Source organism: Streptomyces sp. NPDC059037, from assembly GCF_042740015.1.
Classification (GTDB): Bacteria; Actinomycetota; Actinomycetes; order Streptomycetales; family Streptomycetaceae; genus Streptomyces.
Genome location: NZ_JBHYIG010000047.1, coordinates 1 through 40,448 on the forward strand (window position 1 = coordinate 1; position 40,448 = coordinate 40,448).

The window sequence follows — 40,448 nt, forward strand, 5'->3', positions numbered from 1 at the left end:
GCCACGGACCGCGCCCACACCGCCGCCCGACAGCCATCCCCGCGGCCCGGCCGGGGCTGGCTCGCCCGCCGCCCCGCAGCCGCCGCAGCGCTCCTCGCCAACGCCCGCTTCCCGCCCGGCGGCGACCGCTCACGCCCCGCCACGGACCGCGCCCACACCGCCGCGCGGCAGCCATCCCCGCGGCCCGGCCTGGGCTGGCTCGCCCGACGCCCCGCGCTCCCCCTCTACACGACCGCCTTCTCCTACGGTCTTGTCGGCGCCGTCTACTGGGCCTTCGCCGCCGAGGCCGTCTCCGACCACGCGGGGACGAGCTCCGCGGCGACCGCACCGCTGTTCTGGACGCTGATCGGCCTGGCGGGCACGCTCGGCGTCCTGACCGGGCCCGCCATCGACCGGTTCGGGCTTCGTCGTGTCCACCGCGGCCTGTTCGCGGGCCTCGCCGCGGCCGCGGCCCTGCTGACCGCCACCCACGTCTCCGGCATCTCCCTGCCCGCGGCCCTCCTCTCCGCGCTTCTCTACGGCCCCTGCTTCATGGCGGGTTCCGGCCTCCTCGCCGTGTGGAGCTACCGCGTCTTCCCCGACCGCCCGACGCCCGGCTTCACGGCCACCGTCCTCGCGCTCGGCCTCGGCACCATCACCGGCCCGGCGCTGCTCGGCCGGCTCGCCGACCACCAGGGCCTCCCCGCGGCCTTCGCCGCCACCGCCGTCGCGGCCGCGCTGACCTCGCTGACGCCGCCCCGGCGCGCACCCCGCCTGGCCGAAAATACCCCCCTGGGTATTTCTGTTACGGTGAAGGAGAGATACCCCGGGGGGTAAAAGGTGTGACGAGGGAGTGTGAGTGTGCCGTGTTCTTTGCCGATGTCCTGGAGACCGAAGGCCTGGGCAACCGGAGCTACCTGGCGGGCGGTGCCCGGTCGGTGGTCGTGGTGGATCCGCCGCGCGACATCGACCGGGTGATCGCCGCGGCCGCCCGGCGGGGCGTGCGGATCGTCGCCGTCGCCGAGACGCATGTGCACAACGACTACGTGACCGGCGGTCTTGAGCTGGCCCGCCTGACCGGCGCCCGCTATCTCGTCCCCGCCGGGGCGTCCGTGGCGTATCCGCGGGTCCCGGTGGCCGACGGGGACGTGGAGGAGGTCGACGAGGGGCTGACGCTGCGGGCGGTGGCCACGCCGGGCCACACCCCGCACCACACCTCGTACGTCCTGGAGGAGAACGGGCGCGCGGTGGCCGCCTTCACCGGCGGATCGCTGCTGATCGGCGGCGTGGGGCGGCCGGATCTGGTGGAGCCGCGGCTGACCGAGCGGCTGGCCCGCGCGCAGCACGCCTCCGCGCACCGGCTGGCCGACGAGCTGGCCGACGAGGTGGCGGTGCTGCCCACGCACGGCTTCGGCAGCTTCTGCTCGTCGGCCGGCGGGGGTGGCGAACGCAGCACCATCGGTACGGAGAAGGCGTCCAACCCGGCCTTGGTCCAGGACGTGGAGACGTTCGTCGCCGAGCTGCTCGCCGGCCTGGACGACGTACCGGCGTACTACGCGCACATGGGTCCGGCCAATGCCGCGGGCCCGGCGCCGGTGGACCTGACCGCGCCGCGGCGTGCCGACGCCACCGAGATAGCTCGGCGCCTGGCGGCGGGCGAGTGGGTCGTGGACCTGCGCCATCGGGTGGCCTTCGCCGAGGGGCATGTGGCCGGGTCGTTCAACTTCGAGGCCGACGGTCGCCTCGCGACCTACCTGGCGTGGATGATCCCGTGGGGCAAGCCGGTGACGCTGCTCGCGGAGAGCGCCGATGATGTCGCCCGCGCCCAGCGGGAGTTGGCCCGCGTCGGCATCGACCGGCCTGCCGCGGCCGCCACCGGCTCCCCGGCCGACTGGGCCGACGGGCAGGCGCCGCTCGCGTCGTTCCGGCGGGCGACGTTCGCCGAGCTGGCCGCCGCGCGCGAGCGGGGCGCGGACCCGGTGGTGCTCGATGTGCGCCGCACGAGCGAGCGGTCCGGCGGCTGGATCGAGGGCAGCGTGCACATCCCGGTCCACGAGATCCACCGGCGCCTCGACGAGGTGCCCGCGGGCGCGGTGTGGGTGCACTGCGCCGGTGGCATGCGTGCCGCGATCGCCGCCTCCGTCCTGGACGCGGCGGGGCGTGCGGTGGTGGCCGTCGACGACGGTTACGCGGCCGCGGCCGACGCCGGCCTCACGCTCGTCACGCCCGCCCGGAACTGACCGCACAGCCTTGCGCGCCGGGCGGCAACCCGGCGCAGGAGGAGCTACCGAGGAAGACCATCATGCTCATCTCTCCACGCGGCCCCGGCCACGGGTCCCCGCATGCCGGGCGCCGAACCATAGGCGCCGCGCACGCCGGGCGCCGGGTCACGGCCGCCGGGCACACCGACCGCTCGGGCATGAGCGCCGCGCAAGCGGAACGCCGGGGCACGGGCGCCGGACACGCCAAGTGCCGGGCCACAAACACCACGCACACCGAACGCCGGGTCCCGCGCGCCACACACACTGATCGCCGAGTCACACGCGCGCGCACCGAGCCCCGGACCATAGGCGTCGGGCGCACCGAGCACTGGGGCATGGGCGGCACGCATGCGGAACGCCGGGCGATGGGCACCGCGCACACGGAACGCCGAGCCACAGGCGCCGCGCACACCGACCGCCGGACCACAGGCCCCACGCACACCAAGCGCCAAGCCACAGGCGCCGCCCGATGACCGCGCCGATACTCGCCCTGATCGCCGGCGCACTGGTCGGTCTCGCCCTGGGTGCGCTCGGGGCCGGCGGCAGCATCCTGACCGTTCCGGCCCTGATCTATCTCATTGGCTTCAGTCCGGCCGAGGCCACCACCGCGAGTCTGGTCATCGTGATCGTCACCTCGCTCGCCGCGCTGGTGGCCCATGCGCGGGCGGGAGCGGTGCGCTGGCGGGCCGGGCTCGTGTTCGCCGCGGCCGGGCTGCTGCCCGCCGCCGCGGCGGGAGTCCTGTCCGCGCGCATCCCGGCCACCGCGCTCACCCTGGCCTTCGCCGGCCTCGCGGTGCTCGCCGCGCTGCGCATGCTGCGCCGCAGGTCATCGCAGGAGGGCGGGACGGTGTCGGTGCCCCGCGCGGCGGGAGCGGGCGCCGGGCTCGGGGCGGTGACCGGGTTCCTCGGGGTCGGCGGCGGATTCCTCGCCGTGCCCGCCCTGGTGGCCGCGCTCGCCGTGCCGATGAGTGCGGCCGTGGGCACCAGCCTGCTGGTCATCATCGCCAACGCCCTCGTGGCCCTCGCCGCCAGGGCGACCACCACCGTCGCCCTCGACTGGGCGCTGATCATGCCGTTCATCGCGACGGCGGTCCTGGGCGCCTGGGACGGCAGGCGGTTGAGTGCGAAGGTCTCCCCCGGCACACTGCAGCGCGTCTTCGGCAGCCTGCTTCTGGTCGTCGCCGCGGCGATGGGCATCGGCGTCCTGCTGTGACGCGCCACAACAAGGCACTGCCCCGATGCCGGTCGGGGACGGCGGGTCTCAGGCCAGCGACAGGAAGAGCTTCTCAAGGCGGGCCCGCATCTGCGCGGAGTCCCGCACCTCGGGATCCTCGCTGGTCATGCACTGCTGCAGCCCCGTCGCGATGATCGAGAACCCGGCCCGGTCCAGGGCCCGGGACACGGCGGCCAGCTGCGTGACGACGTCCTCGCAGTCCCGGCCCTCCTCGATCATCCTGATCACTCCCGCGAGCTGGCCCTGGGCCCGCCGCAGGCGGTTCAGCGCCGACTTCAGCTCGTCGGCGCTCATGTCGAGTTCCACACGTCCTCCTCCGCATACCCCCGCGGGTATTCTACCTGGAGGGGGGAAACAATCTTCGAAAGGCATTGTTCCGTGAGCAACCCCAACACCCTCACGCCAGGCCAGGCCACGGCGCGTTTCGGTGAGTTCACCGTCATCGACGTCCGCACCCCCGGCGAGTACGCGGGCGGCCATCTGCCCGGCGCCCACAACGTCCCGCTCGACCGCCTGGACGAGGCCGCCGACGCACTGCGGGCGGCGTCGGCACGTACTCCCCTGCTCGTCGTCTGCGCCTCCGGCGCCCGCTCCGCCGAGGGCTGCGCGCGTCTTGCCGACCTCGGTGTCGAAGCGGCCACCCTGGCGGGCGGGACCGGTGCCTGGGCCGCGGACGGCCACCCGGTGGAGCGTGCTGCCGGGGCCCGCGCCACCTGGCCGATGGACCGGCAGGTCCGCCTTGCCGCAGGATCGCTGGTCCTGCTCGGCTTCCTGGCGGGCCTCGCCTGGCCGCCCGCGCACTGGCTGTCCGGAGCCGTGGCCGCAGGGCTCGTCTTCTCCGGCGTCACCAACACGTGCGGCATGGCCGTCCTGCTCGCCAAGCTCCCCCACAACCGGCCCTCCGAACAGGCCGTCTCCTTTCAGGAGACGCTGGTACGCCTCACCAACTGAAGCCGCGCCGGAAGCCACCCGAAGCCAGCTGAAAGCGCCTAGCGGCCCGCCTCCCCACGGTAGAAGTCGAACTGGGTCACTCCGTCATAGCCGTAGCTCTCCGGATGCAGTTCGTGCAGGGCGACCCCGCCCCGGGGCAGCGGGCCGAGCAGCTCCGACAGGAGTGCACCGGCCTCGGCGATGAAGGCGGCCTTCTGGGCGCCGCTGTTCGTGCCCGCGGTGATGCTGCCCTCCACGTGCGCGTCGCGCACGCCGGCCAAGGGCCTGCCGTCGATGAAGTAGGCAGCTCCCGGGACCAGGTTGATGTGGACGACGGTCCGCGCGCTCGACTTGCCCAGTGCGGTGACGGCGAGGCGGGTCAGCCCTTCGGCGACGGCGCTCTGAACGTCGGTGGGCAGGTCGGGGTCGGTGACGGTGACCCGGAAGTACGGCATGACGCTCCTTGCGAATGCTCGGCGTTCCGCCGGTCTCGGCGGCGCGGAGCAAGCCTCGCGGGCCTGGCACGATGGATCCAACGCATAGGTGTCATAGGCATATGAGGCGCACGCATGACCGTGAACATCCCCCAGCTGAGGGCCTTCCTCGCCGTCGTCGACGCGGGCGGCTTCAGCGCGGCCGCCGACGAACTGGGCATGAGCCAGTCCGCCGTGTCGCACGCCGTCGCCTCCCTGGAACGCGAGTTGGCCGCCCCGCTGCTGGTCCGCGCCACGCCCGTACGGGCCACCGCGCTCGGCGAGCGGATCCTGCCGCACGCACGCGGCGCCCTGTCGGCGGCCCGGTCGGTGGAACGGATCGCCGCCGATGCCTCGCGGACCCTGACCGGCACCGTGCGGCTCGCCGCCACACCGACCGTCTGCCAGGGTCTTGTTCCCGGCCTGCTGCGGCACTGGCGGCACGACCTGCCGCAGCTCACCGTGCGGGCCTTCGAGGGGGACAGCGCCGAAGTGGCGGCCTGGCTGGAGAGCGGAGCGGCCGACGCCGGCATCGTGATCGACCCGCCGCCCGGCACCGGCATCCCCCTCGCCACGGACGGCTACCGCGCCCTGCTGCCGCGCGACCATCCGCTGGCCGACGAGCCGGCCGTGGACATCCGCGATCTGGAGGACGACCCGTTCCTCATCTCCCCCAACGGCTGCGAAGTCCGTATCCGTACGATCCATGAGCTTGCGGGGCTCGACTTCGCCCCCGCCCACCGCGTGCGGGACCTGGCCACGCTGATCAGCATGGTGCAGACCGGGCTCGGCGTGACGGTCCTGTCCGAGGTATCGCGCTCGCTGATCCCCGCCGATCTGGTCCTGCTGCCGCTGCGGCCGCATGTCTCGCGCCGTCTCGCACTGACCGGGCCGCACACCCGCCCCTGGCACCCGGCGGTCCGCGCCCTGGCTGAGTCAGCCGTCGCTCACCTGGACCGGACCCTCCCCCAGGACGCGCCCGTTCTTGCGCGCGGTCACCAGCGCGAAGGTGAGGAACTCACCGCCGTCGGCCGTGAGCATGTCGATCACGGGCCGGTTGGCTGACGCTCCGTCGGGCAGGTGCTCGGCGCAGGCACGGGTCCACAGGAGCCAGTCCTGCCAGCCGTCCTGCTGGAGTCGCGCCGAGGTGACGGTGACGAGTTCGGTGATCGCCCACTGGAAGCGCCACCAGTCGGCCGTGTGCCAGGCCAGCGCCTCCCAGCCGACGAGTTCCTTGATGTGCGGCGGGATCGCGCCGAGTTCGCGGACCTCCCGGGTCATCGCGGGGGTCGCCATGCCCAACTGACCGCCAGGACGCAGGAAGCGCAGCAGGTAGGGCAGGTAGTTGTCGGCCGTGCCGAAGTACTCGAAGGCGTCGACGCTCACGATCGCGTCGAAGCTCTCCTCGGCGAACGGCAGGGCGTGCGCCTCCGCGTGCACGGCCTCCACCCGGTCGCCGACACCGGCATCGGCGAAGACGGCCGCTGCCTCGTCGGCGCCGATCCACCAGTCGGCGGCGACGACCTGTACGCCGTACTCGCGGGCCAGGAACACCGATGTCGCCCCCTTGCCCGAGCCGAGGTCGAGCACCCGCATTCCGGGGCGCAGATCGAGGTCCCGTGCCAGGTTCTCCAGGAGCCACAGCGGATTCGGGCCCATGTCGAGGCCGAGCAGCCAGGCCTGGTCGTAGCGGGAAGAGCGCGGGTATCGCTCCGGGCGTACGAGGTCGTCGAGGGCGGTCACGGGCGTCCTGCCGGGCGGGCGAGCAGGGCCGTCGCCATCTGCTGGACGGAGCGGGTGAAACAGCGCGGGTCGTCGGGTGGGGTCACGTGGCGGATCAGTGCTCCGTCGAAGAGGGCCAGCAGGCCGTGGGCGAGGAAATCGGCATCCAGATCGGGGCGTTCGGCGGCGAGCAGGGAGCCGAGGTGCTCGTGCCAGAAGCGGAAGCTGGGGTCGCTGTACTTGTCGTCGGCGCATGCCTGTTCATGGGCGGAGAACAGGATGGCGTTGGTCTCGGCGATCGCTCCGAGGCCGTCGAGGAAGGCGTGCAGGCGTCGCCCGGCAGGTGCGCCGGGACCCAGCGGCGGGGGTCCGTGGGAGACGGCATCGCGCAGCTCGCGCGAGCGTTCTTCGAGGAGCGCCTGGAGCAGTCCCGCGCGACTGCCGAAGCGGCGGAAGACGGTGCCCTTCCCGACTCCGGCCAGGGCGGCGACCCGGTCCAGCGACACGGGCGCCCCGTCGCCCTCGGCCAGCAGGCGCTCGGTGGCGCGCAGGACCGCGGCCCGGTTGCGGGCCGCGTCGGCGCGCTCCGTGCGGTCGCTGCCCGCCGGTCCGGCGGCGCGCCGCTCCTCGGCCATGACGTCAACTCCTCATTGAAAGCGGGCTGTTGGTCCGGATAGATTACCCCCGCCCCAAGCGGACCGGCAGTCCGCATGGGTGGAGTCCGTCCTGCCCTGCCCCGAGGAGTACTGAATGGACATGCGCGCGCTCGTCGTCGACCCCGCCGCCCCCGGTTCCCTGCGCCTGGGCGAAGCCCCCGAACCCCGGCCCGCCGCAGGACAGTTGGTGCTCGACGTACGGCACATCTCCCTCAACCGCGGCGAGGTCGCCTTCGCCGGGCAGCGGCCGCCCGGGACCGTGCACGGCTACGACGCCGCCGGGATCGTCGTACGTGCCGCCGCCGACGGCACCGGTCCCGGCGTCGGCAGCCGCATCGCCGCCTTCGGCCCCGGCGCGTGGGCGCAGCGCATGGCCGTGGACACCACCGCGGTGGCCGAAGTGCCCGCCGGGGTCGACCTCGCCGATGCCACTGCGCTGCCGATGGCGGGCGTCACGGCCCTGCGGACGCTGCGCTCCCGGCCCATCCTGGGCCACCGGGTGCTGATCACCGGGGCGGCAGGAGGCGTGGGCCGCTACGCCGTGCAGCTGGCCGCACTGGGCGGCGCGCACGTCATCGCCTCCGTCGGCTCGCCGGAGCGCGGCAAGGGGCTCGCCGAACTCGGCGCCCACGAGGTGGTGGTCGGCCTGGAGGGGATCGATGCCCCCGTCGATCTCGTCCTCGACACCGTGGGAGGGCCCCAACTCGCCGCTGCCTGGGAGCTCCTGGCCCCCGGCGGAGGCGTGCAGAACATCGGCTGGGCCTGCGACGAACCCGCCGTTTTCGCCCCCTACTCGCTGTTCCACATCGGCGCTCCGAAGACCATGAGTACGTTCGGCGACGTCCACGAGGTGGGGCCCGACCTCGCCACGCTGCTCGCGTTCACCGCGGCGGGCCGGCTCTCTTCGGAGGTCGACTGGCGCGGCCCCTGGGAGCGTGTCCCGGAGGCCGCGCGGGCGCTGCTCGACCGGCGGATCTCCGGCAAGGCCGTCCTCGACGTCACGCCGGGAACGGCTCCTTGACCGTCCCGCGCATGCTCCGTTGCGCGCTCACACGCCGATCGCCCCGTCGATCCGCTCCCGCAGCAGGTCGGCGTGGCCGTTGTGCCGCGCGTACTCCTCCACCATGTGGATCAGCACCCAGCGCAGCGACACCTTGCCCTTCCACCCGTCCTCCCCCTCGACGTCCAGATCGGGCGCCCCGGCGACGAAGCGGTCGGCGAACTCCACCTCCGCGCGCCAGGCCTCCCAGGCCTCGGCGATCACCGCGGGGTCGGGCACCGCGCCCTCGAAGTCGTGGTCGGGGCGGGCGGCCGAGACGAACAGCGGCGGTGCGTCATCGCCCGCGAGGACGCACCGGAACCAGCGGCGCTCCACCTCGGCCAGATGCCGGACGATGCCGAGCAGCGACAGCGTGGACGGCGCGACCGACCGCCGGGACAACTCGGCCCGCAGGCCCGCGCACTTCATCTCCAGTGTCGTGCGCTGCGCGGTCAGAAAGTCGGCTAGCATCTCCCGCTCGCCTCCGGTGGTGCGGGCGTTCAACCGCCCGTCCAGCTCGGCCTCGACGAACATTTCCGCTCTTCTGCGTACGTTGCTCATGCCCGCCATCCAATCCCAGCCATCACCTGCGGAGCCAGATCTTTAGTGACCGCGAAGTGACCCCAACCGGCGGCCGAACAGGCGCCGTTCACGCCGACGCCGCCAGGAACTGGGTCGCCGCCAGCTCCCCGTACAGCGGATCCGCCGCCACCAGCTCCGCGTGGGTACCGGACGCACGCACCATCCCGGCGTCCATCACCACGATGCGGTCGGCCAGCGTCACGGTGGAGAGCCGGTGCGCCACCACGAGGACCGTCACCTCCCGCGCCACTTCGGCCACGACATCGCGCAGCGCCAGTTCGTTGACCGCGTCGAGCTGCGAGGTCGCCTCGTCCAGGAGCAGCAGGCGCGGCTTGCGCAGCATCGCCCTGGCGATCGCCACCCGCTGGCGTTCACCGCCGGAGAGCTGTGAGCCACGGTGGCCGACCAGGGTGTCCAGGCCGTCGGGCAGCCGCTCCACCAGGGTGTCGAGCCGGGCGCGTACGAGAGCGTCCTGGATCTCGGCCGCGGTCGCGTCGGGCGCCCCGAAGAGCAGGTTCTCGCGCAGGGTGCCCGCCAGGACGGGCGCGTCCTGCTCCACGTATCCGATGGCGGCGCGCAGTTCGGCCAGCGGCCACTCGCGCACGTCGCGGCCGTCGACCAGGACACGGCCGCCGGTCGCCTCGTAGAACCGCTCGATGAGGCCGAACACGGTGGTCTTGCCCGCGCCCGATGGGCCGACGAACGCGGTCATGCCGGGTCCCGGAATCTCGAAGCTCACGCCGTGATGGACGTGCGGAAGACCCTCCCGGTAGCGGAAGGTCACGTCCTCGAAGGCGACCGAGGCGGGACCGTCCTGGCCGGATCCGTCCACAGGCCCGGCGACGTCCTCGGTCTCCAGGCGCTCGGCCCGCACGATGCGCGCGATGGCCGCCGAGCCGACCTGGTACTGCGTGGCGCCCTCGACGAGCCGGGAGACGGGGTCGATCAGATAGAAGAGGAACAGCAGAAAGGCGACGAGCGTCGAGATCGAGATCGCGCCGGACGCGACCCGCGCGCCGCCGATGCCCAGCACCGCGAGGAACGACACCTGCACCGCGAGCCCGACCGAACTCCACGCCACCGCCTGCCACTTCGCCGACCGCACCCCGTGCCGCCAGGCATCCTCCGCGGCCGCCTGCACCACCTCGGTCTCCCGCTGCTCGGCGCCCGATGCCTTGAGCGTGCGGAACGCGCCGAACGCCCGCTCCAGCGCGGTCGATATCGTGCCGACCGCCTCCTGGGCGCGCTCCGTCGACCGCGCGATCTTGGGCATCACCAGGCTCATCGCGCCGCCGATCAGCACGATCACGCCGAGTGTGACGCCGAGCAGGACGGCGTCCATCAGCCCCATCATCACGATGGTGGCGATGAAGCTGAGTCCGCCCGCGACCGCCGACACCACGGACTGCGTGGTGACCGCGCGCAGCAGCGTCGTGTCCGATGTGATCCGGGACATCAGGTCGCCCGGCTGGGTCCGCTCCACCTCGGGCAGGCGCAGCCGCAGCAGCCGTCCGATCAGGGTGCGGCGGGCCGCGAGCACCACGGATTCGGCGGTGCGTTCAAGGACGTACGCGCCTATGGACTCGATCGCCGTGCCGAGGACCACGAGGGCGGTGAGGACCACGAGGATCCCCGCGATCGACTCGTCGCCGCCGAGCCGGTCCACCAGCGCCTTCGCGGCGAGCGGCTGGGCGAGGCCGGTCGCCGCGCCGATCAGTGTGCACAGGGCGCCGAGCGCGACGACCGCGCGGTGCGGGCGGAAGTAGCCGTACAGCGCGCGCCAGGTCTCCGCGGCGGACAGCCGCTCCGGTGCCGGCTTCTCCGGCTCGTTACCCGGCTCGTTCCCCGGCCCGTTCTCGGTCACTGCCTTCGTCATGTCCTTGGTCACATCGGAAGAGGACGCACAGGATGGGTGATCCGCCTGACCGGGGCGGACAGTCGGCCCGTAACTCAGATCGGGGCACGGAGTTAGAGGATCTGTCGAACTCGGTGCAGTGACGATTCTGCAGGGCGAGTCCGGCATGGGGCGGGCAACAGGGCTCGCGGCCTGGAAGGGCCCGAGCGTGACGAGGAGGAGAGGGCGCGTGCGTCTTCACGGGGGCGGACTTGTGGGCCGCGCGGAGGAGCTGGCCAGGCTCCGCCGGCTGCTGGCCCAGAGCAGGCTGGTGACGGTGGTGGGCGGACCCGGGGTCGGCAAGAGCAGGCTCGCCGCGCACGCCGCCGCGGCGACGGGCGGCCAGCTGACCGACGGCGTGGTCGTCGTGCGGTGGTGGGACGGGGCCGGCGCGCGGGGGCGGAGCGTGGCGCGCGCGGTGGTCGAGGCGATGGACGGGGAGTCGGCCGACGGCGACGGGCTCGAAGCCGGAGGCGGGCGGGGCGATGGCTCCGGGGAGCATGAGCTGTTCACCCGGCTTCGCTCGCGCCGCGTCCTTGTCGTCCTCGACGATTTCGATCCCGTACGCGACGAGTGCGTACACCTGGTGCAGTCCCTGCTGCTGTGCGCGCCGGGGGTGCGGATCCTCGCCGCCGGGCGCCAACCCCTGGGCCTGGGGCAGGAGTTGGTCCTGCATCTCGGCCCGCTCCAGGTCACCGTGCCGGGGACGGAGGAGGAACCGGGGCCCGCGGTGAGGCTGTTCCTGCAGCGATCGCGTGATGTCCGGGGAACGGCGGGGGAAGCGGCCGAGCTGCCCGCCGTGAGCGACATCTGTACGCAGCTGGAGGGCGTGCCGCTGGCCGTCGAACTGGCGGCGGCGCAGACCGCGCACCATTCGCCCGCCCAGTTGGCCCGCATGCTGCGGCCCACGCAAGGCTGGCTCGGCAGGCCGGAGGCGCCGCTGCGGCGGCACCGGTCCCTGCGGGCCGCCGTCGGCGCGAGTTACGCGTTGTGCGGGCAGGCCGAGCGTTCCGTGTGGGCGCGGCTGAGCGTGTTCGCGGGCGAGTTCGACGAGGACGCCGCCGTGTTCGTGTGCGCGGGCGGCGGCCTGCCCCCGGCGCGGGTGGCATCCTGCCTGGCACGCCTCGTCCTGGCGTCGGTGCTCGAGCCGGTGCGCGATCCCGGCGGGGTGCTGCAGCCCCGCTACCGGCTGCCGACGGCGGCCCGCGGGTTCGGTGCCGAACGCCTCGAGTCCGTGGGCGAGTCGGCAGCGGCAGGCACCCGGCACCTGAGCTGGTACAGCGGCATCGCGCAGACCGCCCACCACCTGTGGAGCACCGGGCGGCACGAGCAGGCGACCCTGCTGATCCGCGACGAGGAGCCGAACCTGCGCGTCGCGCTCGCCCGGGGCCCGTACGGCGCCGACCAGAGCGCGGTCGCCCTCGGCATGGCCGCGGACCTGTGGTTCTGGTGGGCGGTGTGCGGTCACGCCGCCGAAGGGCGAGAGCATCTGCGGCATCTGCTGCCCCTCGGCCGTGCCGACACCCGCGTCTGCGGCCAGGCGCTGTGGCTCGCCGGGTGGCTTTCGGCGTGCACCGGCGGCCGGGAAGCGGAGGAACTCCTCGGACAGGCCTGGCGGGTGGCCGTCCTCGCGGGAGACGACGCCACCGTCGGCCGCGTCGCCCACGCCCACGGCGTGCTCGCACTGCGCAACGGCGAGACCGAGCGGGCCATCGAGCATCTGCGGGAGGCCGCCCACACCATCCCCGCCTTTACCCGGCACGGCCCTCCGGCCGCGGTCAGCTGGGCCGAGCTCGCCGTGGCGCAGGCGCGGGTCCGCCCGGCCGACGCGTTGCGCAGCGTCCGCCGCGCGTCGGCCGGTACGCAGACCCGGCACGACGTGTGGACACGCTCCCTGACGCAGTACGCCCACGCCCTCGTCGAGCATCTCCGGGGCCGCCGCAGCAGCGCCTGGCGCCGCGCGCACAAGGCGCTTGCCGGTGTCACCGCCGTCGCAGGACCGCTCGGCGCGGTCCCGGTCCAGGAACTGATCTCCGAGATCGAGCACGGTCCGACGCGACCAGGCGGCAGCGACCCTCCGATCACCGGCCCTTGACGGGTCATCGCTTTCCCACGCTCCATCACTTCCCGGACGGGACAGCCCCTTCGCTCCGCGTCGGCCGCTCCCCCTGGCGGTCACCCTCCTGGGTCAAATCCCGGGAAAGTGATGGATTGCCCTGATTCATTCGCTTTTGTGCGGTCTACAGATAGTAGGACCGGTCGGCGAGTGGACGGAGCGAGAGCATGCGAGCGTTCGACCGAAGGCGCGCGCTGAGTCTGGGACTTGCCGTGACGGCGGACGTGGGCCTTGCGGGGTGCGGCGCGAAGGAGTCCGGGGCCACGGCTTCGGTCTCCCCGTCACCGTCCGGACCCGGCAAGAGCCGTACCGGCGGCGGTCGGCACGGTGCGCAGCGGGGGCGGCCGTCGAGCAAGCCGATCGGGGATGGTTCGACGGCCTTTACGGGGCAGCAGCCCCGCCAGCCCGCCAAGCCCGTTCCGCTGGAGCCGGGCCAGACGCCCCCGCAGTTCGTGGTCTTCTCGTGGGACGGTGCGGGCGAGGTCGGCAACGGTCTCTTCCCGCGCTTTCTGAAGCTGGCCGAGGAACATGACGCGCGGATGACGTTCTTCCTTTCCGGGCTGTATCTGCTGCCCGAATCGAAGAAGCGTCTCTACCGGCCGCCGAACAACTCCGTGGGCGCATCCGACATCGGTTATCTCACCGACGGTCACATCAAGGAGACCCTCAAGTACGTGCGCCAGGCCTGGCTCGAGGGCCATGAGATCGGCACGCACTTCAACGGGCACTTCTGCGCCGGCACCGGCACCGTCGCCAACTGGACGCCCGCGCAATGGCAGAGCGAGATCGACCAGGCCAAGTCCTTCGTCAAGGAATGGCGTACGAATACGGGCTGGACCGATCTGCCGTCGCTGCCTTTCGACTACGACAAGGAACTCATCGGCGGCCGCACACCCTGCCTCCTCGGCCGCGGCAATCTCCTTCCCGTCGCCCGCGACCTGGGCTGGCGCTACGACGCGTCGTCGCCCGGCGGACTGCAGCGCTGGCCGGGCAGACGCCTCGGCATGTGGGATCTGCCGCTCCAGCAGATCCCGTTCCCCGGCCGCCGCTTCGAAGTCCTGTCCATGGACTACAACATCCTCGCCAACCAGTCGCAGAACTCGACCCGGGCGCCCTCGTACAACTATCCCGGCTGGCGCACCCAGGCGACCGATTCGTATCTCGCCGGATTCCAGCGGGCGTACGAGACGAACCGCGCACCGCTCTTCATCGGCAACCACTTCGAGGAGTGGAACGGCGGCATCTACATGGATGCCGTCGAGCAGGCCCTCACACGCATCGCCGGCAAGAAGGACGTACGCCTCGTCTCCTTCCGGCAGTTCGTCGACTGGCTCGACGTCCAGGACGCGGCCGTACTCGACAGACTGCGCGGCCTCGAAGTGGGGCAGCGCCCCGAAGGCGGCTGGAAGAGCTACCTCGCACCACGGGATCACCAGGGATCAGTGGATCGCACCAGAGAGATGGGAACAGGAAGTTGACCGTGAATCGGTTGAAGTACGCGTCGTTGGCGGGACTCGCGGCGGTGGCCGTCCTGACAGGCCCGGCGGTGGCGACCGCCGTGGGTGACCCACCGCCGACCAACACGACTCCGCAGACACCGGCAGCCGAAGCCGCGGTCCCGCGTCCGGCGCTGACGGCGAAGGCGAGCGTGGCCGCTGTGCGGGCCTGGCAGCAGTTCCACATCAACGGCGTCAGCCACCACATGGCGACGGGGACCCGCATCACCCTGCAGGAGAAGCAGGGCAAGCGGTGGGTGTCGCTGCCCGCGACCGTGAACATCAAGCACGACGCGACGTACGGCATGCCCGTCAAGCTCGGCCTCAAGGGGCACAACGCCCTGCGGATCGTGGGCGGGGGCGCCGTCTCGCCCGTGGTCCATGTGACGGTGCGCTGACCCTGTCACTCCTCCTTGCCGAATAGACACGTTGATTTGCCTAAAGGTATTAGGCAGCTGCATAATCTATTTCGGCAAGAGAGGGGCAGGTCATGGTGCGCGTAGGGCTGACCGCGGAACGTCTCACCCAGGCGGGTGCGGAGCTGGCCGACGAGGTCGGGTTCGACCAGGTGACTGTCTCGGCGCTCGCCAGACGGTTCGACGTCAAGGTCGCGAGTCTGTACTCGCATGTGAAGAACTCCCAGGACCTCAGGACGAGGATCGCCCTGCTCGCCCTGGAGGAGCTCGCCGACCGGGGCGCCGCCGCGCTGGCCGGACGGGCCGGCAAGGACGCGCTCTCGGCTCTGGCGAACGTCTACCGCGACTACGCCCGGGAACACCCCGGCCGCTATGCCGCGGTCCAGATGAGGCTCAGCCCTGAAGCGGCGGCCGCCGGCGCGGGCGGCAGGCACTCGCAGATGACGCGGGCGATCCTGCGCGGCTACGACCTGACCGAGCCGGACCAGACGCACGCGGTCCGCCTCCTGGGCAGCGTCTTCCACGGCTACGTCAGCCTGGAGCTTGCCGGAGGGTTCAGCCACAGCGCCCCCGACACGGAGGAGACCTGGCCCCGGATCCTCGACGCCCTCGACGCGCTGTTGCGGAACTGGCCGGCGCCGGAAATCCCCGTAACCCAGACCCATTGATCAACAGGTTGAGGCCATGAACACCCCCCAGGACCGGATCACCACGCCCGTCACCGCGGAACTCCTGCGCGGCGCCCTCGATGTGGAGCACACCGAGCACGGTGTGCTGCCGCACCGGCTGCCCGCCTGGGCCCGCACCCAGTACGCCGACGGACAGCTCGCCATGGCCGAGGCCCAACCGTCGGGCGTACGCCTGGTGTTCCGCACCCGCGCCACCGCCGTCGAGCTCGACGTCCTGCCCACCAAGCGGGCCTACGTGGGCGCGCCGCCCCGACCTGACGGCGTGTACGACGTGCTCGTCGACGGCCGGCTGATCCGTCAGGCCAGCGTGTCGGGCGGCAACACGCTGGTCATCGACATGACCGCGGGGACCGCCGAGCTGCGGCCCGGCGCGCCCGGCACCCTCCGCTTCGCGGATCTGCCCGATGGCATGAAGGACGTCGAGATCTGGCTGCCGCACAACGAGACCACCGAACTCGTCGCCCTGCGCACGGATGCCCCCGTCGAGCCCGCGCAGGACCCGGACCGCCGGGTGTGGCTGCACCACGGCAGTTCGATCAGCCACGGCTCCGACGCCGCGAGCCCCACCACCACATGGCCCGCGCTTGCCGCCTCGCTCGGCGGTGTCGAGCTGATCAACCTGGGGTTCGGCGGCAGCGCGCTGCTCGACCCGTTCACCGCCCGCACCTTGCGGGACACCCCCGCCGACCTGATCAGCGTCAAGATCGGCATCAATGTGGTCAACGCAGATCTGATGCGGCTGCGCGCCTTCACGCCCGCGGTCCACGGCTTCCTCGACACCATCCGTGAGGGCCACCCCACCGCACCGCTCCTTGTGGTCTCGCCCATCCTGTGCCCCATCCACGAGGACACGCCCGGCCCCTGCGCGCCGGACTTCAGCGCGCTGCGCACCGGTCAGCTGCGGTTCATGGCCACGGGCGATCCGGCGGAGACGGCGAGCGGAAAGCTGACGCTGACCGTCATCCGGGACGAGCTGGCCCGGATCGTCGCACAGCGGGCGGCCGACGACCCGAACATCCACCACCTCGACGGCCGCGACCTCTACGGAGATGCGGACTTCGCCGAACTGCCGCTCCCCGACGCACTGCACCCGGACGCGGCCACCCACCGCCGCATCGGCGAACGCTTCGCCGATCTGGCCTTCGCCGGCAAGGGCGCCTTCGCGACAGACGGCACCTGAGCGATGAGTTCCGGCGGTCCCGACGGTCTTACTTCCTGAGAACGCGACGACTCCAGGAGAATTCAATGCCCGAGACAACCACACACACCCTGGCCGCGACCGGGGCCACGCTGACCTACGACATCCATGGCGGTGTGATCGGCGGCGACGCGACCGGTGACCGTGTGCTGTTTCTGATCGGCTCGCCCATGGACGCCACCGGGTTCACCACGCTGGCCTCGCACTTCACCGACCGGACCGTCGTCACGTACGACCCTCGGGGAACGGGCCGCAGCCCGCGCACCGACGGCGCGACCGAGACCAGACCCGATGAGCACGCCGATGATCTGCGGCGGGTGATCGAGGCGCTCGGTGTGAGGGCCGTGGACATGTTCGCGAGCAGCGGCGGTGCCGTGAACGCGCTGGCTCTGGTGGCGCGGCACGGGCACCTCGTGCACACCCTGGTCGCGCACGAGCCGCCGTCGGCGCAGGTGCTCCCGGACCGGGAGGCGGCGCTCGCCGTCTGCGCGGACATCCACGCCACGTACCTGCGCGACGGGATGGGTCCCGCGATGGCGAAGTTCCTCGCGGTGACGAGCCGGAAGGGGCCGTTCCCGGACACCTGGGCGGACGAACCGGCGCCCTCGCCCGCCGACTTCGGGCTGCCGGTGGAGGACGACGGTTCGCGCGACGACCCGCTGCTCGGCCAGAACATGATCGGCTGCACCGGCTTCGAACCCGACTTCACCGCTCTGCGCGCAGCGTCCACGAAGATCGTCATCGCGGCCGGGCAGGAGTCCGCCGGCGAGTTGGCCGCCCGCGCCGCAGCCCGGATCGCCGCCGGTCTCGACAGCGAGCTCGCGATGTTCCCCAGCCACCACGGCGGCTTCCTGGGCGGCGAGTTCGGCCAGCAGGGCGCCCCGGAGCCCTTCGCAAAGACCCTGCGGCAGGTGCTCGACGCGCACCGCTGAGGCGCGGCGCGGCAGTCAGCGCCCCAGGGAACGCGCGAGGCGGAAGCCCACGTCATCGACCCGGTAACTGGGGTGGCTGCGCCGCCGCGCGGAGGCCCGGCAGCTCCAGTGCTCGTCGAACCAGCCTCCGCCGCGCAGCACCCGGTAGCTGCCGTAGACCTCCGGGTCGTAGATGTCCCAGCACCAGTCCCAGACGTTGCCGAGCATGTCGTGCAGGCCCCACGCGTTGGGCCGTCGGCCGCCCACGTCATGGATCCGCTCGTCCGAGTTGCCGCGGTACCAGGCGATCTCGTCGAGCGGCCCGTAGTGCGGTCCGGCGGTACCGGCGCGGCAGGCGTGCTCCCACTCGGCCTCGGTCGGCAGTCGGTAGCCGTCGGCCGACGCGTCCCACACGATGCCTTCGCCGTCGCTCTCGCCGTCGATGCGGTAGGCGGGCGTGAACCCGTCGTGCTCGGACAGCGCGTTGCAGAACCGGACCGCGTCCCACCAGGAGACCCCTTCGACCGGCAGCCGGTCCCCGTCTACGGTGCTGGGCCGGAGGCCGGTGATCCGCGCGTACAGCGCCTGGGTGACCGGGTACGCCGCGATGCGACAGGACGCGACGTCGACCGGCCAACTGCGCCGCGTCCGGCGGTCGGAGAGGGTCACCCGTCCCGCCGGAATGTCGATCATCTCGGTCCCTGTGATCACGTCCATCGCCCGATCATGCCTGATCGTGCTCGGCTTCCGGATGGGGTTCGCCGGTGACGTAGCCGTGCAGGCAGCCCGATGCCGCGAGCATGGCGGTCCCCCGCCCGGTCAGGGCCGCGAGGCGTTGCGCGATGGCCGCGCGCAGGGCGTCGGGGCTGCCCGTCTCGCGCAGCCCGTCGAGGACGGACTGGATCTGGGGCAGGGGGTAGTGGCCCTGCCGGAGGATGCTGACGATGCGGGCGTCGCGTACGTCGGTGGGGCCGAACCAGCGGTAGTGGGTGACCGGTTCGCGCTGCGGGTGCAGCAGGCCCGCGGCCTCCCACACCCGCAGCGCCGAAGTACGCACGCCCAGGCGGGCGGCGACCTCGCCGATCCGCAGGCGCGGTGCGTCGGAGGCCTGCGGGGTGTCGTCCGGGGTCTCCTTCGCGACGGCTTCCAGCGCCTCGCCCGCCGCCTGGAGGGAGCGCCGCTGCTCGTGCAGTTCGACATGGCCCGCGTCGATGAGGGTGAGGGCCAGGGGGAGGTCGTCGGCGTGCACGGCCCGCATGATCGCCTGGGCGGTGTACAGGCCGTACCCCGGCACGAGCGCGCGGTAGGCGAGCAGGGCGCGGCGGTGGCGCGTGTCGAACCTGCGGTATCCGGCGGGCGTGCGCGGGGTGGGCGGCAGGATGCCCGCGTCGGCGTAGTTGCGGATCTGCTGGGTGGAGACTCCGGCCGCCCGCGCCAGGTCGACGGGGCGCAGTGCCGTTTCGGCTCGGCTCATCGATCGACCTCTCCTTCGCGCGGCCCGGAGGCATCACCGAGTTGAAGGTTAGCGGCACGGATTCTCACTCGTACAGGCAATCCAACCGCAAAAGTCTCAAGTAGGACTTCAATGGAACACTTGAAGGCATGGATGCCAGCACCGTCAACGCCGACTCGATCCGCATCAAGGGCGCACGCCTGCACAACCTCAAGAACGTGTCGCTCGCCGTCCCCAAGAACAAGCTCGTCGTCCTCACCGGGCTCTCCGGCTCCGGCAAGTCCACGATCGCGTTCGACACCCTGCACCGGGAGGGCCAGCGGCAGTACCTGGAGTCGCTCGGCCTGGTCACCACGTTCGTCAGCAAGCCGGCGGTCGACTCGATCACCGGTCTCTCCCCGTCGATCAGCGTGGACCAGCATCTGACCAACCGCAGCCCCCGGTCGACGGTCGGCACGGTCACCGAGGTCTTCACCTATCTGCGTCTGCTGTGGGCGCGCATCGGCCACCGCCCCTGTCCGGCGTGCGGGCAGGACGTCCCGCCCGCCTACCACGTGGACGGTGACGAACTCTGGGGCGACGAGACGTCCGCAGGCGAGTCCGCCGACGGCGAAGTCCCTTCCCTGCCGTGCCCGCACTGCGGGAGGGCCGTCCCCGGCATGGTGATGGGCACCTTCTCCTTCAACAAGCCCGCCGGCGCGTGCGCCACCTGCACCGGCATCGGCACCGTGTTCCAGGCCGATGTGCGCCGCCTGGTCGACGACGGGCTGAGCGTCGCGGCGGGGGCCGTGCTCGGCTGGCTGCCCGTGCTGACCGCGCGCAACGTCCCGGTCCTGCGGGCCGCGGGGGAGCACTACGGCTGCACCTTCGACGCGGACACTCCCGTACGCGAACTGGGCGACGTACAACGCGACTTGCTGCTCCACGGCGTCGAAAGCGACGCGTTCCGCCGCCACTTCCCGGGCGTCGAGCCGCCGGCCACCGTGGCGCGCGGACGTTTCGAGGGCGTGGTGACGGCCGTGCTGCGCCGGTACGCCGAGCGCATCGATGATGCCGCCTACCGCGAGAAGACGGAGAAGTTCCTCGTCAACGACGTCTGCCCGGACTGCCAAGGCACCCGGCTTCGGCCGGAGAGCCGGCAGGTCACCGTCGCCGGTCTCACCATCGTCGACGCGGCACGGCTGCCGCTCGACGAGCTCGCCGAGTGGATCGGCGCACTGCGCGGCCATGTCACCGACGACGAGGCGTGGCAGGTCACCGAGCCCATCGTGGACGATCTGCGGGAACGCGTGCGGCGTCTGATCGACGTCGGCGTCGGCTATCTGACCCTGGAGCGGGCCACCCCCAGTCTCTCCGCGGGCGAGGCCCAGCGCCTGCGGCTTTCCTCGCTGCTCGGTTCCGGGCTCACGGGCGTGCTGTACGTCCTGGACGAGCCGACGATCGGGCTGCATCCCGCGGACACCGCACGACTGGTCGGCGTCCTGCGCCGGCTGCGCGACCTGGGCAACACGGTCCTGGTCGTCGAGCACGACCTGGACGTCCTGCGGGCGGCCGACCATGTCATCGACGTCGGGCCCGGTGCGGGCCGCGACGGCGGGCGCATCGTCGCCGCGGGGTCGCCGCAGGAGGTGGCGGCGACCCCTGGTTCGGTCACCGGCGACCATCTGTCGGGGCGCCTAGCGATGCCGCTGCCCGCGGCCCACCGGCCGAGCACCGGCAAGGAGTTGGTGATCCGCGGGGCGCGGGCGCACAACCTCAGGGACGTCACCGCGCGGCTTCCGCTGGGGCGGCTCATCGCGGTGAGCGGCCCTTCGGGATCGGGCAAGTCGTCTCTGGTCCTCGACATTCTGGGCCGTGCGGCGCGGCAGCGTTTCCACGGTGCGAGCGAGGCGCCGGGCGCGCACGACGGGATCGACGGCTGGGAGCACATCGACAAGGTCGTCACCATCGACCAGCAGGCGGTCAGCCGGGTGCCGCGGTCGAACGCGGCGACGTACTCGGACGCGTTCACGCCGATCCGCGAGGCGTTCGCCGCGAGCGCCGACGCACGGCAACGAGGGCTGACCGCCGGGGACTTCTCCTTCAACGTGGCGGGGGGCCGCTGCGAGCGCTGCGCGGGCGCGGGGGTCCTCACGGTGCAGATGCACTTCCTGCCCGACGTGGAGGTGCGCTGCCCTGCCTGCCGGGGCCGCCGCTTCCGGGCCGAGGTGCTCGGTGCGCGGTACGGCGGTCATGACATCGCGCAGGTCCTTGAGATGACCGTCGACGAGGCGCTCGCCGTCTTCGAGGCCGTGCCGGGCGCGGCCACCCGGCTCCAGCGGATGTCCGACGTCGGCCTCGGCTATCTTCAGCTCGGGCAGCCCGCGACCACCCTGTCCGGCGGCGAGGCCCAACGCGTCAAGCTGGCCAAGGAGTTGGGCCGCCGCGCCACGGGCCGCACGCTGTATCTCCTGGACGAGCCGAGCACCGGCCTGCACGCCGCCGACACGGCACGGCTGCTCGGCGTGCTGCAACGCCTGGTCGACGCGGGGAACAGCGTCATCACCATCGAGCACAACCTCGACGTCATCCGCGCCGCCGACTGGGTCGTCGACCTGGGTCCCGAGGGCGGCGCGGCGGGCGGCGAGATCGTGGCCGAGGGCACCCCGAAGGAGCTCACGCGGGTGAGCGCGTCGCGGACGGGGGCGTTCCTGGACGGGGTGTGACGTACCTGGAAGTCCGGCAACTGCCCGCTGCCGTGACCGAGTTCACCGTCGCGGCCTCTTGTCTCCCGAGTGACAAGAGGCCGCACCATGTGTGTCCATCACCCGATGGCCTTCCGCGCACCTTCGGGCGGTATCTTCACCGAACCTTTGTCCCCCGCGCGCAGGGAGCACTCCATGGTCAACGGATCGATGCCGCCCGCGGGCATGGCCTCGGCCGGCACTCCGGCACCCCTGAGCGCCCCCGCAGAGAAGTCGCACGCCGCGTTCAGCGCCTTTCCCTCGGGCCTGCACGACCATGTTCGGCCGTATCTGGACGACATCACCGCGGAGGTGGTGCAAGCCATACGTACGGAGATACCGGAGTACGCCCGGCCGACGGACAACACGTACATGCACGTCGTGAACCGCGGTGTGGAGCAGGCCCTGCAGGGATTCCTCGCCCGCATGGCCCACCCGGACACCGACTGGGAGTCGGTGAAGGCCACCTATCAGAGCATCGGCAGGGGCGAGGCGGACGAGGGGCGCAGCCTCGACTCGTTCCAGTCGGCGCTGCGGCTCGGCGCGCGGGTGACGTGGCGCAGGGTCAACGCCCTGGTCGACGCCGACCTGTTGCCCCGGCATGTGCTCGCCGCCTTCGGCGAGGCGCTCTTCCTGCACCTGGACGAGATGGCCGCGGCGACGACCGCGGGCTACACCGAGGCCCGGCTGCACGCGGCCGGTGAACTGCAGCAGCGCCGGGACCGGCTCATCGGTCTGCTCACCGCCGATCCGCCGGCGTCCGCAGAGGCCATCGCCGATCTCGCGCAGAGCGCACAGTGGCCCATCCCGCGCGAGGTGGCCGTCGTCGTCATCGACCACGCCCTCACCCCCGAGACCATCCGGCCCATCGTGCCGCCGGAGTTCCTCGCCCGCTTCTCCGAGCAGCCCGGCTGTCTCGTCGTACCCGACCCGGAAGGACCCGGCCGTGCCCGCACGATCGCGGCCGCGCTGCAGGGGCTGCGCGCGGTGATCGGCCCCACGGTGGCGCTGCACGAGGGGGCGCGCTCGCTGCGCTGGGCGCTCGACGCCCTGGAGCTCTCCCGGCGCGGCATCCTGCCCCACGCGGGCCTCCTGCACTGCGCGGACCATCTGGCGACGCTGCTGCTCTTCCACGACGAGGCGCTGATCGACGCGCTCGCCCAGCGGCATCTGCTGCCGCTGCGGGAAGTGCGCTCGCCGCAGCGCGAACGCCTTGCGGAGACGCTGCTGTGCTGGCTCCGGTCCGGGCACAACGCGAGCGAGGTCGCCACCCGCCTCGCCGTCCACCCGCAGACGGTCCGCTACCGCCTGCGGCAGCTGGACGAGGTCTTCGGCGACCGGCTGCACGATCCGGCCGCGCAGTTCGAGATGCAGCTGGCCCTGCACGCGTTGAGCCTGCGGCCGGCCGGCGCCTGACGTTCGGCTGCCGACGCGTGACGTTCCACTGATGGCGCGTGACGTTCCTGATGGCGTGTCACGTGTACGTGGTACGTCGCGGTGAACGCCATGCCCATCACCCGGACGCGCGGCAGCGGCGGCCGCCCGGCTACGACGTCTCGCCGTAACGTCCCCTTCGCCCCGATTGCCCTGCCGTCAGGTGAAGGAGAGTTCCTACGTGCGTGCCCGTCTCATGGCCGCTTCCCCCGTCCGTGCCACCCTGCCCCGACTCGTCGCCCTCTTCCTCCTCCCCCTGCTGACCACGCTGAGCACCGCCCTGCTCGCCCCGGCGCACGCCCACGCGGACGTCCGGGTGCCGCAGGCGGCGTCCGTCAGCACACTGCTCGCCCCGCATCCCACCGCGGACGAACCCTGCACCAGCAAGGACCCCGCGGTCTGCCTCATCCGGCAGATGAGCCCGGAGGAGCGCGAGCAGGCCCGCGAGACCCGGCTCCGCTACCACCAGCTCCTGGACACCATGGAGGCGGTGGCGGACCACATGCACGAGGAGGGCCGCTCCGACGAGGAGATCGCCCGCGTCCTGGTCGACATGCGCAACCAGGCCAAGGACATCACCCGTGCCGGGATGACCCCCGAGGCGGTGCAGGCCCTGGAGCAGCGGAACATGGAGAAGTACGGCAACCCGCTGGGCCCGACCGCCGACCAGCAGTACGCCAAGTACGGCAGCTGGGCCAAGGTCGTCGAGGCGTCCACCCGCACCAGCGCCGCCGTCGACCAGGAACTCGGCATCCCGCCGCGCGGCTGACCTCCATGATCCTGCGGGACTACGACCACCACGGCCGGACGTGGGAGCTGAACCCCCGAACGGGGCTCCTCTCCCCCGCGTCCGGCCGTTGCCACGGCTTCGTCCACGTGGGCGCGGAGGTGGCGACGGCGCTGTACGCCGACGCGGAGACCCTGTGGCTGCAACACGGCGAACACCGCTGGAACTGCGCCACGGTGACGGTCCATCAGTCGACCCAGGCGCACGGCACCCGCCTCTTCACGGTCGAGGACGCCCGGGGCACGGCCCTCGAACTCCCCTACCCCGCACCGGACTCAGGCCCTTTCGACCCGACGTACGACTGGATCGACGCGGAGGCGGACGACTTCTACCTCTGGGCGGCGGGCCGCCTCGCGGACGGTGACGCGACGTCGTACATCACGCTGTTCACGCACTTCCGGGCCGGATTCCTGCCGTCCTGAGCCGCCTGCTTCAGCTCGCCTGCCCGGCGGTGCGGCGCCGCTCGGCGCGGTGGTCGAGCGCGTCGACGATGCGTTGCCATGCCGGTGACGCCTCGGAGATCCGGGAAGAGACCAGCTTCAGGTACCCCGGCCGGCTGCCGTCCCGTTCCTGTTTGATCTCCCACGCGTCCAGGTCGTCGATGAGCCGGTCCAGGCGTGGATCGTACGGATCCCATTCGGCTGCCTGATCACAGGCGAGAAACAGGCGCGTGGTCTCCGGGTCGTCCAAGGCCGCGTTCTTGTCCCGTATCCGCTCCGGCATGACGTGCGGATCCAGCGCCTGCATCAGGATCCACGCGTCGCGCTCTAGCAGCACCCTGCGTTCGCTGACCCCGAGGCCGCGCATCCGGTCCAGGACGGCGACCACCTCGGGGGGCAGGACAAGCCTTTCGCCGCTGTCCAGTTGGGCGATCCGGCGGCGGTATTCGGTGAGTTGGCCGATCTTGCGCCGCAGTTCCGCGTCGATGTCGGTGACGGCCGCGGCGAATTCGGTCGGCTGCGCGTGCAGCAGCGCGTCGATTCGGGCCAGTGGCACCCCCGCATCGGCGAGGGTTCTGATCCGGATGAGATCCACCGCCGCCTGCGCGCTGTACCGGCGGTAGCCGGAGGCATCGCGCTCGGGCTCGGGCAAGAGCCCGACGTGGTGATAGTGGCGGACGGTGCGCACGGTCACTCCGGCGGTCGCCGCGAGCCGGCTGATCGTGAGCACCGTCCTCCTCTGGTCTACGTGAAATGTGATCGGGCCGATTCTAGAGGCGGGCCGCGCGGTCGATGACGTCGCGGATCGCCTGGGTCACGGCATCGGGGCGGTCGAAGCAGAGTCGGTGGTGGGCCGTGTCGGAGAGGATGCGCTGTTCGCCGTGCGAGACCCCGCTCACCAGGGCAGCGTCCATTCTCGTGCGGCCGTCATGCATCGCTTGCAACGTCCGCTCCGACATCAGCCCCTTCTGGCCCGGGTCGGTGCCGACCACGGTGAGCGCTACCACCGGGACATCGGGAAGGTCCGGCCCGGCCCGCAGTTCGGTGGCGAGTTCGGCCAGCTTGCCGCGCTCGGCGATGCCCACGTCGGTCCATGCGTCGCTCACCTTGGCATCGACCAGCGTCTGCCGCAGCTGCTCCGGGTCGTCCGCGTGCAGCTCGGCGTACATCTCGCGCAGGACCGGGCGCATCTGTTCCAGCTGCTCCCGACCAGGTGCCATCCGCTCGACCGCGGCCAGAGACACCTCGGGCGGCATGAAGTCGTCCCAGTCGCGGTGGAAGGCGTCCAACGCGACAAGGCCCGCCACGTCCTGCGGGTACAGCTGGGCGAACCGATGCGCGTAGAAGCCGCCGAGGGAGTGCGGCACCAGAACGTAGGGGGCGGCGATGTGCTGGGCACGCAGCAGGTCGCGCAGTTCCGTGGCGACCGCGGCGGCGGTGCGCGGCAGCGCAAGGGCATCGCTGAAGCCCGTGCCTCCGCGGTCGTACACAACGGCGGTGGTGAACTGCGAAACTGCCTGCTGAACCCCGAAGTAGTCCAGTCCCACCGCGCCGGCGCCCGGCAGAAACACGACGGCCGGTCCGCCGCTGCCCGACCGGTGCACGAAGATGCGGCGGCCTTCGATCTCCTGAAACCCTCCGATCGGCGGGGCAAGCCGAGCCGAGGAAGTGCTGTGGTTCGTCATGCGCCCAGGCTCCAACCCTGACGCAGGGGCAGGGTCAACCCCGTCGGCGAGACGAGGGCGCGTCGTGGGTGTGTTGTCGTCGTATTCGACAGAGTTGGAGTCTCCGATGATTCGATCGGACAGTGCCGTGCAACGGAACACGGCTGCCTCGGAGGTGTCGCAGTGATCGGGCAGTACGTGTTGGGTCTTCAAGAGGTGGACGAGACGCAGGTCGCCGTCGTCGGCGGCAAGGGCGCGCACCTGGGCGAGCTGTCGCGCGTCGACGGCATCCGCGTGCCGAATGGCTTCTGCGTGACGACGGACGCCTTCCGGCGGATCATGGCGGAAGCGCCGTCGCTCGGTGAGCGGCTCGATCAGTTGTCGCGCCTGGACCCGGACGACCGGGAGGGGATCCGCACGCTCAGCGCGCAGATTCGCCGGACCATCGAAGGGATCGCCATCCCGGGCGATCTCGCGGCGGCGATCACCGGAGCGCTCGGCCGGCTCGGCGAGGAGGCCGCCTGCGCCGTCCGGTCCAGCGCGACGGCGGAGGACCTGCCGACGGCCTCCTTCGCCGGCCAGCAGGACACGTACCTGAACGTCGTGGGGCCGTCGGCGGTCCTTCGGCACGTCAGCCGTTGCTGGGCCTCGCTGTTCACCGAGCGTGCCGTGACCTACCGCCGGCGGAACGGCATCGACCACCGTGCGGTCCACATGGCCGTGGTCGTGCAGCAGATGGTCTTCCCGGAAGCGTCCGGCATCCTGTTCACGGCCGACCCCGTCACGGGCAACCGCAAGGTCGCCACCGTGGACGCCGGCTTCGGCCTCGGCGAGGCCCTGGTCTCCGGCCTGGTGAACCCGGACGTCTTCACGGTGCAGGACGGTGCGGTCGTCGCCAAGGCGATCGCCGCCAAGCAGCGTGCCGTTCGCGCCCTGCCGGCCGGCGGTACGCAGGAAGTGGCGATCGACCCGCCGCGGCAGGAGCGGCCCGCGCTGACGGATGCCCAGGTCGTGTGGCTCGTACAGCTCGGGCGGCGGATCGAAGCGCACTTCGGCCGCCCGCAGGACATCGAATGGTGCCTGGTCGACGACGGCTTCCAGATCGTTCAGAGTCGGCCGATCACGACGCTGTTCCCCGTCCCCGTCCCCCCGGGCGGCGATCAGGAGAATCACGTGTACGTCTCCGTCGGTCATCAGCAGATGATGACCGACCCCATGAAGCCCCTGGGGTTCTCCATGTGGCAGCTGACGGCCATGGTGCCAATGCACGAGGCCGCAGGGAGGCTGTTCGTCGACGTCACCCGGCGCCTGGCCTCGCCCGCGAGCCGCGCCGCCCTCCTGGACGTCATGGGGAGAGGCGATCCGCTGATCAGGGACGCTCTGGAGACCGTCATCGACCGCGACGATTTCATCCCGACGCTCCCTGACGCGGGCCCTGGCGGGCCCCCGGTCGGCGGCCCGCCCGCCCCGACCGAGGCGGATCCGGCCATCGTCACCGAGCTGATCGAGCGCAGCCGGGCATCCATCGCCGCCCTGGAGCGCGACATCCGGACGAAGAGCGGACCGGCGCTGTTCGACTTCCTGCTCGAGGCCTTCGAGGAGCACAAGCGAATCCTCAGTGATCCGCTGAACTTTCAGGCGATCATGGCGGGGATGGAGGCCACGTGGTGGCTCAACGACCAGCTGCAGGAGTGGCTGGGCGAGAAGAACGCGGCGGACACGCTCACGCTCTCCGCCCCCGACAACGTCACGTCGGAGATGGGCCTTGCGCTGCTCGACGTCGCGGACGTGATCCGACCGCTTCCGCAGGTCGTGGCCTTCCTTCAGGGCGTCGAGGACGAAGGCTTCCTGGACGAATTGGCGAAGCTCGCGGGCGGCGGGACCGAAGCGCGCGACGCCATCGAGTCCTACCTCGACCGGTACGGCATGCGCTGCGTCGGCGAGATCGACATCACGAGGCCGCGCTGGCGCGAACGCCCCACCACGCTCGTTCCCGTAATCCTCGACAACGTCAGGAACTTCGAACCGGGCGCCGCCCAGCGGCGGTTCGAGCAAGGACAGCAGAGGGCGCTGCAGAAGGAACAGGACGTGCTGTCCCGCCTGCGGGCCCTGCCGGACGGGGAGCAGAAGGCCGACGAGACCAAGCGGATGATCGACCGGGTCCGGAACTTCATCGGGTACCGGGAGTACCCGAAGTACGGCATCGTCAGCCGCTACTTCCTCTACAAGCAGGCCCTGTTGGAGGAGGCCGAGCGGCTCGTGCAGGCAGGCGTGCTCTCCGAGAAGGAGGACAGCTTCTACCTCACGTTCCAGGAACTCCACGACGTCGTGCGCTCGAACCAGGACCAGGTGGATGACCGGCTCATCAAGGAGCGCAAGGAGGCGTTCAGGTCGTATCACGCGCTCACCCCGCCCCGGGTGCTCACCTCGGACGGTGAGGCCGTCACCGGGGCGTACCGGCGCGACGACGTGCCGGCCGGCGCCCTGATCGGCCTGCCGGTTTCCGCCGGGACCGTCGAGGGACGGGCCCGCGTCATCCTGGACATGGCGGACGCCGATCTCGAAGCGGGCGACATCCTGGTCACGCCTTACACGGACCCCAGCTGGTCGCCGCTGTTCGTCGGAGTCTCGGGCCTGGTGACGGAGGTGGGCGGCCTGATGACCCATGGCGCGGTGATCGCCCGGGAGTACGGTCTGCCGGCGGTCGTGGGCGTGGAGCAGGCCACCCGGCTGATCCGGGACGGGCAGCGGATCCGTGTGCACGGAACCGACGGGTACGTCGAGATCGTGGCTTGACCGACTACGCCGAGGAGTTGGCCGGGCATGCGGGGGTTGCCCCGGCATCCGTGTCGTCTCCGGTCCGTTCCGCCGCCGCCGTGGGCTTCGGCGCGGTGGGTTCGGGCAGTGTGCGGAACAACAGCCAGCTCAGGGCGGGCATCAGGATCAGTGGTGTCAGAGCGGTACGCAGGGAGGTCGCGTCGGCGACGCTGCCGATGAGAGGGCTGACCAGGCCGCCGACGCTGACGGTCAGCCCGAGGGTGATACCACTGGCGGTGCCGACGCGTGTGGGCAGGTAGTCCTGGCCGAGGGTGACCTGCAGTGAGAAGGGGACGTACAGGCCGGCGGAGGTCAGCGCCACGAACACGTAGATCGCCGGGCCGGGGATGAACACGATCCCCGCGACGGCGGCGATCGTGAGGAGGTACGACCAGCGGGCGACAGTGACCCGGTCCCAGCGGTTGGCCAGGTTGCCGCCCAGCACGGAGCCGACCGCGCCGCCGAGATAGAGCACGACCAGCGCCGCGGTGCCCGCTGCCGTACCGCCTCCCAGACGCTGCTTGGCGTAGAGCGAGATGAACGTGCTCAGGCCGATGAAGACGACGGACCGGCAGACCACGGCCAGCGACAGCTTCACGAACGACGCCCTGTCGTCGGCGCCCGTCGCAACCGCGGTGCCGGAGCCGCCGCGTACGGTCTTCTCCAGTGCGCGCAGGACAGGCAGGCACAGCACGCTGCCGGCGAGGGCCGGCAGCACAAGCAGCGGCGACAGGCGCAGACCGCCGGAGGCGACGACGGCGGTGACCATGAGCGGCGCGGCGGCGAAGCCGAGGTTGCCCCCCAGGGAGAACCAGCCCATCGCGCTGTGGCTGCCCTCGCTGACGAGCCGCGCGACGCGGGCGGACTCGGGATGGTAGGCGGCGACCCCGACACCGGACACCGCCACGAACGCCAGCGTCAGAGCGTATGAACCACTCAACCCGCTCAAGGCGATGCCCAGTCCGCCGAGGATCGTACTCACCGGCAGGAGCCAGGGCATGGCCCAGCGGTCGGTGAGCGCGCCGAACACCGGTTGCGCGACCGAGGACAGCAGAGACGCGGTGAGCACGACGCCCGAGACCGCGGCGTAGCTGTAAGCGCGCTCGGCGACGAAGAACGGGACGAGCGACGCGACAGCGCCTTGGTAGACGTCGACGCAGGCGTGGCCGACCGACAGCATGATGATGGATCTGTTCCTTGGCACATCGCCATGGTCATCGCCGAGCAACGTGTCGCGCTTCCGATAAACTGCCGATCAATGACGGAAATCCGCCACGAGCCGGTAGCGCCGACCCGCACCCAGTGGCTGGCCCCGGGGGCCGCCATAGACGCCCACCGCCACGACGACCACCAGATCGTCTACGCGGGCCGGGGCGTGCTGGCCGTGACGACCAGCACGGGCTCGTGGATCGCGCCGGGTACGCGCGCCATCTGGGTACCGGCCGGCACCGTGCATGCTCACCAGGCCCACGGCGAACTCGCGCTGCACCTGGTGGGTCTGCCCGCGAGTGACAACCCGCTCGGCCTGGACGAGCCGACCGTGCTGGCAGTCGGCCCCCTCCTTCGTGAACTGATCCTCGCCTACACGCGCACCCCGCACGACGACGGGCCCGAACGTGGGCGGCTGCGGGCCGTGTTGCTCGATCAGTTGCGGGCCTCGCCCCAGCAGCCCCTGCACCTGCCCAACCCGACCGCCCCTCAGCTGAAGGCGGTGTGCGAGATCCTGCGCATGAATCCGGCCGACGACCGCACCCTGGCCGCACTGGGCAGGGAGGTCGGCGCCGGCGACCGCACGCTCTCCCGCCTCTTCAAGGCCGATCTCGGCATGACCTTCCCGCAGTGGCGCACCCAACTGCGCCTGTACCACGCCTTGGTCCTGCTCGCCGAGAACCTCCCGGTGACCACCGTGGCACACAGGTGCGGCTGGTCGTCCGCCAGCGCGTTCATCGATGCCTTCCGCCGTGTCTTCGGGCACACTCCAGGAGCACATCGGCACCGCTAGCCGGACAGATTCCGTTTCGCCGGATGCCGAAGTCCCCTAACCCCGTGGCCGGTCGTTCCGGTGATGCCTTCCCGCACGGGCCAGCGCGTCCTCGGCCTGGGCAGCCAGGTCGGTCACGAGGTCGGCCGCGGACGGCACATCGGTGATGAGGTCGACGGCCTCGCCCGCCCAGACCGGCAGGGGTGGAATCGCCCCTCGTGCCACGTCGTCCTGGTACTCCTGGCGCGCCTTCGCGTCACCGGCCAGCTCGGCCTCCCGGCCGCGCCACCGGTCGAGATAAGGGTGGCTCAGTACGCGGGCGGTGTACCGGTCCGTCGACCAGCCCGCGCCGCGGGCGATGTCCAACACGCCGTTGCGCTCGGTGTCCTGGCCTCGGCCTTCGATGATCGCCGTACGGATCGAGGGGGCGACAAGGGCCTCGGTGGTGGCCTGGAAACGTGTGCCGATGAGCGCTCCGGCCGCGCCCAGGGCGAGCGCCGCGGCCACGCCCCGGCCATCGGCGATCCCGCCTGCCGCCAGCACCGGTACGGGCGCCGCGAGATCCACCACGAGCGGCACGAACGGCAACGTGGACCGCCCGTGCCGCGCACCGTGCCCACCGCTCTCGGTCCCCTGGGCCACGATCACATCGGCCCCCACCTCCACGGCTCGCCTCGCCTCATCGAGGTCGGTGACCTGAACCATCAGTACCGCGTCGGACCGGCGGATCCGGTCGACGAACGGGCCCGGGTCGCCGAAGGACAACATCACCGCGGCGGGACGGAACTCCAGCGCGCGCTCCACCGCGTCGACTTCGGTCCCCCAGGTCAGAAAGCCGACTCCCCACGGTTCGGCAGTTCCCTCCGCGACGATCGCCAACTCGCGCTCCAGCCAGGGCCGTTCCCCATGGCCACCGCCCACCATCCCGAGCCCGCCCGCCCGGGAGACGGCTGCGGCCAGCGCGCCGCCGGCCGAACCGCCCATCGGCGCCAGCACGATCGGGTGCCGTACGCCCAACAACTCCGTCAACTCCGTCGACAACGCCATGGCCCCATCATGGCTCCCGTCCCGGCGGACAGGTTCAAGTCCCTTGGCGCAGACCGCTGTCCGGCGCGAGGACCCCCAGGCCGAACAGGTCGACGACGTGGTTGGGACGCGGGCTTCCTGCTCAACTCGGGCGCGCTCACCCCGGCGCCTGCACTGGTACCGGGCCATGCCGTTCAATCCGCCGGGCCGCCTGGCCGAGGTCACCGTCCCGACCCTGTGCGTCCCGGGCGACAGCGACCCCGCGCTCGGCCGTACCGGCGCCGACTCACCCGCAGGTTCGTGACCGGCCCGTACACCGTGCACACCCTGACCGGAGTCGGACACTGGATTCCGGAGGAGGCCGCCCACGAGGTGGCCGGCCTCCTGCGCACCCACCTGGCCCGCTGACCCGGCTGACACCACCGTCCATCGGTCCGCTCACGACCCCGTACGCCACTCCCGTTCGATCTTCCGCATCAGTGCCGGGTACACGATCAGGTACCGGAAGGGTTTGATCGCGGCCATGTAGGCGGCGCCGAACAGGCCGTTGGGCTTCACCAGGACCGCCATCTGGCCCCGGTGGCCGCCGGACCCGTCCGGGACCCAGCTCATGTGCAGCACGGTGTGCACGGTCCCGTTGGCCAGCTCCGCCGCCCACTCGTCCGCCAGCAGGTACAGCGGGGTGAACGGCAGCGAGGCGAACTACCGGCCCTGTCGGGGCGTCCCGCAGGTCCTTGGGCAGGCGGTTGCGCAGCGAGGCCACCCGGGTGCCGATGCCGGACTTCGGGCGGTCCCAGCCGAGCACCTTCCCGATCTTCCACCGGGCCGCCCAGAGCACGCGCGCGGCGAGCGGGGCGCCGTCGGGGAAGTTCCCGGAGACGGTCTGTGAGACCAGGCGGGGGAAGTCGTCGGGGCCGCCGGGCGTGGGCAGCGCCCACACGTCCTCGACCTGGAAGTCACGGGTGAGTTCGTGGATCCGCCAGGGGCGTTCGGTGTGTGCGGCCTTCGGCAGTCTCATCCGGGTACCTCCGGGTGGTGGACCGAGCACGTGTACGTACGTTAAGCCTCAGGGCGAGATCGCGCCCAGGAGCGCTCTCGCGCAGAGGTCCCGCACCTGTTCCCTGGGCAGTTCCGGCTCCTCGAGCCACTCGAGGCAGACGGCCACCATGAACGCGAGCCAGCCGCGCACGGCCAGGCGCAGCGTGGGCAAGTCGTGTGCGGTGGCCGCCGCTTCGGGGTCCGCGGCCAGGGCCTCAAGGATCTGGTGTTCCTGCGCCGCGAGGCTCTCGCGGTAGACCTTGCGCGCGGTCGGGTCGCCCGTCGCCTGCGCCCGGTGGAAGGCGCGGAAGCCCTCCGCATGCGCCTCCACGTACGAAAGAAACGTGTCGAGGCCCGTGGTGACCTGCTCGCGGACCGGGATCCCCGGCACCGCTGCCGTCAGCCGCAGCATGCGCCGGCTCTCGCGCTGCACGACGGCGGCGAAGAAGTCGCTCTTGGTCGGGAAGTAGTGGTACAGCAGGCCGCGTGAGACACCGGCGATCTCCGCCACCCGCTCGACCCATACGTCGTCGTACGGATTCTCCGCGAAGAGCCGCGCCCCCGCCGTGAGCAGTTGCTCGCGCCGCTCCTCGGTACTGAGTCTGCGGCGCGTGCGTTCCTGCGGTTTCGCGGCCATGGGAGCACCTTACTTGACGTGGATTCAATAAGGGGACCAGACTGAAACGCCTTATTGAATCCGCGTACAACAGGCTCGACGAGCGCGTGGCACAAGGGAGATGGCACTCATGGCGCAGTTGTCTCAGGTGGCGGAGCCGGCGGGTGCCCCCATGCCGAAGGGGTTCCGCAGTGCCGAGCTCGGGTGGCCGCGGCTCGACCTCGTTCCGCATCCGCCGCGCCGCGTGCCCCTGATCGGCGATGTCCTCGGCGCCAACGTGCGTACGCCCGTGCAGGATTCGATGCGGATCGGGCGGGCCCTGGGGCCGATCTTCCGCCGCAAGGCCTTCGGCAAGGAGATCGTCTTCGTCTGGGGTGCCGAGCTCGCGGCGGAGCTGGCCGACGAGTCACGGTTCGCCAAGCATGTCGGGCTCGGCGTCGCCAATCTGCGGCCGCTCGCCGGGGACGGCCTGTTCACCGCCTACAACCACGAGCCCAACTGGCAGCTGGCGCACGACGTCCTCGCGCCGGGGTTCAGCCGTGACGCGATGGCGGGCTACCACCCGCTGATGCTGGACGTCGCCCGGCAGTTGACGGCCCGCTGGGACGAGCGCGAGGCGGCGGGCCGGTCCGTGGACGTGCCGGGCGACATGACGAAGCTGACCCTGGAGACGATCTCCCGCACCGGGTTCGGGCACGACTTCGGGTCCTTCGAGCGGTCCCGGCCGCATCCGTTCGTGACGGCGATGGTCGGCACGCTGTCCTACGCCCAGCGCCGCAATGTCGTGCCGCCCGCGCTCGCCCCGCTGGTGCTGCGCGGTGCGACGCGGCGCAACACGGCCGACATGGCCTATCTCAACCGCACCGTCGACGACGTCGTCGCGGCACGGCGCGCGGCGCCCGGCCAGGGCACCGGCGATCTGCTCGACCGGATGCTGGAGGTCGCCCACCCCGAGACCGGCGAGCGTCTTTCCGCCGAGAACATCCGCCGCCAGGTCATCACCTTCCTGGTCGCCGGGCACGAAACGACGTCGGGCGCCCTGTCGTTCGCGCTGCACTACCTGTCGCGCTCCCCCGAGGTCCTGGCCCGCGCACAGGCCGAGGTCGACGAGATCTGGGGTGACGTGGCGGAACCCGCGTACGAGCAGGTCGCCAAGCTGCGCTATCTGCGCCGCGTCCTCGACGAGTCGCTGCGGCTGTGGCCCACCGCCCCCGGCTTCTCCCGCCAGGCCCGGCAGGACACGACGCTCGGCGGCGCACATCCGATGCGCGAGGGGGCCTGGGCGCTGGTCCTTGCGACGCTGCTGCACCGTGACCCGAAGGCGTGGGGCGAGCACCCCGAGACCTTCGATCCGGACCGGTTCGCGCCATCCGCCGTCCGGGCCCGGCCCGCCCATGTCTTCAAGCCGTTCGGCACCGGCGCCCGTGCCTGCATCGGCCGTCAGTTCGCGCTGCACGAGGCCACGTTGATCCTCGGTCTGCTGCTGCGCCGCTACGACCTGCACCCCGATCCGGGCTACCGGCTGCGGGTCGCCGAGCGTCTGACACTCATGCCGGACGGGCTCACGCTGCGGCTCAGCCGCCGGGGCGGGGCCGCGTGAGCGCTCCGCGGGGGGTGCGGCATGCGTCTGCGGGTTCGTCGTGGCTGGTCGCGCCCACGCGGCGGAGCCGCACATGTCACAGCCCCGCGCCCCTTTCGGGGCGCTGCTGACCCGCAGCGGACTTCGGCACGACCGCCTAGAACCGCGATTGTCAGACCCATGCGCAAGAGTGGAAGGTCCACCGGTGCCACCGCCGGCCGGACCGACCCGCGCTAAGGAGCTCTGCCATGACCAGCACGCCGACCCCGGAACTGGCCGCCGCCCAGGCCTGCTTGCGGCTGCTGCACACCGCACGTGCGGCCCTGACGGGTCCCGTCCCCACGGCCGCCGCGGCCTCGCTGCTCGCCGGACCGATGGCGGAGGCCGACGAGGCGCTGCGCCGCGCGGGCCTGACGGGCAACGAGGCAGAGCTGCTCGCAAGGATCTACGACCTCGATCCGCACCCTCGCACGCGGTCCGGGGACGACGGCTCCACTGTCCCCGGCTCCCCCGTCACCGGGTCGGCCGTCTCCAGCTCTGCCTCCACTTGACCCTGTCAGCTCGGCTTCCACTTGAACTTGTCGCCGCCCACCCAGTGCACGACCTCCGGATCATCCGCGTCGTGCACGACGACGCCCGCCCGGGCGGCGACCTCCAGTACGTCGACGAGCCCCGTGGCCTCGCCGACCACCTCGCCGTCGATCTCCACGATGCGGAAGGGGGGCCGGCCGGGATTGACGCCAAGGACCGTGATCCGAGGATGGGCCACATGGAGGTTCGCGCTTTCGGTCATGCCTGGAGACTGCCACGCTCCGGCCCGGTCATGACCTGCCCATTCGGCCGCTCGGGCTACGCACCCGTGGGCTCGGGCCGCCCGATCAGCCGCTCGGCCGCCGAGCGCGCCGAGGCGAGCGCGCCCCCACGGTCCGCGCCGCGCTGACCCAGGACGACACGGGTGCTCAGGCCGTCGAGCAGCGCGAGGAGTTCACCGGCACGGCCCGCGGCGTCGTCCACCGTGAGGACGCCCCGCTCCGCGCCCTGGGTGAGCAGCGCCTCCAGGTCCTGCTGCCAGCCGTGGTCCAGTTCGTCCTGCGCCGTGCGGAGCGGTTCGTTCGCACCGGCGCGCGCCCACAGCTCGATCCACAGCATCCAGCGGGGGTCGCGCGGCCCCGCGGGCAGGTACATCCGCAGGAAGCGGTCGAGTTTGCGGGCCGGTGCCGTCCGGCCCGCGAGCAGCGCACGGCGTTCCTCGGCGAGCGCCGCCTCGCTCCAGCGCAGCGCCTCGAGGAGCAGGCGGTCCTTGCTGCCGAAGTAGTACAGGATGTGCCCGCCGCTGGTGCCCAGGCGGTCGGCAAGCGCGGACATGGTGAGCGCCGCGAGGCCGTTCTCGGCGATCGCCGTCATCGCCTCCTCGAGCATCCGGTCCCGCGCGACCTGCCCGTCCCGCCGTCGTGCCACGCCTGCTCCCGTTCCGGTTCCCGCGTCCCGCTCCACGTCCTCGAGCCTAGCCGGGGAGCCTATCCGGGCCGTTCCCCGTCGATTTCGCGCAGGGTCTTGACGTCTCCCTGACCCGTGCCTCATTTTGAATGCCATTCAAAGTTATAGAACGGCATTCAAAGTCTGGGTGCCGGAGAGCGAGGTGCCCGCATGGCAAGACAGGCAACGGGAGTCACCAGCGACGAGGTGTTCCGCGTCGAGACCCACGGCATCGACCCGATCCCCGACGCCGACCGGCACGGCAGCGCCAAGGATCTGTTCTGGCTCTGGTTCGGCTCCAATCTGACCTTCACGTACGTCATCAACGGCGCCCTCGCCGTCAGCTTCGGCCTCAGTTTCTGGCAGGCCACCGCCGTGGTCGTGATCGGCGGTCTCGCGTTCTTCGTCATCAGCGCGGCGGGCCTCAGCGGCATCCGCACCGGCACCGCGACCCTGGTCATCTCCCGGGCGGCCTTCGGAGTCCTCGGGAACTGGCCCGCCGGGCTGCTCAACTGGGTCGTCTCCATCGGCTACACCATCGTGAACACCGTGGTCGGCACGCTCGCCCTTGAGGCCCTCTTCACCGACCTCGGCTGGACGGGCGGCGGGGACGCGGCGCGTGGCCTCGCGCTCGCGGTGACCCTCGTGATGACCTTCGCGGTGGCCATGTGGGGGCACGCGACCGTGCAGCTCGCCGAACGCTGGATGGCGTACGTCCTGGCCGCCGGATTCGGGGTGCTGCTGCTCTTCGTGCTGCCCGACGCCGACTTCGGCGCCGCATCGGGCGGCGGCGCGGGCTTCTCCGGCTGGACCTGGGCGTTCGTCGTCATGCTGGCCGGGCCGTTCTCGTATCTGCCGATGCCCGCCGACTACACCCGCTATCTGCCCCGGGACACCTCGCTGCGCTCCATCACCCTCACCGGCGCGCTCGGCGGCTTCGTCTCCTCCGTCGCGCTCGGCGTCGCGGGGGTCGCGGCCGCCACGCAGGCCGACATGACGGACGCGGTCGCGGGCGTGGAGAAGCTGCTCCCGGGCTGGTTCCAGGCGGTGTTCCTGCTGCTCGTGCTCGGCGGCTCGGTCACCAACTCGATCCTCACGCTCTACTCCTCCAGCCTCAACCTGCAGGTGCTCGGCATCCCCTGGAGCCGCGCGAAGGCCATCGTCATCAGCATCGTCGTCACGGCGCTCGGCTCGCTCGGCGCGCTCTTCCTTACCGACTTCACCGAGTCACTGCTCAGCTTCCTCTCCCTGCTGATCATCGTGTTCGCGCCGTGGGGCGGGGTGTTCCTCGCCGACATGCTGTTGCGGCGCTGCCGCTACGACACGGGCGCGCTGCACACCACCGGGCGCGACGGGGCGTACTGGTACCGGGCCGGATTCCACCCCGCCGGGATGGCCGCCCTCGTCGCCGGCATGGCCTTCGCCGCGCTGACCTGCGACTCCGAGCTGTGGACAGGACCCCTGGTCGCACCGCTCGGCGGCGGCGACCTCACGCTCATCGGCTCGGTGGTCGCCGGGCTCGTGTACTGGGCGCTCGCCCGCCGCGGTATCCCCGCCGCCGCCCCGGCTCCCGCCTCCACTTCGGCCTGAAGCACCCCTTGCCGGCGCACGACACGCACCACCATCCGCACCACCCCAGGAGTTCACCCCTCATGACCAGCACCGTCCCCGGCCCCGCCGACCTCGTCCTGCGCAACGCCCGTATCCACACCGTCGACCCGGACCTCCCGTCGGCAGAGGCCCTCGCCGTGCGGGACGGGCGCATCGTGTGGCTCGGCCCCGACGGGGACGCGGACTCCTGGACCGGCGATGCCACCCGGGTCGTCGACGGGCGCGGACGTCTTGTCCTGCCGGGCTTCATCGACGCCCACAACCACGTACGCCTCGGCTCCGACGACGCCTGCGTACAGCTCGCCGGGGCCCGCACCCTCGCCGAGATCCACGACCGCATCCGCGCCTGGCGCGACCAGCACCCGGACGCCGGCTGGATCGAGGCCGAGGCCTTCGACTACTCGGCGATCCCCGGCGGCCGCATGCCGAACGCCGCCGATCTCGACCCCGTCACCGGGGACACCCCGGCCTTCGTCCTCAGCTACGACGTGCACACCGCCTGGCTCAACACGGCCGCGCTGCGCCGCCTCGGCGTGGACCGCGACCGTACGTCGCTGGCGTTCGGCCGCGCCGAGACCGACCCGGAGACCGGCGAACCCACCGGTTTCATCAAGGACTTCGCGGTGAAGGGGCTCTCCCGCGACGGCCACCGGGCGCTGAACGAGCTCGGCGTGCCGTGGGCCTCGCCCGACCGGCAGTACGGCCGTCTGGCCAAGAGCCTGGACGACGCGATCGGGTACGGCATCACCACGGTCGTCGAGCCGCAGAACTCACTGGACGACCTGGCGCTCTTCAGCCGCGCCCGGTCGGAAGGGCGGCTGCGTTCGCGCATCGTCGCCGCGCTCTTCCATCCGCGCGGGACGACCGACGCGGACCTGGACGACTTCGCCGCGGCCGCGCGGGACTTCGCCGACGACCGGCTGCGGGTCGGCCCGCTCAAGCTGTACATCGACGATGTCGTCGAGCCGCGCACGGCCGCTCTCCTTGAGCCGTACGCCGGGTGCGGGCACCACCGGGGCGACACGTTCTATCCCCCGCACGAGTTCGCGGAGCTGCTCGCCAAGCTGGACGCCCGCGGCTTCCAGTGCTTCGTGCACGCCACGGGCGACCGCGGCATCCGCACCGTCCTGGACGCCGTCGAGCACGCCCGCTCCCTCAACGGCCCGCGCGACGCCCGCCACCAGGTCGTCCACGTCGAGTGCCTGGACCCCGCCGACACGCCGCGCTTCGCCGAGCTCGGTGTCGTCGCCTGTATGCAGCCGCGCCACTGCGCCCCCGAGATCGCGGGGCCCGGCAAGGACTGGGCCGAGAACGTCGGTGCCGAGCGCTGGCACAAGGCCTGGCCGATGCGCAGCCTGCACGAGGCGGGTGCGGTGCTCGCCCTCTCCAGCGACTGGAACGTCGCCGAGATGGACCCGATGGCCGGCATCTACACGGCCCTGACCCGCCGCCCCCTCGGCGGCGGCGACGCCTGGCAGCCGGGCGAGACGCTGGACGTGGAGACCGCGATCCACGGCTACACGATGGGGTCCGCGTACGCCAACTTCCTGGAGGCCGACCGCGGCTCCCTGACCGTCGGCAAGCTCGCCGACTTCGTCGTCCTGTCCCGCGACATCCTGCGCGTACGCCCCGAGGACATTCCCGGCACGCGTGCGGAGCTGGTCGTGGTGGGCGGTGAAGAGGTGCGGTAGCAGCGACGCGCCGCCGGATGTCGAAATCCGGCGGCCCGTCCCGACGTACCTTCCGAGATCCGGGCCGCACCGGACTCGCACCACGAGGAAGGACCGGGACATGCTGCTGGAGAACAAGGTGGCCGTGCTGTACGGGGCCGGAGGGCCGATCGGCGGCGCGGTGGCGCGCGCCTTCGCCCGCGAGGGCGCGCGGGTCCACCTCGCAGGACGCACCGGCAAGACACTCGACGCGGTCGCCGACGCGATCCGCGCGCAGGGCGGCGTGGCGGAGACCGGCGTCGTCGACGCCCTGGACGAGCAGGCCGTGGACAGCTACGTCGACGGCATCGCCGCGCGCGAGGGGCGCATCGACATCTCGTTCAACGCCATCGGGTACGGCGATGTGCACCAGCCGCTGGCCGAGATCGCCGTGCGCGACTTCCTCCGGCCGATCGCGAACGCGATGCGCTCGCAGTTCCTCACCCCCCGGGCCGGGGGGGGGGGGGCGGGCCGCGCCCGCCGAGCGGTCGCAGCGCA

Annotated in this window: 38 protein-coding genes and 2 pseudogenes; 24 read left to right on the forward strand and 16 right to left on the reverse strand. The window is 71.8% G+C overall.

Going from position 1 to position 40,448, the window contains the following annotated elements; translation table 11 throughout:
- The 3 genes from ACFWY6_RS12980 to ACFWY6_RS12990 form a co-directional block, all read left to right on the forward strand.
- The coding region (locus ACFWY6_RS12980) for a YbfB/YjiJ family MFS transporter (RefSeq protein WP_384688574.1) at positions 1-816 on the forward strand (816 nt) is incomplete at its 5' end.
- A gap of 29 nt (positions 817-845) precedes the next feature.
- Positions 846-2,219, forward strand: coding sequence for a rhodanese-like domain-containing protein (locus tag ACFWY6_RS12985; RefSeq protein WP_384688577.1), 1,374 nt, complete (start codon positions 846-848; stop codon positions 2,217-2,219).
- A gap of 490 nt (positions 2,220-2,709) precedes the next feature.
- Complete coding sequence (locus ACFWY6_RS12990; RefSeq protein WP_384688580.1) at positions 2,710-3,453, forward strand: sulfite exporter TauE/SafE family protein; 744 nt, start codon at positions 2,710-2,712, stop codon at positions 3,451-3,453.
- A 48-nt stretch (positions 3,454-3,501) separates the two neighbouring features.
- Here ACFWY6_RS12990 and ACFWY6_RS12995 read toward each other — a convergent pair whose 3' ends face one another.
- A complete protein-coding gene (locus tag ACFWY6_RS12995; protein WP_102930309.1) occupies positions 3,502-3,780 on the reverse strand; it encodes a metal-sensitive transcriptional regulator in 279 nt (92 codons plus the stop codon).
- Positions 3,781-3,852: 72 nt separating this feature from the next.
- On the opposite strand from ACFWY6_RS12995, the gene ACFWY6_RS13000 reads away from it, so the two are divergent.
- Positions 3,853-4,425: a rhodanese-like domain-containing protein gene (locus ACFWY6_RS13000; protein WP_384688584.1), complete on the forward strand. Its 573-nt coding sequence runs from the start codon at positions 3,853-3,855 to the stop codon at positions 4,423-4,425.
- A gap of 38 nt (positions 4,426-4,463) precedes the next feature.
- Here ACFWY6_RS13000 and ACFWY6_RS13005 read toward each other — a convergent pair whose 3' ends face one another.
- Positions 4,464-4,859, reverse strand: coding sequence for a 4-oxalocrotonate tautomerase family protein (locus ACFWY6_RS13005; RefSeq protein WP_384688586.1), 396 nt, complete (start codon positions 4,857-4,859; stop codon positions 4,464-4,466).
- 114 nt (positions 4,860-4,973) lie between these two features.
- On the opposite strand from ACFWY6_RS13005, the pseudogene ACFWY6_RS13010 reads away from it, so the two are divergent.
- Positions 4,974-5,771, forward strand: a pseudogene (locus tag ACFWY6_RS13010) (LysR family transcriptional regulator); the annotation flags it as partial.
- 42 nt (positions 5,772-5,813) lie between these two features.
- Here the strand turns inward: ACFWY6_RS13010 and ACFWY6_RS13015 are convergent.
- Both ACFWY6_RS13015 and ACFWY6_RS13020 read right to left on the reverse strand, forming a co-directional pair.
- Positions 5,814-6,620, reverse strand: a complete 807-nt coding sequence (locus ACFWY6_RS13015; RefSeq protein ID WP_384688589.1) for an SAM-dependent methyltransferase — start codon at positions 6,618-6,620, stop codon at positions 5,814-5,816.
- On the reverse strand, positions 6,617-7,234 hold the full coding sequence (locus ACFWY6_RS13020) for a TetR/AcrR family transcriptional regulator (RefSeq protein ID WP_384688591.1): 618 nt from the start codon (positions 7,232-7,234) through the stop codon (positions 6,617-6,619). The genes ACFWY6_RS13015 and ACFWY6_RS13020 overlap by 4 nt, the downstream gene beginning before the upstream one ends.
- 121 nt (positions 7,235-7,355) lie before the next feature.
- On the opposite strand from ACFWY6_RS13020, the gene ACFWY6_RS13025 reads away from it, so the two are divergent.
- On the forward strand, positions 7,356-8,276 hold the full coding sequence (locus ACFWY6_RS13025; RefSeq protein ID WP_384688669.1) for a zinc-binding dehydrogenase: 921 nt from the start codon (positions 7,356-7,358) through the stop codon (positions 8,274-8,276).
- A 27-nt stretch (positions 8,277-8,303) separates the two neighbouring features.
- On the opposite strand, the gene ACFWY6_RS13030 is transcribed toward ACFWY6_RS13025, so the two are convergent.
- Together ACFWY6_RS13030 and ACFWY6_RS13035 are read right to left on the reverse strand one after the other, a co-directional pair.
- Positions 8,304-8,855, reverse strand: coding sequence for a DinB family protein (locus ACFWY6_RS13030; RefSeq protein ID WP_384688593.1), 552 nt, complete (start codon positions 8,853-8,855; stop codon positions 8,304-8,306).
- Between the two features lie 88 nt (positions 8,856-8,943).
- Positions 8,944-10,752, reverse strand: a complete 1,809-nt coding sequence (locus ACFWY6_RS13035; RefSeq protein WP_384688595.1) for an ABC transporter ATP-binding protein — start codon at positions 10,750-10,752, stop codon at positions 8,944-8,946.
- 208 nt (positions 10,753-10,960) lie between these two features.
- Here ACFWY6_RS13035 and ACFWY6_RS13040 point away from each other — a divergent pair, with 208 nt between their 5' ends.
- The 6 genes from ACFWY6_RS13040 (at position 10,961) to ACFWY6_RS13065 (ending at position 17,617) form a co-directional block, all read left to right on the forward strand.
- Positions 10,961-12,865: an ATP-binding protein gene (locus ACFWY6_RS13040; protein ID WP_384688598.1), complete on the forward strand. Its 1,905-nt coding sequence runs from the start codon at positions 10,961-10,963 to the stop codon at positions 12,863-12,865.
- A gap of 188 nt (positions 12,866-13,053) precedes the next feature.
- On the forward strand, positions 13,054-14,364 hold the full coding sequence (locus tag ACFWY6_RS13045; RefSeq protein WP_384688601.1) for a hypothetical protein: 1,311 nt from the start codon (positions 13,054-13,056) through the stop codon (positions 14,362-14,364).
- A gap of 2 nt (positions 14,365-14,366) precedes the next feature.
- Positions 14,367-14,780, forward strand: a complete 414-nt coding sequence (locus ACFWY6_RS13050) for a hypothetical protein (protein ID WP_384688604.1) — start codon at positions 14,367-14,369, stop codon at positions 14,778-14,780.
- 92 nt (positions 14,781-14,872) lie between these two features.
- Positions 14,873-15,466: a TetR/AcrR family transcriptional regulator gene (locus tag ACFWY6_RS13055; RefSeq protein ID WP_384688606.1), complete on the forward strand. Its 594-nt coding sequence runs from the start codon at positions 14,873-14,875 to the stop codon at positions 15,464-15,466.
- 16 nt (positions 15,467-15,482) lie between these two features.
- Complete coding sequence (locus ACFWY6_RS13060) at positions 15,483-16,667, forward strand: GDSL-type esterase/lipase family protein (protein WP_384688608.1); 1,185 nt, start codon at positions 15,483-15,485, stop codon at positions 16,665-16,667.
- Between the two features lie 65 nt (positions 16,668-16,732).
- A complete protein-coding gene (locus ACFWY6_RS13065) occupies positions 16,733-17,617 on the forward strand; it encodes an alpha/beta fold hydrolase (protein ID WP_384688611.1) in 885 nt (294 codons plus the stop codon).
- A 15-nt stretch (positions 17,618-17,632) separates the two neighbouring features.
- Here the strand turns inward: ACFWY6_RS13065 and ACFWY6_RS13070 are convergent, their stop codons facing one another.
- Positions 17,633-18,313: a formylglycine-generating enzyme family protein gene (locus ACFWY6_RS13070; protein ID WP_384688614.1), complete on the reverse strand. Its 681-nt coding sequence runs from the start codon at positions 18,311-18,313 to the stop codon at positions 17,633-17,635.
- Positions 18,314-18,320: 7 nt separating this feature from the next.
- Positions 18,321-19,070: a MerR family transcriptional regulator gene (locus ACFWY6_RS13075; protein ID WP_384688617.1), complete on the reverse strand. Its 750-nt coding sequence runs from the start codon at positions 19,068-19,070 to the stop codon at positions 18,321-18,323.
- A gap of 128 nt (positions 19,071-19,198) precedes the next feature.
- Between ACFWY6_RS13075 and uvrA the strand changes: the two genes are divergently transcribed.
- The 4 genes from uvrA to ACFWY6_RS13095 all read left to right on the forward strand — a co-directional run bounded on the left by uvrA (position 19,199) and on the right by ACFWY6_RS13095 (position 24,415).
- Positions 19,199-21,754, forward strand: coding sequence for an excinuclease ABC subunit UvrA (gene uvrA, locus ACFWY6_RS13080; RefSeq protein ID WP_384688620.1), 2,556 nt, complete (start codon positions 19,199-19,201; stop codon positions 21,752-21,754).
- 174 nt (positions 21,755-21,928) lie between these two features.
- A complete protein-coding gene (locus tag ACFWY6_RS13085) occupies positions 21,929-23,188 on the forward strand; it encodes a helix-turn-helix domain-containing protein (protein WP_384688623.1) in 1,260 nt (419 codons plus the stop codon).
- A gap of 199 nt (positions 23,189-23,387) precedes the next feature.
- Positions 23,388-23,975, forward strand: a complete 588-nt coding sequence (locus tag ACFWY6_RS13090) for a hypothetical protein (protein WP_384688626.1) — start codon at positions 23,388-23,390, stop codon at positions 23,973-23,975.
- Positions 23,976-23,980: 5 nt separating this feature from the next.
- The gene (locus ACFWY6_RS13095) at positions 23,981-24,415 is read left to right on the forward strand and encodes a hypothetical protein (protein WP_384688629.1); all 435 of its coding nucleotides are present in this window, start codon (positions 23,981-23,983) and stop codon (positions 24,413-24,415) included.
- 10 nt (positions 24,416-24,425) lie between these two features.
- Here the strand turns inward: ACFWY6_RS13095 and ACFWY6_RS13100 are convergent, their stop codons facing one another.
- The gene (locus ACFWY6_RS13100; protein ID WP_384688631.1) at positions 24,426-25,163 is read right to left on the reverse strand and encodes a MerR family transcriptional regulator; all 738 of its coding nucleotides are present in this window, start codon (positions 25,161-25,163) and stop codon (positions 24,426-24,428) included.
- Between the two features lie 40 nt (positions 25,164-25,203).
- Complete coding sequence (locus tag ACFWY6_RS13105) at positions 25,204-26,118, reverse strand: alpha/beta fold hydrolase (RefSeq protein WP_384688633.1); 915 nt, start codon at positions 26,116-26,118, stop codon at positions 25,204-25,206.
- A gap of 162 nt (positions 26,119-26,280) precedes the next feature.
- On the opposite strand from ACFWY6_RS13105, the gene rph reads away from it, so the two are divergent.
- Positions 26,281-28,893, forward strand: coding sequence for a rifamycin-inactivating phosphotransferase (gene rph, locus ACFWY6_RS13110; protein WP_384688636.1), 2,613 nt, complete (start codon positions 26,281-26,283; stop codon positions 28,891-28,893).
- Between the two features lie 4 nt (positions 28,894-28,897).
- Here the strand turns inward: rph and ACFWY6_RS13115 are convergent, their stop codons facing one another.
- The gene (locus ACFWY6_RS13115) at positions 28,898-30,118 is read right to left on the reverse strand and encodes an MFS transporter (protein WP_384688639.1); all 1,221 of its coding nucleotides are present in this window, start codon (positions 30,116-30,118) and stop codon (positions 28,898-28,900) included.
- A gap of 54 nt (positions 30,119-30,172) precedes the next feature.
- On the opposite strand from ACFWY6_RS13115, the gene ACFWY6_RS13120 reads away from it, so the two are divergent.
- Positions 30,173-30,916, forward strand: a complete 744-nt coding sequence (locus ACFWY6_RS13120; protein ID WP_384688642.1) for an AraC family transcriptional regulator — start codon at positions 30,173-30,175, stop codon at positions 30,914-30,916.
- Between the two features lie 36 nt (positions 30,917-30,952).
- Here the strand turns inward: ACFWY6_RS13120 and ACFWY6_RS13125 are convergent, their stop codons facing one another.
- The gene (locus ACFWY6_RS13125) at positions 30,953-31,942 is read right to left on the reverse strand and encodes an NAD(P)H-dependent flavin oxidoreductase (protein WP_384688645.1); all 990 of its coding nucleotides are present in this window, start codon (positions 31,940-31,942) and stop codon (positions 30,953-30,955) included.
- A gap of 43 nt (positions 31,943-31,985) precedes the next feature.
- On the opposite strand from ACFWY6_RS13125, the gene ACFWY6_RS13130 reads away from it, so the two are divergent.
- Positions 31,986-32,225, forward strand: a complete 240-nt coding sequence (locus tag ACFWY6_RS13130; RefSeq protein WP_384688648.1) for a hypothetical protein — start codon at positions 31,986-31,988, stop codon at positions 32,223-32,225.
- Between the two features lie 134 nt (positions 32,226-32,359).
- Here the strand turns inward: ACFWY6_RS13130 and ACFWY6_RS13135 are convergent.
- Positions 32,360-32,939 (reverse strand): annotated as a pseudogene (locus tag ACFWY6_RS13135) (DUF2867 domain-containing protein).
- Positions 32,940-32,987: 48 nt separating this feature from the next.
- Positions 32,988-33,596 carry a helix-turn-helix domain-containing protein gene (locus ACFWY6_RS13140; protein WP_361828167.1) on the reverse strand — a complete coding sequence of 203 codons (609 nt, stop codon included), beginning with the start codon at positions 33,594-33,596 and terminating at the stop codon, positions 32,988-32,990.
- Positions 33,597-33,696: 100 nt separating this feature from the next.
- Here ACFWY6_RS13140 and ACFWY6_RS13145 point away from each other — a divergent pair, with 100 nt between their 5' ends.
- Complete coding sequence (locus ACFWY6_RS13145) at positions 33,697-35,175, forward strand: cytochrome P450 (protein WP_384688652.1); 1,479 nt, start codon at positions 33,697-33,699, stop codon at positions 35,173-35,175.
- Positions 35,176-35,402: 227 nt separating this feature from the next.
- Complete coding sequence (locus tag ACFWY6_RS13150) at positions 35,403-35,705, forward strand: hypothetical protein (protein ID WP_384688656.1); 303 nt, start codon at positions 35,403-35,405, stop codon at positions 35,703-35,705.
- A gap of 5 nt (positions 35,706-35,710) precedes the next feature.
- Here ACFWY6_RS13150 and ACFWY6_RS13155 read toward each other — a convergent pair whose 3' ends face one another.
- Together ACFWY6_RS13155 and ACFWY6_RS13160 are read right to left on the reverse strand one after the other, a co-directional pair.
- A complete protein-coding gene (locus ACFWY6_RS13155) occupies positions 35,711-35,947 on the reverse strand; it encodes a hypothetical protein (protein WP_266874195.1) in 237 nt (78 codons plus the stop codon).
- Between the two features lie 56 nt (positions 35,948-36,003).
- Positions 36,004-36,573, reverse strand: a complete 570-nt coding sequence (locus ACFWY6_RS13160; RefSeq protein ID WP_360777777.1) for a TetR/AcrR family transcriptional regulator — start codon at positions 36,571-36,573, stop codon at positions 36,004-36,006.
- Positions 36,574-36,801: 228 nt separating this feature from the next.
- On the opposite strand from ACFWY6_RS13160, the gene ACFWY6_RS13165 reads away from it, so the two are divergent.
- The 3 genes from ACFWY6_RS13165 to ACFWY6_RS13175 form a co-directional block, all read left to right on the forward strand.
- Positions 36,802-38,220: a purine-cytosine permease family protein gene (locus ACFWY6_RS13165; protein WP_384688660.1), complete on the forward strand. Its 1,419-nt coding sequence runs from the start codon at positions 36,802-36,804 to the stop codon at positions 38,218-38,220.
- Between the two features lie 62 nt (positions 38,221-38,282).
- Positions 38,283-39,932 (forward strand): amidohydrolase, encoded by a 1,650-nt coding sequence (locus ACFWY6_RS13170; RefSeq protein ID WP_384688663.1) that lies wholly within the window; start codon positions 38,283-38,285, stop codon positions 39,930-39,932.
- Positions 39,933-40,032: 100 nt separating this feature from the next.
- A partial coding sequence (locus ACFWY6_RS13175; RefSeq protein WP_384688666.1) for an SDR family oxidoreductase occupies positions 40,033-40,448 on the forward strand: 416 nt, incomplete at its 3' end.

What these genes read in the sequence shown, in the direction of transcription:
- ACFWY6_RS12990 (WP_384688580.1), top strand. Translation starts at nt 2,710, where the DNA reads ATGACCGCGCCGATACTCGCCCTGATCGCCGGCGCACTGGTCGGTCTC.
- ACFWY6_RS13005 (WP_384688586.1), bottom strand. Translation starts at nt 4,859, where the DNA reads ATGCCGTACTTCCGGGTCACCGTCACCGACCCCGACCTGCCCACCGAC.
- ACFWY6_RS13020 (WP_384688591.1), bottom strand. Translation starts at nt 7,234, where the DNA reads ATGGCCGAGGAGCGGCGCGCCGCCGGACCGGCGGGCAGCGACCGCACG.
- ACFWY6_RS13025 (WP_384688669.1), top strand. Translation starts at nt 7,356, where the DNA reads ATGCGCGCGCTCGTCGTCGACCCCGCCGCCCCCGGTTCCCTGCGCCTG.
- ACFWY6_RS13030 (WP_384688593.1), bottom strand. Translation starts at nt 8,855, where the DNA reads ATGAGCAACGTACGCAGAAGAGCGGAAATGTTCGTCGAGGCCGAGCTG.
- ACFWY6_RS13035 (WP_384688595.1), bottom strand. Translation starts at nt 10,752, where the DNA reads ATGACGAAGGCAGTGACCGAGAACGGGCCGGGGAACGAGCCGGGTAAC.
- ACFWY6_RS13045 (WP_384688601.1), top strand. Translation starts at nt 13,054, where the DNA reads ATGCGAGCGTTCGACCGAAGGCGCGCGCTGAGTCTGGGACTTGCCGTG.
- ACFWY6_RS13055 (WP_384688606.1), top strand. Translation starts at nt 14,873, where the DNA reads ATGGTGCGCGTAGGGCTGACCGCGGAACGTCTCACCCAGGCGGGTGCG.
- ACFWY6_RS13060 (WP_384688608.1), top strand. Translation starts at nt 15,483, where the DNA reads ATGAACACCCCCCAGGACCGGATCACCACGCCCGTCACCGCGGAACTC.
- ACFWY6_RS13065 (WP_384688611.1), top strand. Translation starts at nt 16,733, where the DNA reads ATGCCCGAGACAACCACACACACCCTGGCCGCGACCGGGGCCACGCTG.
- ACFWY6_RS13070 (WP_384688614.1), bottom strand. Translation starts at nt 18,313, where the DNA reads ATGGACGTGATCACAGGGACCGAGATGATCGACATTCCGGCGGGACGG.
- ACFWY6_RS13075 (WP_384688617.1), bottom strand. Translation starts at nt 19,070, where the DNA reads ATGAGCCGAGCCGAAACGGCACTGCGCCCCGTCGACCTGGCGCGGGCG.
- uvrA (WP_384688620.1), top strand. Translation starts at nt 19,199, where the DNA reads ATGGATGCCAGCACCGTCAACGCCGACTCGATCCGCATCAAGGGCGCA.
- ACFWY6_RS13085 (WP_384688623.1), top strand. Translation starts at nt 21,929, where the DNA reads ATGGTCAACGGATCGATGCCGCCCGCGGGCATGGCCTCGGCCGGCACT.
- ACFWY6_RS13095 (WP_384688629.1), top strand. Translation starts at nt 23,981, where the DNA reads ATGATCCTGCGGGACTACGACCACCACGGCCGGACGTGGGAGCTGAAC.
- ACFWY6_RS13105 (WP_384688633.1), bottom strand. Translation starts at nt 26,118, where the DNA reads ATGACGAACCACAGCACTTCCTCGGCTCGGCTTGCCCCGCCGATCGGA.
- ACFWY6_RS13120 (WP_384688642.1), top strand. Translation starts at nt 30,173, where the DNA reads ATGACGGAAATCCGCCACGAGCCGGTAGCGCCGACCCGCACCCAGTGG.
- ACFWY6_RS13125 (WP_384688645.1), bottom strand. Translation starts at nt 31,942, where the DNA reads ATGGCGTTGTCGACGGAGTTGACGGAGTTGTTGGGCGTACGGCACCCG.
- ACFWY6_RS13140 (WP_361828167.1), bottom strand. Translation starts at nt 33,596, where the DNA reads ATGGCCGCGAAACCGCAGGAACGCACGCGCCGCAGACTCAGTACCGAG.
- ACFWY6_RS13145 (WP_384688652.1), top strand. Translation starts at nt 33,697, where the DNA reads ATGGCACTCATGGCGCAGTTGTCTCAGGTGGCGGAGCCGGCGGGTGCC.
- ACFWY6_RS13150 (WP_384688656.1), top strand. Translation starts at nt 35,403, where the DNA reads ATGACCAGCACGCCGACCCCGGAACTGGCCGCCGCCCAGGCCTGCTTG.
- ACFWY6_RS13155 (WP_266874195.1), bottom strand. Translation starts at nt 35,947, where the DNA reads ATGACCGAAAGCGCGAACCTCCATGTGGCCCATCCTCGGATCACGGTC.
- ACFWY6_RS13160 (WP_360777777.1), bottom strand. Translation starts at nt 36,573, where the DNA reads ATGCTCGAGGAGGCGATGACGGCGATCGCCGAGAACGGCCTCGCGGCG.
- ACFWY6_RS13165 (WP_384688660.1), top strand. Translation starts at nt 36,802, where the DNA reads ATGGCAAGACAGGCAACGGGAGTCACCAGCGACGAGGTGTTCCGCGTC.
- ACFWY6_RS13170 (WP_384688663.1), top strand. Translation starts at nt 38,283, where the DNA reads ATGACCAGCACCGTCCCCGGCCCCGCCGACCTCGTCCTGCGCAACGCC.